The sequence below is a fragment of the Methylobacterium currus genome (genome assembly GCF_003058325.1).
Lineage (GTDB): Bacteria > Pseudomonadota > Alphaproteobacteria > Rhizobiales > Beijerinckiaceae > Methylobacterium > Methylobacterium currus.
This window is the reverse complement of sequence record NZ_CP028843.1, coordinates 4,145,942-4,187,500: the sequence shown is the minus strand read 5'-3', so window position 1 is coordinate 4,187,500 and position 41,559 is coordinate 4,145,942. Positions and strand designations below refer to the sequence as shown.

At 71.7% G+C, this 41,559-nt stretch carries 35 protein-coding genes, 2 tRNA genes, 2 rRNA genes, 4 pseudogenes and 1 other annotated feature (2 of these 44 only partly in view); of the genes and pseudogenes, 16 read left to right on the top strand and 27 right to left on the bottom strand.

Going from position 1 to position 41,559, the window contains the following annotated elements; translation table 11 throughout:
* The 4 genes from DA075_RS19515 to DA075_RS19500 form a co-directional block, all read right to left on the bottom strand.
* Nucleotides 1-684: ribosomal RNA gene (locus tag DA075_RS19515) — 23S ribosomal RNA — on the bottom strand; it reaches 2,115 nt to the left of the window's first position.
* 271 nt (nt 685-955) lie between these two features.
* A tRNA-Ala gene (locus tag DA075_RS19510) sits at nt 956-1,031 on the bottom strand.
* 39 nt (nt 1,032-1,070) lie between these two features.
* A tRNA-Ile gene (locus DA075_RS19505) sits at nt 1,071-1,147 on the bottom strand.
* 147 nt (nt 1,148-1,294) lie between these two features.
* Nucleotides 1,295-2,778, bottom strand: a 16S ribosomal RNA gene (locus DA075_RS19500).
* Together the 16S and 23S rRNA genes with 2 tRNA genes alongside form the textbook arrangement of a ribosomal RNA operon.
* A gap of 629 nt (nt 2,779-3,407) precedes the next feature.
* On the opposite strand from DA075_RS19500, the gene DA075_RS19495 reads away from it, so the two are divergent.
* From DA075_RS19495 to DA075_RS19480, 4 genes are all read left to right on the top strand, one after another.
* Complete coding sequence (locus DA075_RS19495) at nt 3,408-4,106, top strand: L,D-transpeptidase (protein WP_099954622.1); 699 nt, start codon at nt 3,408-3,410, stop codon at nt 4,104-4,106.
* 111 nt (nt 4,107-4,217) lie between these two features.
* A complete protein-coding gene (locus DA075_RS19490) occupies nt 4,218-4,967 on the top strand; it encodes an SDR family oxidoreductase (RefSeq protein WP_099954621.1) in 750 nt (249 codons plus the stop codon).
* Between the two features lie 18 nt (nt 4,968-4,985).
* A complete protein-coding gene (locus DA075_RS19485) occupies nt 4,986-5,444 on the top strand; it encodes a cupin domain-containing protein (protein WP_099954620.1) in 459 nt (152 codons plus the stop codon).
* A gap of 62 nt (nt 5,445-5,506) precedes the next feature.
* Nucleotides 5,507-6,406: a sigma-70 family RNA polymerase sigma factor gene (locus DA075_RS19480; protein ID WP_099954619.1), complete on the top strand. Its 900-nt coding sequence runs from the start codon at nt 5,507-5,509 to the stop codon at nt 6,404-6,406.
* A 65-nt stretch (nt 6,407-6,471) separates the two neighbouring features.
* Here DA075_RS19480 and DA075_RS19475 read toward each other — a convergent pair whose 3' ends face one another.
* From DA075_RS19475 to DA075_RS19460, 4 genes are all read right to left on the bottom strand, one after another.
* Nucleotides 6,472-7,257 carry a Crp/Fnr family transcriptional regulator gene (locus DA075_RS19475; protein WP_099954618.1) on the bottom strand — a complete coding sequence of 262 codons (786 nt, stop codon included), beginning with the start codon at nt 7,255-7,257 and terminating at the stop codon, nt 6,472-6,474.
* Nucleotides 7,258-7,602: 345 nt separating this feature from the next.
* The gene (gene fixJ, locus DA075_RS19470) at nt 7,603-8,214 is read right to left on the bottom strand and encodes a response regulator FixJ (protein ID WP_099954617.1); all 612 of its coding nucleotides are present in this window, start codon (nt 8,212-8,214) and stop codon (nt 7,603-7,605) included.
* Entirely contained in the window at nt 8,204-9,820 is a 1,617-nt protein-coding gene (locus DA075_RS19465) for a PAS domain-containing sensor histidine kinase (RefSeq protein WP_099954616.1), read from the bottom strand. The genes fixJ and DA075_RS19465 overlap by 11 nt, the downstream gene beginning before the upstream one ends.
* 152 nt (nt 9,821-9,972) lie before the next feature.
* Nucleotides 9,973-10,662: a helix-turn-helix domain-containing protein gene (locus DA075_RS19460; RefSeq protein WP_099954615.1), complete on the bottom strand. Its 690-nt coding sequence runs from the start codon at nt 10,660-10,662 to the stop codon at nt 9,973-9,975.
* A 446-nt stretch (nt 10,663-11,108) separates the two neighbouring features.
* Here DA075_RS19460 and DA075_RS19455 point away from each other — a divergent pair, with 446 nt between their 5' ends.
* Nucleotides 11,109-11,855 carry a Crp/Fnr family transcriptional regulator gene (locus tag DA075_RS19455; RefSeq protein WP_099954614.1) on the top strand — a complete coding sequence of 249 codons (747 nt, stop codon included), beginning with the start codon at nt 11,109-11,111 and terminating at the stop codon, nt 11,853-11,855.
* Between the two features lie 77 nt (nt 11,856-11,932).
* Here the strand turns inward: DA075_RS19455 and DA075_RS19450 are convergent, their stop codons facing one another.
* Nucleotides 11,933-12,745 carry a universal stress protein gene (locus tag DA075_RS19450; RefSeq protein WP_099954613.1) on the bottom strand — a complete coding sequence of 271 codons (813 nt, stop codon included), beginning with the start codon at nt 12,743-12,745 and terminating at the stop codon, nt 11,933-11,935.
* 1,065 nt (nt 12,746-13,810) lie between these two features.
* Here DA075_RS19450 and DA075_RS36050 point away from each other — a divergent pair.
* From DA075_RS36050 to DA075_RS37605, 3 genes and pseudogenes are all read left to right on the top strand, one after another.
* Nucleotides 13,811-14,011 (top strand): hypothetical protein, encoded by a 201-nt coding sequence (locus DA075_RS36050; RefSeq protein ID WP_210206993.1) that lies wholly within the window; start codon nt 13,811-13,813, stop codon nt 14,009-14,011.
* A gap of 26 nt (nt 14,012-14,037) precedes the next feature.
* Nucleotides 14,038-14,310, top strand: a pseudogene (locus DA075_RS37610) (YgaP family membrane protein); the annotation flags it as partial.
* A gap of 106 nt (nt 14,311-14,416) precedes the next feature.
* Nucleotides 14,417-14,554, top strand: a complete 138-nt coding sequence (locus tag DA075_RS37605; RefSeq protein ID WP_244936647.1) for a hypothetical protein — start codon at nt 14,417-14,419, stop codon at nt 14,552-14,554.
* Between the two features lie 108 nt (nt 14,555-14,662).
* Here the strand turns inward: DA075_RS37605 and DA075_RS19440 are convergent, their stop codons facing one another.
* On the bottom strand, nt 14,663-15,154 hold the full coding sequence (locus DA075_RS19440; RefSeq protein ID WP_099954611.1) for a CDP-archaeol synthase: 492 nt from the start codon (nt 15,152-15,154) through the stop codon (nt 14,663-14,665).
* A 1,010-nt stretch (nt 15,155-16,164) separates the two neighbouring features.
* Between DA075_RS19440 and DA075_RS19435 the strand changes: the two genes are divergently transcribed.
* Complete coding sequence (locus DA075_RS19435; protein WP_164712411.1) at nt 16,165-16,554, top strand: response regulator; 390 nt, start codon at nt 16,165-16,167, stop codon at nt 16,552-16,554.
* An 880-nt stretch (nt 16,555-17,434) separates the two neighbouring features.
* Here the strand turns inward: DA075_RS19435 and DA075_RS19430 are convergent.
* From DA075_RS19430 to DA075_RS19395, 8 genes and pseudogenes are all read right to left on the bottom strand, one after another.
* Nucleotides 17,435-18,565, bottom strand: coding sequence for an ABC transporter permease (locus tag DA075_RS19430; protein WP_099954609.1), 1,131 nt, complete (start codon nt 18,563-18,565; stop codon nt 17,435-17,437).
* A gap of 8 nt (nt 18,566-18,573) precedes the next feature.
* Nucleotides 18,574-21,303 carry a ribosome-associated ATPase/putative transporter RbbA gene (gene rbbA / locus DA075_RS19425; RefSeq protein WP_420813061.1) on the bottom strand — a complete coding sequence of 910 codons (2,730 nt, stop codon included), beginning with the start codon at nt 21,301-21,303 and terminating at the stop codon, nt 18,574-18,576.
* Nucleotides 21,303-22,622, bottom strand: a complete 1,320-nt coding sequence (locus DA075_RS19420; protein ID WP_244936221.1) for an HlyD family secretion protein — start codon at nt 22,620-22,622, stop codon at nt 21,303-21,305. Before DA075_RS19420 ends, rbbA begins: the two co-directional genes overlap by 1 nt.
* Nucleotides 22,619-23,290, bottom strand: coding sequence for a CBS domain-containing protein (locus DA075_RS19415; protein WP_099954607.1), 672 nt, complete (start codon nt 23,288-23,290; stop codon nt 22,619-22,621). Before DA075_RS19415 ends, DA075_RS19420 begins: the two co-directional genes overlap by 4 nt.
* 179 nt (nt 23,291-23,469) lie before the next feature.
* Nucleotides 23,470-23,604, bottom strand: a pseudogene (locus tag DA075_RS37595) (LysR family transcriptional regulator); the annotation flags it as partial.
* Between the two features lie 194 nt (nt 23,605-23,798).
* Nucleotides 23,799-24,842, bottom strand: coding sequence for an NAD-dependent epimerase/dehydratase family protein (locus tag DA075_RS19405; protein WP_164712409.1), 1,044 nt, complete (start codon nt 24,840-24,842; stop codon nt 23,799-23,801).
* On the bottom strand, nt 24,839-25,843 hold the full coding sequence (locus tag DA075_RS19400; RefSeq protein ID WP_099954605.1) for an NAD-dependent epimerase/dehydratase family protein: 1,005 nt from the start codon (nt 25,841-25,843) through the stop codon (nt 24,839-24,841). The genes DA075_RS19405 and DA075_RS19400 overlap by 4 nt, the downstream gene beginning before the upstream one ends.
* Nucleotides 25,844-25,845: 2 nt before the next feature.
* Nucleotides 25,846-26,571, bottom strand: a complete 726-nt coding sequence (locus DA075_RS19395; RefSeq protein WP_099954604.1) for a sugar phosphate nucleotidyltransferase — start codon at nt 26,569-26,571, stop codon at nt 25,846-25,848.
* A 282-nt stretch (nt 26,572-26,853) separates the two neighbouring features.
* On the opposite strand from DA075_RS19395, the gene DA075_RS19390 reads away from it, so the two are divergent.
* Entirely contained in the window at nt 26,854-28,095 is a 1,242-nt protein-coding gene (locus tag DA075_RS19390; protein WP_099954603.1) for a glycosyltransferase family 4 protein, read from the top strand.
* A 232-nt stretch (nt 28,096-28,327) separates the two neighbouring features.
* On the opposite strand, the gene DA075_RS19385 is transcribed toward DA075_RS19390, so the two are convergent.
* The 4 genes from DA075_RS19385 to DA075_RS37145 all read right to left on the bottom strand — a co-directional run bounded on the left by DA075_RS19385 (nt 28,328) and on the right by DA075_RS37145 (nt 32,266).
* Nucleotides 28,328-29,542: a family 4 glycosyl hydrolase gene (locus tag DA075_RS19385; RefSeq protein ID WP_164712407.1), complete on the bottom strand. Its 1,215-nt coding sequence runs from the start codon at nt 29,540-29,542 to the stop codon at nt 28,328-28,330.
* The gene (locus DA075_RS19380) at nt 29,539-30,537 is read right to left on the bottom strand and encodes an ROK family protein (RefSeq protein WP_164712405.1); all 999 of its coding nucleotides are present in this window, start codon (nt 30,535-30,537) and stop codon (nt 29,539-29,541) included. The genes DA075_RS19385 and DA075_RS19380 overlap by 4 nt, the downstream gene beginning before the upstream one ends.
* Before the next feature lie 18 nt (nt 30,538-30,555).
* Nucleotides 30,556-31,767, bottom strand: a complete 1,212-nt coding sequence (locus DA075_RS19375; RefSeq protein WP_099954600.1) for a 3-dehydroquinate synthase family protein — start codon at nt 31,765-31,767, stop codon at nt 30,556-30,558.
* A 160-nt stretch (nt 31,768-31,927) separates the two neighbouring features.
* The gene (locus tag DA075_RS37145) at nt 31,928-32,266 is read right to left on the bottom strand and encodes a cupin domain-containing protein (RefSeq protein WP_210206992.1); all 339 of its coding nucleotides are present in this window, start codon (nt 32,264-32,266) and stop codon (nt 31,928-31,930) included.
* 272 nt (nt 32,267-32,538) lie between these two features.
* On the opposite strand from DA075_RS37145, the gene DA075_RS19365 reads away from it, so the two are divergent.
* From DA075_RS19365 to DA075_RS19355, 3 genes and pseudogenes are all read left to right on the top strand, one after another.
* Entirely contained in the window at nt 32,539-32,751 is a 213-nt protein-coding gene (locus tag DA075_RS19365; RefSeq protein ID WP_244936220.1) for a hypothetical protein, read from the top strand.
* Nucleotides 32,752-32,841: 90 nt separating this feature from the next.
* Nucleotides 32,842-33,455 (top strand): annotated as a pseudogene (locus DA075_RS19360) (ISL3 family transposase); the annotation flags it as partial.
* Nucleotides 33,427-33,830: pseudogene (locus tag DA075_RS19355) on the top strand (transposase); the annotation flags it as partial. The pseudogenes DA075_RS19360 and DA075_RS19355, both read left to right, overlap by 29 nt.
* Nucleotides 33,708-33,824, top strand: a sequence feature (AL1L pseudoknot). Its footprint overlaps the pseudogene before it by 117 nt.
* Here the strand turns inward: DA075_RS19355 and DA075_RS38585 are convergent.
* The 3 genes from DA075_RS38585 to DA075_RS19345 form a co-directional block, all read right to left on the bottom strand.
* Nucleotides 33,782-34,039 (bottom strand): hypothetical protein, encoded by a 258-nt coding sequence (locus DA075_RS38585; protein ID WP_164712168.1) that lies wholly within the window; start codon nt 34,037-34,039, stop codon nt 33,782-33,784. The pseudogene DA075_RS19355 and the gene DA075_RS38585 sit on opposite strands and share 49 nt — an antisense overlap.
* Before the next feature lie 102 nt (nt 34,040-34,141).
* A complete protein-coding gene (locus DA075_RS19350) occupies nt 34,142-34,786 on the bottom strand; it encodes a hypothetical protein (RefSeq protein WP_099954598.1) in 645 nt (214 codons plus the stop codon).
* A 10-nt stretch (nt 34,787-34,796) separates the two neighbouring features.
* Nucleotides 34,797-35,432: a hypothetical protein gene (locus DA075_RS19345; RefSeq protein ID WP_099954597.1), complete on the bottom strand. Its 636-nt coding sequence runs from the start codon at nt 35,430-35,432 to the stop codon at nt 34,797-34,799.
* Nucleotides 35,433-35,526: 94 nt separating this feature from the next.
* On the opposite strand from DA075_RS19345, the gene DA075_RS19340 reads away from it, so the two are divergent.
* Nucleotides 35,527-36,525, top strand: coding sequence for a glycosyltransferase family protein (locus DA075_RS19340; protein ID WP_099954596.1), 999 nt, complete (start codon nt 35,527-35,529; stop codon nt 36,523-36,525).
* Here DA075_RS19340 and DA075_RS19335 read toward each other — a convergent pair.
* A complete protein-coding gene (locus DA075_RS19335; protein ID WP_099954595.1) occupies nt 36,513-37,709 on the bottom strand; it encodes a glycosyltransferase family 4 protein in 1,197 nt (398 codons plus the stop codon). The two genes, DA075_RS19340 and DA075_RS19335, sit on opposite strands and share 13 nt — an antisense overlap.
* Complete coding sequence (locus DA075_RS19330; RefSeq protein WP_099954594.1) at nt 37,709-38,749, bottom strand: glycosyltransferase family 4 protein; 1,041 nt, start codon at nt 38,747-38,749, stop codon at nt 37,709-37,711. The genes DA075_RS19335 and DA075_RS19330 overlap by 1 nt, the downstream gene beginning before the upstream one ends.
* A 60-nt stretch (nt 38,750-38,809) precedes the next feature.
* On the opposite strand from DA075_RS19330, the gene DA075_RS19325 reads away from it, so the two are divergent.
* On the top strand, nt 38,810-40,864 hold the full coding sequence (locus DA075_RS19325; protein ID WP_099956675.1) for an HAD-IIB family hydrolase: 2,055 nt from the start codon (nt 38,810-38,812) through the stop codon (nt 40,862-40,864).
* On the top strand, nt 40,854-41,559 hold the 5' portion of the coding sequence (locus DA075_RS19320) for a glycosyltransferase family 2 protein (protein ID WP_174800102.1). The gene runs 173 nt beyond the window's last position; only the first 706 of its 879 coding nucleotides appear in the window; the start codon lies at nt 40,854-40,856; the stop codon falls past the right edge of the window. The genes DA075_RS19325 and DA075_RS19320 overlap by 11 nt, the downstream gene beginning before the upstream one ends.

Genomic DNA, 41,559 nt, shown 5'->3' with positions numbered 1-41,559 from the left:
TTCAGACTCGCTTTCGCTGCGCCTTCGCCTACCGGCTTAAGCTTGCCCGCTACTTTAAGTCGCTGACCCATTATACAAAAGGTACGCGGTCACCCAGGACGAACCTTGGGCTCCCACTGTTTGTAAGCATCCGGTTTCAGGAACTGTTTCACTCCCCTCGTCGGGGTGCTTTTCACCTTTCCCTCACGGTACTGGTTCGCTATCGGTCGCTGAGGAGTACTTAGGCTTGGAGGGTGGTCCCCCCATCTTCAGACAGGATTTCACGTGTCCCGCCTTACTCGTGTCCTGGCATTGGCTTGTCCCGTACGGGGCTGTCACCCATCCTGCCGGCCATTCCAGGCCGTTCCGGTAAGCGTCATGCCAGGCGCTGGCCTGGTCCGCGTTCGCTCGCCACTACTGACGGAGTCTCGTTGATGTCCTTTCCTCCGGGTACTGAGATGTTTCAGTTCCCCGGGTTCGCTTCAAACCCCTATGGATTCAGGGCCTGATACCTTCGTAAACCATCGTAGCGTGAGACCAGGTCGCCCTGTCCCCACGATACGGTGGCTGAAGGTGGGTTTCCCCATTCGGAGATCCTCGGATCAAAGCTCGTTCGCAGCTCCCCAAGGCTTATCGCAGCGTACCACGTCCTTCATCGCCTCTCAGCGCCAAGGCATCCACCAGATGCTCTTAAGGCACTTGATCGCTCTCATGATCGGTGTCCGGCAGTGATCGAAAGCCTTTCAGCGTCGAGCACCAGCCATCCACGGTCACGATAAAGACCGGCAGCCGGTCCTTTCGGACCCGCTGCCTTATGCTTGCCGAACGCACCCAGGCCGGCCGCTTTCGCAACGGCCTGGGCACATTCCCTCTTCACGATGTCAGATATCCGCAGCCCACCCGCGTAAGCGTTGGTGAGTGCGAAGCTCTTTGATCCGGACGACCCTCGACCGCACTGCCAGATGGCAGGGGAGGGTGGTGGAGCTGGACGGGATCGAACCGACGACCTCATGCTTGCAAAGCACGCGCTCTCCCGACTGAGCTACAGCCCCGTGGGGCGCCGCTCGGCGGGAAGAACCGTCACCTGATCCTGGTGGGCCTGGGACGACTCGAACGTCCGACCTCACCCTTATCAGGGGTGCGCTCTAACCACCTGAGCTACAGGCCCGTCGCATGAGCCATAAGCCCAGCGTGTCCGGATGATGAGAAAGAGAAACGAAGACGGCGCGTCCCGCCAAATGGGCTCTGACTGAGCCCTGATCCCAACGACGCCGTGAGAGGTGGGCTTGCGCCGACCATCGGACAGCATCCTTAGAAAGGAGGTGATCCAGCCGCAGGTTCCCCTACGGCTACCTTGTTACGACTTCACCCCAGTCGCTGACCCTACCGTGGTCGCCTGCCTCCTTGCGGTTGGCGCAGCGCCGTCGGGTAAGACCAACTCCCATGGTGTGACGGGCGGTGTGTACAAGGCCCGGGAACGTATTCACCGTGGCGTGCTGATCCACGATTACTAGCGATTCCGCCTTCATGCACCCGAGTTGCAGAGTGCAATCCGAACTGAGACGGCTTTTGGGGATTCGCTCCAGGTCGCCCCTTCGCTGCCCATTGTCACCGCCATTGTAGCACGTGTGTAGCCCATCCCGTAAGGGCCATGAGGACTTGACGTCATCCACACCTTCCTCGCGGCTTATCACCGGCAGTCTCCCCAGAGTGCCCAACCAAATGATGGCAACTAGGGACGTGGGTTGCGCTCGTTGCGGGACTTAACCCAACATCTCACGACACGAGCTGACGACAGCCATGCAGCACCTGTGTGCGCGCCCCCGAAGGGGACCCCGGATCTCTCCGGATAACACGCCATGTCAAGGGATGGTAAGGTTCTGCGCGTTGCTTCGAATTAAACCACATGCTCCACCGCTTGTGCGGGCCCCCGTCAATTCCTTTGAGTTTTAATCTTGCGACCGTACTCCCCAGGCGGAATGCTTAATGCGTTAGCGGCGCCACTGAGGTGCATGCACCCCAACGGCTAGCATTCATCGTTTACAGCGTGGACTACCAGGGTATCTAATCCTGTTTGCTCCCCACGCTTTCGCGCCTCAGCGTCAGAACCGGACCAGACAGCCGCCTTCGCCACTGGTGTTCTTGCGAATATCTACGAATTTCACCTCTACACTCGCAGTTCCGCTGTCCTCTTCCGGTCTCAAGCCAACCAGTATCGAAGGCCATTCCGTGGTTGAGCCACGGGCTTTCACCCTCGACTAAATCAGCCGCCTACGCGCCCTTTACGCCCAGTGATTCCGAGCAACGCTAGCCCCCTTCGTATTACCGCGGCTGCTGGCACGAAGTTAGCCGGGGCTTATTCCTCCGGTACCGTCATTATCGTCCCGGAGAAAAGAGCTTTACAACCCTAAGGCCGTCATCACTCACGCGGCATGGCTGGATCAGGGTTGCCCCCATTGTCCAATATTCCCCACTGCTGCCTCCCGTAGGAGTCTGGGCCGTGTCTCAGTCCCAGTGTGGCTGATCATCCTCTCAGACCAGCTACTGATCGTCGCCTTGGTGAGCCGTAACCTCACCAACTAGCTAATCAGACGCGGGCCGATCCTTCGGCAGTCAAGCCTTTCCCCAAAAGGGCGTATCCGGTATTAGCTCAAGTTTCCCTGAGTTATTCCGAACCGAAGGGCACGTTCCCACGCGTTACTCACCCGTCTGCCGCTGACCCCGAAGGGCCCGCTCGACTTGCATGTGTTAAGCCTGCCGCCAGCGTTCGCTCTGAGCCAGGATCAAACTCTCAAGTTGAAGAGCTGATCATAGCTGATCACAATAGTAACGGAGGCTCACGACCGACCGGCGTTTCCGCACGATCGTGTGAGCACCGAAACGTCAGATCAGCATCATCCTACTCATGATCCCACCCAAGGGCAGGATCCGCAGGGACGACGCCGTCCACGCTTCTCTTTCTCGTATGAACTTGTCAAAGAGCCGATCGAGCCGAGGCCAGATCTCGTACCCTGGAGAACAGACAGCAGCGCCGGGTTGCCCTGGCCCTTGCTTCGTCGTCTCTCGGGAAGTCCTTCGAGGCGGGCCGTTCGTCTCGGCGCCCCGTCGGTGAGCGGTCGTTTAAGGGTAGCCGGCTCGCCTGTCAACCGCAGGGCCGAGTGAAGGAGACGCCGGCCGGTGCAGATTGATGCGAGGCCCGGGCCCCCTCCCCTTGCCCGTGCGGCGGAATCGAGCGGCGCCCGCCGGCATACGGGCCCCTGCGCCCCCGTGGCAGCCTCGGCCGATCCGGGGCGACGGGATTCTACCGGCGACGCTTCGTCCTTGCCAGCTGGGCCGTAGACCGGCAGGCTCGGCGAGATGACAACGATCGGCGATCGCGTGCCGCGGCACTGTCACGCCGAGCACCGGGGAATGGGAAGTCCGGAATCATGATCGTGAGGACTGGAAACGCCGCGGCCGGCGAGACACAGAGCGGCGTCGCGCCCGGGCATCTGCACCGCCGATCGTTCCTGCTCGGCTCGGCCGCCTGCCTGGGCGGGATCGGGCTCGCTGGCTGCGCGACCACCGACGGGATGAGCCTCGCCGAGGCGTCTGCTCTCTACGGGCCGGTGCCGACGGAAAAGTTCCCGATCCCGGCGGCCGACATCAGCAAGGTCAACCCGAAATACTATCGCCGCACGGTCCAGTACGCCTCCAAGGAGGCGCCCGGCACCATCGTCGTCGATCCAGCGAACTACTACGTCTACCGCATCGAGGAGGGCGGCCTCGCGACCCGCTACGGCGCCAATGTCGGCCGCGACGGGTTCCGGTGGAGCGGTGACGCCTATGTCGGGCGCAAGAGCGAATGGGCGACCTGGACCCCGCCCAAGGAGATGATCCGGCGCCAGCCGGAAGCGGCCAAATACGCCCGCGGCATGCCGGGGGGCCTCGACAACCCGCTCGGCGCCCGCACCCTGCATCTCTATCAGAACGGCGCCTACACGCTTTACACGATCTATGCCAGCAGCGACCCGGAATCGATCGGCTCGGGCATCACCAGCGGCTGCGTCGGGCTGCTGAGCCAGGACATGATCCATCTCTACGAGCGCACGCCGGTGAAGACGAAAGTGGTGGTCCTGCCGGCGTAGAGACGGCGCCAGCAAAGAAAATTTTTTGGGCGGCATGTCACATCCCGCCTCCCCTGCCTCGTCCTGTCGTCGAACGGGCCGTCGCCCGTTCGACGACAGGAGACGGGCGTCATGAAGATCGTGGTGATCGGGGGCAGCGGGCTGATCGGCAGGCAGCTGACGAAGGACCTCGCGGACAAGGGACACGAGGCCATCGCGGCGTCGCCGAGCACGGGCGTGAACGCCCTCACGGGCGAGGGTCTCGCCGGGGTGCTGGCCGGGGCCGCGGTCGTGGTCGACGTCGCGAACGCGCCCTCCTTCGAACCCGCTTCGGTGCTCGCGTTCTTCGAGCGGTCGAGCCGCAACCTCCTCGCCGCCGGGCGGCAGGCCGGCATCCGGCACCACGTCGCTCTCTCGATCGTCGGCACGGACCGCCTCGACGAGAACGGATATTTTCGGGCGAAGGTGGCGCAGGAGCGGCTGATCGCGGCAAGCGGCGTGCCCTACACGATCGTGCGCGCGACGCAGTTCTTCGAGTTCGTCGGCGCGATCGCCGAGGCCGCCGTCACGGGGGATCGGCTCGTCGTGCCCGATGCCGATTTCCAGCCGATCGCCGCGGCCGACGTTGCGGCGGCCCTCGCCGACGTGGCGGTCGGGGCGCCCGCCAACGGGACGATCGAGGTCGCCGGGCCGGACAGGGAACCGTTCCGCACCTTCGTCGCCCGCCGCATTGCGGCCTCCGGCGACGCCCGTCCTGTCTCGGCCGACCGGGCGGCGCGCTATTTCGGCGCCCGGCTGGAGCGGGGATCCCTCGTCCCCACGGACCAGGCCGCGGCGCGCCTCGGCTCGACGCGGTTCGCGACCTGGCTGGCGACGGCCTGAACCCGACGGAGATCCCCCATGCGCAAGACGCTCCTTCGCAAGACGCTCCTTCTCAAGACGCTCCTTCGGTTCGGCCTCCTCGCCGGGCTTCTCGGCGGATCCGGTCTTCCGGCCGCCGCCGCCGACCTGCAGGCGGGCGAGGCCCGGGTCACCCCGATCTTCGACCATCCCCTGCCGACCGTGTCCGGAAAAAGCCTGCGCGGGGTCCTCGTCGAGTACGGGCCCGGCGGATCCTCCCCCGCCCACCGTCATGCAGCCTCCGCCTTCATCACCGCGACGGTGATCGAGGGCGCGATCCGCAGCCGCGTCAATGACGGGCCCGAGCGGGTCTACCGGGCCGGCGAGAGCTTCGTGGAGCAGCCGGGCGACCACCATGCCGTCAGCGCCAATGCCAGCGCCACCGAGCGGTCGCGGCTGCTCGCGGTCTTCGTCGTCGACACGGAGGACCGGGCGCTGACGGTGCCGGACCGCCCGTGACGGCCCCGTCGCCCGCGTGCGAGGATCCCGCCATCACGGGATCGCTCCGCCCCCACAGACCCATGCCGCAGACGGACACGGCGACCGCCACCTTCGAGGCCCATCGTCCCCGGCTCCTGCGCCTCGCCTACCGCATGCTCGGCGCCCGCAGCGAGGCCGAGGACGTGGTGCAGGAGGCCTGGCTGCGCTGGATCGCGGCCGACCGGGGCGCGGTCGCCGCCCCCTCCCCGTTCCTCGCCCGTATCGTGACCCGGCTCTGCCTCGACCAGATGAAGTCGGCCCGCGCCCGCCGGGAGACCTATGTCGGCACCTGGCTGCCGGAGCCGCTGATCGAGGAGGAGCCGGGCGTGGACGAGGACGACCTCACCCTGACCTTGATGCTGGCGCTCGAACGCCTGTCGCCCCTGGAGCGCGCCGCCTTCCTGCTCCACGACGTGTTCGGCCTGCCGCTCGGCGCCGTGGCGGACACGCTCGGCCGGGAGGCCGCCGCCGTGCGCCAGCTCGCGGTGCGGGCGCGCCGCAACGTGCGCGCGGCGCGGCCGCGCTTCCCGGTGGCGCGGGAGGAAGGCGAGCGGATCGCCCGCGCCTTCTTCGACGCCTCCGCGAGCGGGGACGTCGCAGCCCTGCGCACCCTGCTGGCGCAGAACGCGGTCCTGTGCTCGGACGGAGGCGGCAAGGTCCTGGCCTTCCGCAACCCGATCGCCGGGATCGAGCGCCTGCTGCGCCTCTTCGCCGGCGTCCGGCGCAAATGGGGGCCCGGCCGGGCCGCGATGGTCGCGCCTCTCTGGATCGACGGGCTGCCGGGCTATGTCAGCCGCGAGCGCGGCGGCCTCGTCCAGACGACGGCGCTCGCGATCGAGCACGGCCGGATCACCGCCATCTACATCACCCGCAACCCCGACAAGCTGCGCCACGTCGCGCGCGTCCTCGCCGAGATGGACGACGGCGCGTCGCCGTCGTGACGCGGCGGCGCGGGAGGCGCCGCACCGCGGCGACGGTGGGCGAGGCCTCGAACGACGGTTCCCCCTCAGGGGCAGACGGCAGAACCGAGCACCGGATCCAGGATCGATCGGAGGCTCGCCGGATGATCGGCGTCACGCGCCGTCGGCGCAGGACGCAGATAGGCGCCGTCGAACCGCGCCACCTCCTGCAAGGCCGCGAAATCCGGGATGGCGAGCTGCTGCCGCTTCAGGGTGATGAGGCCGGAGGCGCGCAAATCCTGCAGGGTGCGGTTCACGTGGACCGTCGAGATCCCGACCGTCTCGCCGAGATCCTCCTGCGTGAGCGGCAGGAAGCAGCCCTCCGCGTCGGCCAGCCCGACCGCGCGCAGGCGGGTCATGATCTCGCACAACAGATGCGCGATGCGCTCGCGGGCGGTCAGGAATCCGAGGCTGGCGGTCCATTCCCGCTGAATGGCGGATGCCGCGAGCATGTCGAGCCAGAAGGCGCGCAGGATCCGCGGGGATCGGTCCATCGTCGTCAGCAGGGCGCGGCCGGACATCTGGGCCATGCGCACCGAGGTCAGCGTGCCGGTCGTGTAATTGATCACGTCCGGAAAGACGGCCGCCATGCTGCACACGTCGCCGGGCATGAGATAGGCGATGATCTGCCGGCGTCCGTCCTCCAGCTGCTTGTAGGCGCAGGCCCAGCCCTCCAGAATCACGCAGACGTCCCGCGGCGCGGCGCCTTCGCGAAGCAGGTCGCTCCTGGGGCCGACCCAGCCGCTCGCACGGGCGAGCTGCCGCAGCATCTCCTCGTCGACGGTGGAGAGACCCGCATAGCGGCCGAGCTTGCGGATCAGGTGGTACGGCATGCTCGGTCCCGGACGTTCCGCCGGGAGGCTAGCGTCCTCGACGGAGCCCCGAATTGATCTCGATCAATCGGCTACCCTGGCTTCGCTCGATGGCCGATCCCAGGGCCAGCCGTGCGGCGCCCGCTCGTCGGAAGCTGGTCGATGCCTCGAACCGACAGGCATTTCGGCGACGGACCGGGCTTCGCTCCCGCGGGCTACGCTCCAGGGGCCGGGTGAGGCACGGCCACCCCGCGCATCGCCGTCGCGACTTCGCATTCCGGAACCGGGACGGCGCGTCGAGCCCGCCCGAGGGACGGTCCGGGCCCAAACCCATGCAGAACCCGGGCGCGTCCCCGATGCCGATCGTCACGCGCCCCGATCGACGATGAGCGCCGTGCGGACCAGCTCGGCCAGGCTGCCGGCCTGCATCTTCGCCATCACGTTGGCCCGGTAGATCTCGACCGTGCGCGGGCTGATGCCGAGATCCTGGGCAATGACCTTGTTGGGCTTGCCGGCCACCAGCTCGTCGAGGACCTGAAGCTCCCGCTCCGACAGGGCGGCGACGCGCTGCCGGATCTCGGCGGCCACGGCGTCGCGCCCGGCGCTCTTGCGCCCGCGGTCGAGGGCGGCGCGCACCGCCGTCAGGAAGACCTCGTCGTCGAACGGCTTCTCGATGAAATCGACCGCGCCCTCCCGCATCGCCGCGACGGCGAGCGGCACGTCGGCGTGCCCGGTCATCACGATCACCGGCAGCGCGTCGCCCCGTGCCTTGAGGCGGCGCAGGAGCTCGATGCCGTCGATGCCCGGCATGCGCACGTCGGTGACGAGGCAGCCCGCCGGTTGCGCGACGGCCTCCAGGAAGGCGCCGGCCGAGTCGTGCAGGCGCACCGGGATCCCGTCGGAGGCGAGCAGGAAGGCGAGCGATTGCCGGACCGCGAGATCGTCATCGACCACATGCACCAGCATCTCACCCGACATCGTCCAGCTCCCTCCGGTCGACCGCCCGCAACGTGAAACGGAACCGCGTCCCCTCGCCCGGCCGCGACTCGGCCAGGATCTTGCCGCCATGCGCCTCCACGATGGTGCGGCAGATCGAGAGGCCGACCCCCATCCCGTGCGGCTTGGTGGTCACGAAGGGCTGGAACAGGCGCTCCCCCACCTCGGGCGCGAGGCCCGGGCCCGTATCGGCGACGCCGATCTCGACGAGGCCGTCCCGCGGCAGCGCCCGGGTGGTCACGCGCAGCTCGCGCCGGGGCCCGTCCTGCATCGCCTCGATGGCATTGCGGATCAGGTTGAGCAGGACCTGCTGGACCTGGATCCGGTCGGCGAGCACGAGCGGCGCCTGCGGGTCGAGGGAGAAGGTGACGTGCACCCCACGCTCCTTGGCGCCGACGAGGGCCAGCGCGCTCGCCTCCTCGATGAGCTTCGGCAATTCCTCGATGTGGCGCTCGCCCTCGCCGCGGGCGACGAACTCGCGCAGGTGCCGGATCACCTGCCCCGCCCGCAGGGCCTGGGCCGCGGCCTGGTCCACCGCGTCGGCGAGCATCGCCATCTCGGGGGGCTGCACCCCGTCGGCGCCCTGCATCCGGTCGATGAGGCGGCGGCAGCCCTTGAGGTAGCTGGCGATGGCGGTGAGCGGCTGGTTGATCTCGTGGGCGAGCGTCGAGGCCATCTCGCCGAGCGCAGTGAAGCGCGACATGTGGACCAGCTCGGATTGCAGCTCCTGCAGCCGCGTCTCGGTGCGCTGGCGCTCGGTGAGGTCGCGGATGAAGCCCGTGAAGTAGCGCGCGCCCGACGAGCGCATCTCGCCGACGGCGAGCTCCATCGGGAAGGTCGAGCCGTCCCGGCGCTGGCCGACCACGACACGTCCGATGCCGATGATGCGCCGCTCGCCGGTGGCGAGGTAGCGAGCCATGTAGGAATCGTGCCGGCTGCGATAGGGCTCGGGCATCAGCAGGCTGACGTTGCGGCCCACCACCTCCTCGGGCGCGTAGCCGAACTGGCGCACGGCCGTGGCGCTGAAGGACTGGATCCGGGCCGCCTCGTCGATGACCACCATCGCGTCGGGGACCGTCTCCAGGATCGAGCGCAGATGCGCCTCCCGGGAGCGCAGCTCGATCTCGGCCTGGCGCTGCGCGCGGATGCTGAACACCACGCCGCGGTGGCGGACCGGGCCGCCCTCCGGATCGATCTCGACGCTGCCGCGCGAGCGCAGCCAGTCGGTCTCGCCGTCGGGGCGCACGACCCGGTAATCGACCTCGTAGGCGCCGCCCCGTTCGAGGGCGCGCTGGATGGCCCGGGCCCGGGGCTCGCGGTCGTCCGGATGGACCAGGTCCTGCGACGCCTCGAAGGTGGTCAGGCGCTCCGGCGAGACGCCGAACAGCTGGGCGCCGCTCGGCGAGACGGTGACGCGGCCGGTGGGCACGTCGAGCGACCAGAAGCAGATGCCGACCTCCTCGAGGGTCCAGCGCAGCTCCTCGCCGTGAAGCGCCTCGCTCCGTAGCGCTGCACCATCGAGCTCCTGGGCGTCCGGTGGGCTGTGGCCGCTCGGGGCGGGGTGATGGGGATGGTCGGGCGTCGTCATGCGGGTCAGCGGCGGCGAGGCCTCACGCCGAGGTCGGATACCGTCCATCAGTAGCAGGAACCGCCTCCCGTGTCCGCCCAAGACCTGTGCACGAGACCTGCGTACAAGGCCGGCTTCCGGCACGCCCGGTGTCTCGTCTCCGATGCCGCCCGTCACGCATCGAGGCGCCGGAGGGCTGCCCTGTCCTGCACCTCGACGGCGCGCCGGTGGTTGGCCAGCGCGATGACGCCCTCCCGCTCCAGCTGCGTGAAGCTGCGCGACACGCTCTCGATCGTCAGGCCGAGATGGTCGGCGATGTCGGCCCGCGACATCGGCAGCGCGATCGTGCCCTCCGTCCCGGACCGCCGCGCCAGCCCGAGCAGGAAGCTCGCGACGCGCTCCTTGGCCGACTTGCGCCCGAGCAGCAGCATGTGGTCCTGCGCCCGCTCCAGCGCGCGCAGCATCGCCGCCGCCACCTCGTGGGCGAGAGCGCCCGCCTCGCCCGTCAGCGCGGCGCGGTCGCTGCGGCGATGGGCGACCAGGGTCGTGTCGACGAGGGCGTCGGCGCCGGTGCGGCGCTCGGCGCCGGCCTCGAGGCCGAAGATGTCGCCCGGCAGGTGGAAGCCGTCGATCTGCCGGCGGCCGTCGCTCAGGAGGCGGTAGGTCCGCACCGCCCCGGACACGACCTTGTAGAAGTGCACGACGCGGTCGCCCTCGGCGTAGATCTCCTCCTCGGCCTCGAAGCGGCGGCGCGCGCCCGCGGCCGCGCCGTCCTGCGCGCCGTCCTGCCTGAGCCGGGCGGCCGGAGCGGGGCCGGCATTGAGCGCGGGGCCGAGGCCGGCGGTGGCGAGAGCGAGCGGCATGGGAGAGGCCCCGTCGGATGGCGTGTGACGAGGCCATGGCTACGGCGCCGGAGGCGAGCGGGACATTCCGGACCAGCGCTTAAGGGATTCCCCGTAAGCGAGTCGCGCCCGCCGCCCCGGCCCGGCCCGAGGATGGCCCCGTCACCCGTCACTCGTCACTCGTCACCCGAGGGCGGGCAAGCGCCGGGACCTGGGCGCGCCGGGACCTGGGCGCGCCGGGACCTGGGCGCGCCGGGACCTGGGAGCGCCGGGACCTGGGAGCGCCGGGACCTGGGAACGCGATGTGGGACTTGGGGGGACGCAAGTCGCCCGCCGGGCGGCGGATCCCGCTTGCGCTGGATCAATGCGCGGGCCCCGGCGCTCCCCGACCTTCGTGCCCGGGAGGGGCATGCCGGACCATCCAGGCCGGGCTCGCCGCCAGGCGGCGCCTTCCCTCAGGAGGCGGCATGCTGGTCGAGACGAGCGCGAGGGACGACGAGACGCCGGCACCGACCTGCCGCCAGGCGCGGCCGGAGAACGGCTGTGCGGAGTGCAAGGTGCGCCCGATCAGCGTCTGCTCCGTGCTGACGCCCACCGAGCTCGACGAGCTGGAAACGCTCGGCCAGCGCCTCACCCTCGACAAGGGACAGACCCTGTTCGGCCAGGGCGAGCCGGCGGGCGCGGTCTACAACGTGATCGACGGGACCTTGCGCCTCTCCCGCCTCCTTCCGGATGGACGGCGCCAGGTCATGGGGTTCGCGCTGCCGGGCGACTTCCTGGGTCTCGCCCTGCAGGACGTGCGCTCCGTCTCGGCCGAGGCGCTCGGCCCGGTGCGGACCTGCCGCTTCGCCCGGAAGGATTTCGACGCGCTGGTCGAGGCCAAGCCGCACCTGCTCCGGAGCCTGCACGAACGGGCCGGCCACGAGCTGGCGCTGGCGCAGGAGCAGATGCTGCTTCTCGGGCGCCGCACCGCGGAGGAGAAGGTCGCCGCCTTCCTGCTCGGCCTGCGAGACCGCTACGCGCGGACCGGCCGCAGCTCCGTCACGGTCGAGCTGCCGATGGGCCGCCAGGACATGGCGGATCATCTCGGGCTGACCATCGAGACGGTCAGCCGCATGCTGACCCGCCTCGACCGCGCCCACACCATCCTGATCGTGCCCGGCGGCGTGCGCCTGGTCGACGTGGAGCGCCTGGAACAGCTCGCCGCGACCTGACAGGTCGCCGCGGCCTGAGCGCTCGCGCCGCCGCGCCGACCTTGCGCCGCGCCGGGGCGCAAGGTCGGGCTCGACCGTCAATGGCTCATCAGGCAGCAGAGGGGCGAGGTCTGGAGGATGCTCCGGGTCATCCCTCCCAGGAGCCATTCGCGCAGGCGGGAATGGCCGTAGGCGCCCATCACCACGAGGTCGGCGTCGTGGCGCCCGGCGAAGCGGATGATGGCGTCGGCGATATCGCCGGCGGCCGCGTCGAGCCGGTGCGTGGTGACGTGCGCGCCATGGCGGGCGAGGAAATCGGACACCTCCTCGGCGCCTTCCAGGCGCGCCTCCCGGCCCGCGCTCACCACGAAGACCTGATCGGCGAGCGCGATGAAAGGCAGGGCGGCGGTCACCGCGCGGCGCGCCTCGGGCCCGTCCTTCCAGGCGACGACGATGCGGGCGGCCTTGAGACGGTCGACCCCCGGCGGCACGACCAGCACCGGGCGGCCGACCTCCATCAGCACGGCGCCGGGTGCGGCGCCCATCGCGTCCGCACCGTCCTGTCGCGGGTCGCGCCCGAGCACGACGAGGTCGGCGCCGCGCGCCTGCTGGATCAGGTACGCCTCGGGGTCGGCCTCCGCCTGCCGCCACTCCCGGCGCAGGGCTGCGCCGCCGTTGCGCTCGAAGACGTCCTGCGCCCGCGCCAGCGCGTCGACCAGGGCCGCCCGGTCCTTCGCGTAGGTCTCCTGCGCCGTCACGATGTCGCCGACGGGAGCGGGCGCGTCGATCGTGCGGGCGGCAAGGCCCGTGAGGCCGGCCTCGAACCGGCCGGCAAGATCGGCCGCGAGGCGGACGCGGTCGGCGGCCGACCGTCCGAGGTCGAGAGACACCATGATGCTGGCGATGGACATGTGAGATCCCGGGATCGGAGGCATGATCGTCCGGGGCAGTGTGCGAGGGACCGCCGGCCCGGCCTTGATCCATCTCAAACCCGACCTCCCCCCAGCGGAAGGCGGCGGGCAGCCGCGCCTCGGTGCGGAGACCGGAACGACGCCGATGTGCTCCCTCGCCCGGCCGGCACGGAACGGTGCGATCCCGCCGCCGTATCGATGAACATGAGGCGGCCGAGCGAAGGCCCGAGACGTGGTGACGGGCTTTCTTCCCGGGGAGACCCGCACCCGCGGACGACCTCGCCGACACGATGTGGCGGGTGACGCCGGCCGATCCGGAGATGAGGCGGATGAGTGCGGACCCCCATGCTTCCGGGATCCTCCCGTCCCGGCCCTGGGACGGGCCGGCAAGGCCTGAAGCGGCCGGGACGAATCCGATCGGCCTCGGCGGGCGGCGGGACGGCGGCGTCCGTGGTCCGGCCGGCCCCTCGCCAGCATCCCAGATCCCGGCGCCGGCGCCGGCGCCGGGATCTGGGATGCTGGCGAGGCGATGCGTTCCGGTTCCCTGCCAATGGCCAACGATGCGGCCAACGATGCGGGCGCCGAGACGGCCGCCGATGAGCGGCCGTGTTCCGCCGCGCATGCGCGAGAACCGCGCTTTCGGGAGCAGGCGCATGCTGGTGCGACGCCGAGGAAGCCGCCGAGGCAGCCACGAGGGTAGCGGATCGGGACCGGCGCGTCCGCGTGCCGTGCCGCAGGACGGGACGCCCGCCCTCGACCGCCGGAGCTTCCTCCGGCGCTCCGGCCTGACCGCGGCCGGCCTCGCGGGCCTCGGCGCCTTGCGGCTCGGGGCCGTGCGCCGGGCCGAGGCTACCGGCTCCCCGGCGAACCCCGCCGAGACGGTGCTGCGGCGTGCGGCGCAGACTGGGCCGCGCTCGCGGCGGCGGAGCAACTCGGTCTGCGGCGCCGCATCGTCCTGCCCTTCGCCCCGGAGCGCTTCCGCGGGATTCCGGTGGTCGATCGGCCAGGCGATTGGGGGCCGGCCTTCGACCGCGCCATCGAGCCGCCCGCGCAGCGGGCGACCTCGTGGTGCCGGACGCCGGCGACGGCGACACGGCGTACGCTGCGGCCAATGAGGCCGTCATCGGCGAGGCGCAGGCCCTCGCCGCCGGCACCGAAAGACGGCGGGTGGCCGTGATCGCTTCCATCGCAGATCCGTGTTCGACGGCAAGACGAGCCGAATTTGATCCAGCTCAAGGCGTGCTCGATCTCGCCCTTCTATCGTAATCCGGATTATTCGCCTGGATCGGCGAATGACGATGACGCGAGATAAATTTTTCCAACCTCGCTTCAGGCGGGCGCGGCAGCGGCGCGCCTTGTCATCTTCGCGCTGGAGTGTCGCCATGATTGCGAACATCGGAACCATCGATCGTTCTCTTCGGATCGTCCTCGGACTGGCTCTGCTGATCTCCGCCTACGATGTCCTGACGGGGGTCTGGGTGTGGCTGGCCGCCGCGATCGGGGCGGTTCTGATGGTGACGGCCCTGATCGGGACCTGTCCGGCCTATTCGCTGCTCGGCATCAGCACCTGTCCCGATCGTCTGAGGGGGCATGATCCTGGCGCCCGGGGCTCATCCGCACCCGCTGCCGCGACCGCAGGCCTCCCTCCTCTCGCGTCCCGGGAAGGTCTCGATGAACCAGGACGTCGCGCAAACGCGATCCGCGCAATCCGCTGCGCTTCGCCATGCCCGCCCGATCCGGATGAAGGCCGCGGTCGTCGTCTTCGCGAACCAGCGGGACAACGTGATCAAGGTCGCGGTCGCGCCCTAGGCGAGCGCCTCGCGCAAGCCGGCCGAGGCGGGATCCAGGGAAAAGCCCGCCGCGGGCTCGGCGCACCGGTTCGATCGTGTCGACGGCCCTCCTTCCGACCCCTCGGCCTCAATAGGGCCTGTCCCGGAGGCCTAGGCGATGGAACAGCCGCGCCAGGACGACCTCCCCGACCGTGAAGAGCGCCACGGTGGCGGCGATGTCGGCCGGGCCGAGGGCCAGCCGGCGTCGCAGCACGAGGAGGGGCAGGAGCGCCTCGGGGACTTGGTCCAGGCCGAAGGCCTGTGCGTGAGCCGGCAGGCCGAGCCGGCGCTTGGCGAAGCTGGATGCGAGATCCCCGGTCAGGGAGGCCGCCGCGAGCGCGAGCCCGGTCGCGGGCGGCAGCCTCAACGCGGGAGCGACGAGCGTGGTGGCCGCGCAGGACGCCGCGAGCCCGCGAAACGTCTTCCCGCGCCCGAAGACGGGTCTGCCGTCGCCGAGCGTCCGGTCGAGATCGATGGGCGTGGCGAAGCGGTCGCCGAGCAGCGTCCGCGCCAGGATCGGCGCGTAGTTCGCGACCGCCAGCAGGACGAGCGGCCTGGCGAGTCCGGCAGGGTCACGCATGGCGGCGGATCGCCGGCCCGGGCGGCGGGCTTCGAACGGAAACGGGGTCGCGAAAGTGCCCGCCTCTCGCCGGCGACGGAGTCGGGTGGCGTCGGGTCCGGCCCCAGGGCTGCGGCATCGTGGGTGAGACCGGGACCTCGGCAGGCGTGCATGGCGGCACGCCGAGCGGCTCATCCCCGGGCGGCAGATCCGGCGCGACCGGGACGCCCGCCGGCGCCGGCACGGGCACCTCCCGCGGTTCGGTCGGCCGGGCCGGAGCCGGATAGGGGTCGGCCGGCGTCGGCCACGGTGAGGGCTCGCCTGACATCATCGACGCTGCCTCCGAAATCTCCCTCAGAGTAGCGTGCGCCCTGCCGCGCCGCCTTGTTCCAGATCAAAGAGCGAGTTGCGACGGACCGTGCCAATCCGAGGCGATCCTCGTGATCGTCGGACGCCGCGTGACGCGGCTTGAGGCGCCTCCGGCGATCCTAGGCTGTTCGGTTTCGAGGAATGGACCGGACTTGGCGCTCCTCCTCTGCGGGACACGCTCACCGCATCGAGGCAAGGCGGACAGTCGAGGCCGCGGCCTCGAAGCTGAATGAGTGCCCGAGGCGGGAGATCTTCTGCCCGTTGAAGGAGGCGCAGACCGTGATCGGGCATTGCCAGAACATCCACGACCGCGTCGGTCACCATCCCGGATCTGACCTTCCGGCGACCCGTGGCCGCCACCATGCAGTCGTCTCTCGATCAGCTCGGTCCGATAGGCCGGTCAGGGCACCCGCGGAACCGGTTGGCCCACCAGGGCTGCAGCCACGGGCCGCGATGAGCATGGTCCGACGAATCCGGGCCCGCAGGCGTGCATCTTCGTCGCCCGACATCGGACCTCACGAGTCCTTTGAGACGGGAAGGCGGCGGCAGGGACGGTCCAGAGCTTGCGCTGGATCAAACGCGGGCCTGGTCGCCCATGCTTGAATATGCTGCTGACACCGGGTCCAATCGTCGGCGGCAGCCGAGCGATCGGAGGTCTTACGATGAAGCGCGCATCCCCACCTCTCATCATGCTGGTCGAGGAGGAGGCCGACGAGCGTGAGGCGATCTCGCGCCTGCTCAGGGAGAGCGGCTTTGCAGTGGTGTCTGCGCCCACCACCGACAGCGCTCTCGCCTACCTCACCGCGCATCCAGCGGTGCAGGGGCTGGTCGTCGACGCCCACGAACCGGGCGCGTTCGACGGCCATGAACTCGCCCGCCGCGTCAGGACGGCGCTGCCGCAGATCGCCGTGGTGGTCACGTCGGGGCATTCGGACGACCCCTCGTGGTCGCCGCCGGACGGCGCGGAGTTCCTGCTCAAGCCCGACCTCGTGACCGAACTCCCTGCGACGCTCCATCGCCTCATCGGCGCGGACGCGCGCGGTGCGGCGTAGGCCGCGCGTGACCGACCAGGAGCCCTGACCCCCAGTCTTGGCACCGCGCGCATTCATGGCCGCGCCTTTCAAGGAGGTTATATTTATGTTTTTCTCTGTTTTTGCTTGAGCTTGAGGGGCCGTCTTCTTCGATGCGGATTCCCGGCGTCCGACGTGCTTTCGGCTACGGGCGCGCCATCACGCTCGGCAACACGGCTGCCGATTCTTGCTTGCCTTCCGAGTACGTGCCTTCCAAGTATTCAGCACCTGAGACGGCATGACCTGAGACGGCACGGCTCTCGGTGGTTTCGTCGGCACCGCCTGATCGATGGGGGCTCCGTCCAGGTCAGGTCCGCCCAGTCCCGCCTGTGCAGGCTGCTGTCATCCTGCACGGGGGCTCATGCGACCATGCCGCTCGTGAGTGGCAAGCCCGGACCTGATTCCGGACACCCGCCGTTGCGCATCAGCGCACGTGCCGGACAGGCGCTCGTTGCGTCCGAAGGGCCGCGGCTGGATGTCGAGCGGCCATCAGCGGCCCTGAGCGAAAGTCCGTCGGTGCCGCGACGGCATGAACAGGTGCCGAATTCGGTAACAGCGGCAAGAGCTGTCCTGTTCGTGACAGCCACGTCGTCGCGGCTCGCCCGAGCAGCCGATCATCGCCGCGATCGATCGGACCGCTGACCACTGCGAGCCATGCTCGCTGCCGTGGTCGCGCACCGCGCGTTGGCGCATTTCGGATGGAAACGGGGCTGGTCGCTTCGTCATGGCGCCAGTCTCCGGGAAGGAGGAGGCTCCGGGAAAGCTGGGGCGTTTGCTCTCGCCGTGCCCGGTCCATGCAGGACGCTGAAGAGCGGCCCCTTCGTGCTGCCGCGCCCGGCCCTGCAGATCGCATTGGCCTTCGTCAGCCCCCTGTCTCCGCTTTGGCCGCGAGGCGGAACCGACGAAGCGACAGGATGAGGAAGAGGCCACCGATGCCGGCGATGACGACGAGCCGCGGCCATACGACGTCCAGGCCGGCGCCGCGGTACAGGACGGCCTGGGCGAAGGCCACGAAATGCACTGTCGGCGAGGCCTGGAGCGCGGCGGACAGCCAAGGCGGCATGCTCTCGAGGGGCGTGTTGCTGCCCGACAGCATGGCGAGCGGCAGGTAGACCAGCAGGAAGAGCAGGCCGAGCTGCGGCATCGAGCGCGAAACCGTACCGAGATAAAGCCCGACCGCCGTGGCGAAGAACAGGTAGATGGCGGTTCCGGCCATGAACGCCGGCAGCGACCCGGCGAGGGGCACCCGCAGCACGCCGCGCACGACCACCACCAGCGACAGGCCCACCGCCGTCAGGATGACCGCGCCGTTGGCCCAGATCTTGGCCAGCGCGATCTCCATGGGAGCGACGGGCATCACCAGCAGATGGTCGAGGGTGCCGCGCTCGCGCTCGCGCACGATGGCGGCGCCGGCCAGGATGATCGCCAGCATGGTGACGCTGTTGAGGATTCCCATGACGCTGGTGAACCAGGCGGTCTCGGCGTTGGGGTTGTAGGCGATCCGCGACACGAGGGTCACGGGCGCGGGCCCCGTCCCCCGGCCTCGGGCCAGATAGCCGGCGATCTCGCCGGCGACGATCTGCTGGGCGTAGCCCGCCCCGAGGCCGGCCTGGACCATCGCGGTGGCGTCGACGTCGAGCTTCAGCACCGGGTGGCGGCGGGCGAGGAGATCGCGCGCGAGATGCGGCGGGACGTCGAGGACGAGAGTGTAGCGCCCGGCATTCATGGCCGGCAGGACCTCGCGCGCGGCGAGGAAAGCGGGCGGCCGGAACAGGGGCGGCAGGAAGGCCCCGGCGATGCGGCGCGAGAGCGGCGAGCGATCCTCGTCGACGATCGCCACGGAGGCGTTGCGCACCTCCTGCGAGCCGCTGCGCGCCTGCGCCAGGATCGCGAGGGAGAAGCTGTAGAGGACGAGCCCGATCAGCACGGTGTCGGTCAGGACGCTGCGCAGCTCCTTGATGCCGAGCCAGAGGATCGTCGCGAGGCTGCGCATCGTGCCCCTCACGCCTCGTGCCCGCGCAGCAGCGCGACGGCCAGCAGGATCAGGGCCGGCACGAACAGGGCGAGCACGCCGAGGGTGGCGGCGAGATCGGAGAAGCCGAGGCCCTTGGTGAAGGTCCCGACGCTGACCGGCAGGTAATGGCTCATCGGAAACAGCGCGCCGATGACCCGCGCGGGGCCGGCGAGGGACGAGACCGGCACCAGCATCCCGGAGAACATCGTGGCCGGCAGGACGGTCATGATCGCGGTGCCGAACAGGGCCGCGATCTGGGTGCGCGCGAAGGTCGAGACCAGCATCCCGTAGGCCGTCGTCGCGAAGACGTAGATCAGCGTCCCCAGGACGAGCGTCGGGGCACTGCCCCGTAGGGGCACGCCGAACACCGTGAGCGCGAGGACGACCATCAGGACGAAGTTGACCATCGCGACGGCGGCGTAGGGCACCTGCTTGCCGACCAGGAATTCGAGCCGGGTGAGCGGGGTCGCGTAGAGGTTGACGATCGAGCCGAGCTCCCGCTCGCGGACGACCGCGAGCGCCGTCAGGATCGCCGGGATCAGGGCGAGCTGGAGCGCGATCTGCGCCGGCACCATGGCGTAGATGCTGTCGAAGGTCGGGTTGTAGGTGAACCGCACGGCGAGGCCCGCCGGCGGGACGGAGGCCGACCGCAGCCGCAGGACGAGCGGGTCGGCGAGGGCGCGCTCGTGCAGGGCGGCGAGGTAGCCGCGGATCGTCTGCGCCACGAAGGGCCGCGCCCCGTCGATCCTCACCGAGACCTCCGTCGGGCGCCCGCGCGCGATGTCGCGCCCGAAATGCGGCGGGATCTCCATTGCCGCCGCGATCTCGCCGCCGGCGAGCCGCCGATCGAGGTCCGCGGCGTCGGCGAGCGGAGCCCGCTCGACGAAGTACGGCGAGCCGCGCAAGGCCTCGAGATAGGCGCGGCTGGCGTGGCTCCGGTCGCGGTCGAGCACCGCGACGGTGAGGCTGTTGACGTCGGTGGAGATGCCGAAGCCGAAGACGAGCATCAGGAAGCTCGTTCCCAGCACCGCGAAGGCGAGCCGGACCCGATCGCGCAGGAGTTCGAGCGTCTCGCGGAGGCTGCAGGCGAGGAGCCGGCGCAAGCTGAAGAGCGGCGGCGACGCCGAGGGCCCGCGGGGTGGCAGGGCGATGTCCTCGGCACGGGGCACGCCGCCCCGGGCCTCGGCGGCCCTTTCCAGGACCGCCACGAAGGCGTCCTCGAGGTCGGCGGCCCCGTTCGCGGCGACGAGGCCCGCCGGGGTGTCCGTGGCGAGAACGCGGCCGGCATCCATGAGGGCGATGCGGTCGCAGCGTTCCGCCTCGTTCATGAAGTGGGTCGAGACGAAGATCGTCACGCGCTGCCCACGCGCGAGATCGGAGAGCAGCGCCCAGAACCGGTCGCGGGCGAGCGGGTCGACGCCGGAAGTCGGCTCGTCGAGGATGAGCAGGTCGGGGCCGTGCACGATCGCGACGGCGAGCGACAGGCGCTGGCGCAGGCCGAGGGGCAGGTCCTGCGCGCGCGTGTCCGCGTGCGCGCCCAGCCCGAAGGACGCGATCAGCCCGGTGACTCGGGCCCGCGCCGCGTCGGGAGGCAGATGGAACAGCCGCGCGTGCAGGACGAGGTTCTGCCGGACGCTCAGCTCGCCGTAGAGCGAGAAGGCTTGCGACATGTACCCGACCCGGGCGCGCGTCTCTCGGTCGGCCGGGTCGAGCGGCCGGCCGAACAGCAGGATGTCTCCGGCGCTCGGCGGCGTGAGGCCGGTCAGCATCCGCATCGTCGTCGTCTTGCCGCAGCCGTTCGAGCCGACGAAGCCGAAGATCTCGCCGCGCCGGATCGTGAAGCTCACGTCGTCCACCGCCGTCACGTCGCCGAACCGGCACGTCAGCCCCCGCGCCGTGATGATCGGCTCGGCGGGCCCCGCGCTCCGGGCGGGGGCCGGGCGCCGCGGCCGGGCGGCCCCGGCGACGAGGGAGACGAAGGCCGCCTCCAGGTCGGAGGTTCCCGCGGCGCGCCGCAGCTCGTCCGGCGTGCCGGCGGCGGCGACCCGGCCGTCGTTCATGGCGACGAGCCAGTCGAATCCCGCGGCCTCCCGCAGGTCTGCGGTGGCGACCAGGATCGAGAGGCCGGGTCGGGCCTCGCGGATCCGGTCGATCAGGGCCCAGAACTGCCGCCGCGAGAGCGGATCGATCCCGGTCGTCGGCTCGTCGAGGATCATGAGGTCGGGATCGTGGATCAGGGCGCAGCAGAGACCGAGCTTCTGCTTCATTCCGCCCGAGAGCTTGCCGGCCTCCCGGTCGGCGAAGGGGCTCAGGCCGGTGCCGGCGAGGAGAAGCCGGATGCGCATCTCCCGCTCCGGCCCGCCCTGGCCGAACAGGCTGGCGAAGGCGAGGATGTTCTCCCGCACGCTCAGGGAGGCGTAGAGGTTCCGGCCGAGCCCCTGGGGCATGTAGGCGATGCGGGCGCGGATCGCCGCGCGGTGGCGGGCCTGCGCGACCTCGCCGCCGAGCACCCAGGCCCGTCCCGTCTGGATCCGCCGGGTGCCGGCGAGGATCGCCAGGAGCGAGGACTTGCCGACGCCGTCCGGGCCGATGAGCCCGACGATCCGCCCGGCCGGCAGCGCGAGGGTGACGCGGTCGAGCGCCACCCGCTTGCCATAGCGCAGCGAGACGGCGGCGACCTCGGCGACCGCCGGGCCGGGATCGACCGAAACCGCCATCATCGGGCTCCCGCCACGGCGGCCGGGGGCGGGCTCGGGGACAGCCGCGCGGGCCAGGCGGCGGCCTCGTCGGTGCGCACGACGCCGATCCCGGGCAGCCCGGTCCGCACCAGGGCCTCGCGTCCCTTCAGCCGCTCGGGATCGACCCGCAGGCGGATGCGGAACATCAGCTTGTCGCGCTCGTCCTTCGTCTCGACCGTCTTGGGCGTGAACTGCGCCTCGTTCGCCACGAACACGGCCCGGGCCGGGATGACGTGGTCCGGGTAGGCGTCGAGCACGATGCGCCCCTCGGCCCCGATCCGGACGCGCCCGGCCTGCGCCGTGGGCAGGTAAACGTCCATGTAGACGTAGCCTGCGTCGAGCATCGTGAACACCCGGCCGCCGGCCGCCAGCACCTCGCCGGCATTCGCGACGCGGTACTGGATCGGCCCGTCGCGGGGAGCGGTCAGGGAATTGTCCGCGATGTTGACGCGGATGTAGTCGAGGCCGTGGAGTGCGGCGTCGCGGGCGTGCCGGGCGGCGCCGATCCGGGCGGAGGCCGCCTCGCGGGCGGCAGCGGCACCCTCGGCGGCGTGGCGGGCGGCGAGCAGCGCCTGGTCGGCCGCACCGACCCTGGCCGCCGCGGCGCCCTGCGCCGCGGTCGCGCCGTCCAGGGCCTGCTGACGCATGTCGAGCATCTCGCCGGTCGCATATCCCTTCGCGACGAGGGCGGAGGTGCGGGCGAAGGCCTGCCGGGCGAGGCGCATCACGCTCTGTGCCTGGTCGAGATTGGCCTTCGCCTCCTCCACCGTCCGCCGGGCCTGCGCCACCAAGGCCTCGGCGGCGAGCACCGCCCGCTCCTGCTGGGCGAGGCTCTGTCCGGCCTCCTCCAGGTTGCGCTCGGCCTGGCCGGCCCGGGCTTCGGCCTGGCCCGCCTGCTCCTCGAGGTCGCGTGTGTCCATCACGGCGACGACCTGACCCTTGCGCACCATGTCGCCTTCGTCGGCGAGGAGCCGGGCGACGCGGCCGGCGAACTTGGTGTCGATGTCGATCTCGTCGGCCTCGAGGCGCCCGTTTCCCTGCGCGAAGCCCGGCGGCAGCACGGGTGGGCGTGAGCGCCACCAGGCGAAGCCGGCGGCCGCCCCGACCAGGAGGGCTGCGAGCATCGCGAGCCAGACGCTGCGCCGCCAGCCCGTCCGTCCGGCCGGCAGGGCGGGCGGCGGTGTGGGCGGCGGTGTGGGAACGAGCGCCTGCCCCGGAGCGATGCCGGCGAGCTCCGGGCTCTCCGCGAGAGGCGTCGTCGCGGTGGGAGGAGGCGCGGAGAGAGAGGCCGAGATCACGGCTTGCGCTCCCGCGCCGGAGGACGGATCAGGGGGTGGACGCATCGGCCGGCCGCGCCGCTTCGCCGTACCGGACCTCTTGCCGCGCCGCTTCGTCCGGAACGACGACGACCTCGCCCGAGAGCGGCTCGATCCGGATCATGGGGTCGTGCAGGCCGCTCACGCCCGACACGGATTCCATGGCGGCGTCGCCGCGCGGCGGAGGCGCGTGCCCGCGCCGCCTCCGCCGGCGTCCGCACGAGGTCGGTGCAGGCGGCGATGCCGACCATCCGAGCCGCGCACCGAACCGGCAGGCGCTTGACGCGGTGGCGCTCCATCGGGGCGACGCCCTCGACGAGGGAGGCCTCCTCGCCGACCGTCACCAGCCCCCGGGTCATGACCGCGTCGACCCGCCTGCCGCAGGCGCGGGCATACTCGGCGGGCCGCCGTCCGGGGCTGAGCAGGTCTTGCAGCGAGCGCGGCCGCTCCCGCTCGGTGCCGCGCTCGCCCCGGCGCAGCAGGTCGGCCTCGCTGACGATGCCGACGAGCCGCCCCTCCCGGTCCGCGACCGGCAGCGCGCCGATGCGCCGGTCCAGCGTCAGGCCGATGGCCTGGGTGATGGTCGCGTCGGCGCGGAGGCCGGCGATCCGCCGCACCATGATCTCACGAGCGAGAATCTGGGCGTGCATGCGGAGTCCTCCGGACGCGGGCAGCCGCAGGCGGAAACTGCACGATGCGGCGGTGCCGTCCCGCTTTGCCGTGAGGATGGGCGCGCGGGCAGGCGCCGCCTTGATCCAGCGCAAGCGACCGCCCCGTCCTGCGCCTCGGCCGACCCGCGGGCCGACCCGCGGGCCGACGGCCCGTCCGAGCGGTTCCGGATGCGGCCGGTCCGTAGCGACCGCATGACGATTCCGTCGAACACCTGGAGCCCTGCCGGGTCGGAGGGCGGCACCCGTCCCTGCATCGAAGCCGGCGACGCCGCCGCGACGATGTGGGCGGGGGCCGGGGCGGCCGAGGTGCGGCTCGCGCACCGGCCGCCGAGGAACGGATCCTGAACGGCGAAGGGGAACGCTACGGAAGACGGCTGGGCTGATCAGCCTCCGTCAAGGGTGTTCGGTGAAGAAGGCGCGATGGAGCGGGCGATCGGGATCGGTCCGACGGCATTCCGCCGGAGGAGCGCTGCGCATCTGGGCAACGTCATCCTCCCGGTGCGCCGACGACCCGCGCGGCGACGCACGCGCGATAATAGGCCAGTACCGCCGTCAGGCTGTCACGCAGGGAATGACGGGGCCGGTATCCCAGCGCGGTAAGGCGACTCACATCGGCGAAGCTGCGGGCGACGTCTCCCCGTCGGGCCGGCCGCCGGACAACGTCGACCGGAGCGGCCAGGCCGCCGAGCCCGACGAGCATCGCGAGGACGTCCTCGCCGCTGGTCTCGCGGCCGGACGCCACGTTGTAGGCCCGTCCCGGCTGGCCGTGGGCGGCCAGAACGCGCAATGCACGGGCGACGTCCCTGACGTCGATGTAGTCCCGCGTGGTATCGAGCGCTCCGACCGTCACGGAGGGGGGGCGCAGCCCGGCCCCGGCCTCGGCGATCTGCCGGCCGAGCCAGCCGCAGAGATGGCGCTCGTCCTGACCGGCGCCGACCGGGTTAAAGATCCTGCCCCACACCACCGGCAGGGAAGCCGCCTCCGCCAGGATGCGTCCCAAGTCCTCCGCCGCCCGCTTGGTGGCGGCGTAGGGGTCCATGGGAGCGCAGCAGGCTTCCTCGCTGAACGGGGGCTCGCGGCCGGGATCCGCACCGTAGACGGAGCCGGACGAGCCGAGGATCACCTTCCGCGGAACCACGCTGGATTCCCGGAGCGCCCCCAGGAGGGACACCACCCCGCCGATATTCGTGCTCACGAGGCGGTCCGGCGGATCGTCCCGCAGGGCGGCGGCCAGATGCACCACGATGTCGGGGCGGACCTCCCGGATCGCCCGGGCCAGGGCCGGGCCATCGGCGATGTTGATCACCCGGTATCCGTAGCGGGGCGTGGCCAGGGCCCGACCGAGTCTCGGGGGCAAGGGCGCCGGCAGCGCGGCGTCCCCCCAATGGACGACGTGCGTGAAGGTGTCCGGCAAGGCAGGAGAACGGCCGAGGCCGAGAATGACGGCATCAGGCTCGGCCGCCAGCCAGTCCGCGGCCAGGTAGCGGCCGAGAAAGCCCTGTGCGCCGGTGATCAGGATGCGGTCCGTCACGGGCCGCCCCGCAGCATCGCGGCGAGGCCGCCCTCGAGGGTCATGGTCGCGCCCCAGCCCAACTCGCTGGCGGCCCGCGCGGGGTCCCCGACGAGCGCGAGGATGTCGGCACCGCGCGGACGGTCCGCCGTCGGGGCGAGGCGCGGTGCGTCGGTCCGCCCGGCCAGGGCGAGCACGCGACGGGCCAGTTCCGCGACCGGAAGGCCGACGCCGCTGGCGAGGTTATAGATCCGCGTCGGCTCCGGGAGCGCGGCGGTGCAGCTCGCGACCAAAGCCGTCACGACGTCGTCGACGTGGCAATAATCGCGGACCGGGCGGGGATCGAAGACCTCGACCGGAGCACCGGATCGCACCCGGCGCACGAGGGCGCCGAGCAGCGTGTCGGGCGCCATGCCGGGCCCGTAGACGCTGAATGGGCGGGCGATCACCGCCTCGAACCCCCCCGCGGCGGCGCCGGCCCGGACGAAGGCCTCGCCCCCGGCCTTGGCGGCGGCGTAGGGGGAACGCGGCGCGAGCGGCGCCTCCTCACCGACGGGGTTCCGGTCGGGCTGGCCGTAGACCTCCGCCGACGACACGTAGACCAGCCGGGCCACCCCGGCCGCCGCGCAGGCATCCGCCACCGCGGCGGTGCCGGCGGCGTGGATGCGGGCGTAGGCCGCCGCGGCTCCGAAGGATGCCGCGACGGACCGGGGCCCGGCGAGGTGGAGGACGACCGTCGCATCGCGGACCAGGGGCGCCAGAACGGACGGATCGTCGATCTCGCCGTGCCACGCCGCGATGCCCGGTGGCGGCACCACCCCCGCGGCGCCCGGGGGCCCGACGAGCGCGCGGACGCTGGCCCCCGCCCGGTGCAGGGCACGGAGCAGCCGGGCGCCGATGAAGCCGCCGCCGCCCGTCACCGCCACGACGCGGCCATCCAGCCCCGGGCGGCGCCGCTCTGGGACGGCGGATGCGGGGGGCGGGACGTCGCCCACCGCGGACAGGGTGCGCGGCTCGGGCATCCTCAGGCCGCGAACCGGTCGGCAAAGCGGCTCACCACCGCCTCGGCCCTCTCCCGGGCGGCGAGATCATTCACGTCGATCCAGGGCGCCGCGTGGTGGAAGGCGTGCACCGCCGCACCGGCCTGCAGGAGGCGGTTCGCGAGGGCGGGCAGCCCGATCGCCTCGCCGGGCTCGATGGCGTGCACGGCCTGTGCGCCCAGCACGGACACGGCGCTGCAGACGCGCACGGCGAGGCTCGGCTTTTCCCGGTAGGCGACGACGCGGCCCTGCTCCGTGGTGACCTGGCCGTAGGGGATCGGGAACGGCTCGTCGTGGACCGCCAGGGTGAGCGCGGCGCCGTCCAGCCGATGGGAGGCCAGGATGGCGCGCAGGTCGAGGCTGGTCAGGTTGTCGGCATTGACCGCGACCACGTCGCCGCGTCCCGCCAGGCAGGCCGCCGCACCGATGGATCCGAGGGGCTGCGGCTCCTCGATCACCGCGAGGTCCGCGCCCTGACGCCGCGCGAGGTCCGTGCAGCGCGAGCGCGCGAAGTCCCGCACCGGCCCGTCCGCCGCCGCGACCGAGACGTGGATGTCGCGCAGGCCCGCCCGCAGGAGCGCGAGCAGGTTCCACTCGAGCAGCGGCTTGCCGGCCACGGGCACCAGAGGCTTCGGCACGCCGCTGCCCGAGCGCCGCATGCGCTCGCCCGCCCCGCCTGCCATGATGAGGCCCGCCGCTTCCCTCGACATGGGCTCCTCCGCGATCGCTTCCCGCCGGGCCCTGCCGCGGACCCGTGGTCGTGCGCCATCATAGGCCGGCGCTGGCGACGATGTCCGGCCTCCCTTCGGCGCCGCCCCGGCGGCAGTGTCGTCCCGAGGGCGGAGGGCGATCCCGCGCGGATAGGCGATCGGGGATGCCCGAATGGGGGAGGCAGGCTCAGCCGTTCAGCCGGTGCGGCGCAATTCGGAGTGGTTGCGGGCGGGGGGCACGAGGAGAAAGCTGCCCGCATCCGCCCGAACGGAGCAGCGCCCATGCCGCGCCGGTTGAAAGTCGCGACCATCGTCCCGTTCCTGCACATCGGGGGCGACGAGAACCGTCTGCTGGCCTATCTGGCGGCCCGAAACGCCGAACGGTTCGACCACATCGTGATCAGCGGCTGCGGCGCCTCCCGGGAGATGGACGATCTGTGGGGACCGATCCGGCATCGGTTCGCGGCGCTCGACGTGCCCCTGATCGACCTCGGCCTGCCCTACGGCTACGAGAGCCTGCGGGACGCCTCGGCGGCCGACCGTCAGCTCGGCAAGATGCAGGCCTTCGCCCGGTTCGTGCGGCGGACCGCGCGCCTCCTGCGCGAGCGGGACATCGACGTGGTGGACGGCCGGGGCGATACGGGCACCGTGGTGGCGGCGCTGGCCGCCCGGCTCGCCGGCACGAGGGCCGTCGTGTCGACGAACTACTTCCCGCAGATCAAGCATGCCGGCCCGCGCTCGCCGGCCTGGCACCTGTTCCGGGGGGTCTACGGGCTGGTCGACGCGGTCGTCTGCGATTCCCAGACCTGCCTGGATGCGATGCGCCGGTGGATGCTGTTCGCACCTCCGGGCCACTGCATTCCCAACGGGATCGAACCTCCGCTCGCGACCCGTCCCGCCCAGGACGTCGCGGCCGAGCTCGGCGTCCCGGCCGGCGCCACGGTGATCGGGCAGATCGCCCGCATCCAGCCCTACAAGGGACAGGAACTCCTGCTGGAAGCCGCGAGCCGGGTCATGGCCGAGGTGCCGAACGCGCTCCTCCTGCTGTGCGGCTACCCGTCCTACAACCAGGAAGGCCTGGATTACCGCGACCGGCTCATAAGGCTGATCGCGGCAGCCGGGATGGGCGACCGTGTCCGCCTGGCTCCCTACCCGGGCCCTATCGGCGATGTCTGGCCGCTCATCGACATCCACGCTCACCCCACTCTCCTGGATTCCTCCCCGATCGCGCTCCTCGAGGGCATGTCGGTGGGCAAGCCGGCCGTGACGACCCGAATCGGCGGCATCCACGAGTTGGTCCTCGACGGCGAGACCGGGATCGTGCTCCCGCAGAGCGATGCGGGCCTGCTCGCCGATGCGCTGCTGCGGCTTCTCCGGCGGCCCGACGAGGCCGCGCGCCTCGGGCGGAACGCACGCTCGCGCTACGCGGCCGGATACACGTCGCGCGTCATGGCGGGCCGCATCGAGGACCTCTTCGAGCAGGTCCATGCCTCCCCGCGCGGACGGATTTCCCAGGCCGCCTGAGCGTCGTTCGCCGCCTGTCATACGATCGCGCCTTCGCATCGACGTGTCGCTGCGAAAGCGTCCGGCGCATCAGCGCCGGCGCCCGTTCGGGCTTAGCCGGCGCCTTCGAACGAGTCCGTTCGAAGGCACCGCGGCATCATTCCATCGCGCCTTGGCATCGACAGGTCGATGCGAAGGCGTCCGGCGCATCAGCGCCGGTGCCGGCTCGGGGTCGAGGCGGCATCCTGCCAGCTTACGCGGCCCCGACCGACGCCTCGTCCTGCCTGCATGCCCAGACGAGGCGTGCGCACGCCTCGGCCTTGGCGGCCGGGACCAGCGGGTCGGCCTCCAGCGCCCGGCGAACCGACGACAGGCTTGGCCGCTCCAGCGCCTCCAGCAGGCAGCGTTCATGGTCGCGGAAGGCGGCAAGCCAGACCTCGACCGGGGCTGGAGCCCGGGCCGGGAGCAGGGGGCCCGCCCCTGCCGTGTCGATGCGGGCCCTCCCCTCCTCGACGACGCCCGAGGGCGCGAGGACGTTGATTTCGCGATCGACCGGCCGGCGGGAGCGGAGCGCCTCGATCGCCGGGACGACGGCTCGGGGATACCAGGCCGTGTCGCGGGCCCGCAGGCTCGGCGGCGACCGGCCGGAGTCGGCGCGCAGCTCCTCCAGGATTCGTGCGCGCAGCGTCGTCAGGAACGAGGCGCGTCCCTGTCCGTGAGCCGGCGCCTCGGCACGCATGAGTCGGAAGTATTTGGTGGGGATGGCCTGAAGGGCGGCGATCTCGTCGGCCCGGATGCCGTTCAGGGTCTCGGCGCCGAGCCTTCGCGCGAGGTCCGGGACGCGATCGACGCCGTCCCATTCCAGCCGCACGATGAACCCGCGGTGGTTCAGGCCCGCATAGGCCCAACAGGCCCGTTCCGGATCCTCCCCCAGCACGGCGGCCGCCGCCTCCAGGGTCACCCGCGGCAGCTCGCACAGGCCCATGCAGCGCGAGACGCCGGCCTGGATCATGCGGGCGGTCGTCAGGCTCAGCGGATTGGTCAGATTCAGCACCGCCGCCGTCGGGCATTCCTGCACCAGGGCGACGCAGGTCTCGTCCAGGGGGTCGCGCAGGCGCAGGGCGGCCTGGAGCGCACCGGGTCCGAGGGTCTCGTCCGCCACGAGACCGCAGGCGAGCGCCAGATCCTCGTCCCGCTGCCGGCCCGCGATCCCGCCGTAGCGGATCTGGTGGATGACGATCCCGGCGCCGCGCAGGGCCGCCCGGGCCTGCGTCGTCCAGGTCGTGGTCCAGCCCAGGGGCGCGAGCCGGCGGCGCACGTAGCGCCCGACGGCGTCGAGGGCGTCCGGATCCCGACCGGCGAGCACCAGGGACCCTGGCGGCACGGCCGGCTCCCGGTCGGCGATGGCGTCGGCGAGGGCCGCCGTGTAGGGCGACCCGCCGCCGAGCACGGCGAGGTGACCGGTCACGCGGCCCCGCCCCATTCGCGCGCGGCGAGGCGGCCGGCGCCGATCAGCCCGGCCTCGTCGCCCATCTCCCCGAATTCCAGCATCCGTCCCCACTCCTGGCCGAGGTCCCAGGCGCCCGCCGCGGCGGCCTGCCCGACCAGCGCGAGGTAGGCGGCCCCCAGGGCTTGCGCGAAGCCGCCCATGATCACGAAGCGCTCGACGCCCACGGCGGCGTGGATGCCGGCGAGCGCCTGCCCGAGCGGCGCGGCGAGCACCCCGACCAGCGCCACCGTCCAGGGATCGCCCATTTTGAAGGTGCGCGCGACGAGATGGGAGTCGACCCGCGTGGCCCGGCCGGCGACCGAGGCCGCGAGGGACGAGCGCGCGAAGGCGCCCGGATCGCGGCGTGCGAGGCGCACGGCCTGCTCGGGCACGGCCCGCCCGCAGGCCAGGGCGCCGAGATGACCTCGCGCGCCGCATTCGCAGAGCGGAGCCTCGTCGGAGAAATCGACCCGCAGGTGACCGATCTCCCCGCCGCGGCCGGACGGGCCGACGGCGGGTTTCCCGTCGAGAAACACCTTGTGGCCGATCCCGGAACTGACCGTCACGATGCAGGCATCGTCGTGCTCGTGGCGGAGGAAGCCGTGACCGGCCGCGCTCAGGTCGTTGACGACGCGGATCCGCGCCCCCGGCCATATCGCCCTCACGCGCTCCGCCACCGGCTCGGGATCCCGCTCCGCGCCCCAGAGGGTCGGCGCGCGCAGGGCGGTGCCGCCCTCGCGGACCGGACCGGGGAAGCCGACGACGATGTAGCCGGGGGCATCGGCCCCGAGGCGCGCGGCGAGACACGCCAGGAGATCGTAGAGGCGGTCGCGCAGTCCCCGGCCGGACTCGGAGGAGCAGGCGGAGACGGACGGCGTCGGCGCCCGCTCCGTGCGCAGGAGCCGGGCTGCGCCGAGATCGTAGAGCCCTGCACGGGTCGTGGTGCCACCGATGTCGAACACCAGGGCCTGCATGCCGGTCGCTCCCATGGCTCAGGACCCGGCCATGGTGAGGCTGCCGGCGGCCCGAAGACCCAGGCGGGCCAGGGTCGCGCCCGAACCCACGGTTCCGGCAGGATGCGCCAGGGCCCGCAGGCCCCGGGCGATCAGGTCGGGGCCGACGGCGTCGGCCGCCTGCAGGAAGCGGGACGGACCGAAATCGGTCGGCAGGACCAGGTTGGGCCGGCCCCCGCGATGGAGGGCGGCCTGCTCCAGCGCGTGCCGGCAGAGCTCGGGGGTGAGCAGCGGCGAATCGGTCGGGAGGCCGAGCCGTCTGAGAAGGGAGAGGATCCTGTCCCGGGAGGCCGGAGCGACCAGGCCGAGCTCCGCCGAGAGCGCCATGGTCAGCGCCATGTCGATCGCCACGGCCTCGCCGTGCGACAGGCGGTGGGCGGAGGCGGCCTCGAGAAGCGGGCTGAAGGTGTGCCCGAAATCCACGAGACGTTCGTAACCTTGGTCCTCGTAGGGGTTCTGCTCGAGCTCCCGCAGCATGAGCAGGGCCGACTGCCACACGATCGCGCGGCCGGCCGCCCGGGGAGCGGCAAAGCTCGTCCGGACCAGTTCCTCGGCGTGCCGGTCGACGAGGTTCAGGAGGTCGGGATCGCACACGATGGCGATCTTGACGATCTCGGCGAAACCCTCCCGCTGGTGCCGGGCCGGCAGCGTGCGCAGGAAGTCAGGGGCGATCAGCACATGGGCGGGGGCATGGAAGCAGCCGAGATAGCTCTTGTGCCCGTCGAAGTTGACCGCTCCCTTGTAGCCGAGCCCTGCATCGACCTGGCCGACGAGCGTGGTCGGCACCCGGACGTGCCGGATGCCGCGCCGCAGCCAGGAGGCGGCGAGCGTCGTGATGTCGCTGCACACGCCGCCCCCGACCGCCAGCAGGACGCCCCCGCGGCTCAGGCCGAGTTCGTGCGCCCGACGGCAGACGCGTTCCACCTGCTGCAATGTCTTGCTTGCCTCCGTGCAGTCGAGCACGAGGATCCGCCGGCCCGTCGGGTCCAGGCCGGCCACGGCGCCGCCGTGGAGGGCCTGGACGGTGGGCGTCGTGACGACCAGATGGTCCTGCCCCGCGATCCAGGGCCGGAGCGCCAGGAGGGCGCTCGCGCCTTCCTGGAACACGACCTCGTAAGCCGTCCGGCGGTTCGCCGCGGCGACATGCGAGCGCGGTGGCGTCAGTCCGACATCGTGGGGGAGAGCGGCCATCGTTTGAGCTTTCTTCCGAGAAGGGATCGGCTGCGCGTGGGCGCTTCGGGTCGAGCCCGGACCAGCGGCCTGGGCGGGATCCCGTCGCGGATGGAGGCGCGCAGGCGGACGGCTGGGGAGCCCTCAGACGTGTTCCGGCCGGGCCGGTTCGACGCGGATGCTACGGCCCGGCCCGGCCGGACGCCCCCAGCGGGACCTCGACCACGACGAGGCGCACCTCCTCGGCGCCCGTGTTCCAGAGGCCGTGCGTCCCTCCGGGGCGGTTCACGATGACATCCCCGGCCGTCACAGCAATGCGCCGGCCGTCGACCAGCATCGTCGCGGTGCCGGAGACGACGACGTAGATCTCCTCGTTGTCATCGGCATGTGTATGCACGCCGATATCGCCGCCTGACGGAACGACGGTCAGGTCGATAAAGTTGACGCTGCCGGTTGCTCCGACAGCGCGACAAGTGAGAATGGAATTTTTTCCCCCATGTGCCCTGACTTTCTCGAACATAACTCGAGAAAAAGAGTGGTGACGAACTTCAGAAGATCCGCATTTTGCCATTGAAATCGTTCCAAATCATTGTTTTTCGCATGTCTATATGCAGGCAGAAAAGCATGCATCGATCAATAAGATAGAAATGGTAATTCGATCGCGCTTGCGATTGATCCCTTTTGATAGGGATCCGCCATAGGCAGGAGGGGGAAAGCGTCGGTATTTTGACGTGTTTGCAGCCGACAAGATCCCGGTTCTCGCCTCCAAGCCCGAGTGTCATTTGCCTGGACGTGTCGCGAACGGGCGGCACCCGGGGCCGGACGGGGCCGCGGATCGTCGACGAGGCCTCCGGCTGGCCTTATGCCGAAATGGCCTATGGCCGCGAGCGGCGGATCATGGCGCGTGCCGCCGGCATCCCGAGCCATATCTGGAACATGGATGCCCGCGCCGGGACGATCACCGAGGCCGAGGATGCCGGGGCCGATCCGCAGATCAGGGCATGACCCTGCTCCGCCATTTTCCCGGATGCCGCCTGCTGCGTGTGGTACGTGACGGCCGCGACGCTCTCGTCGTCGCCGCAGAAGGCGAACGCAGCTCAGGCCCAGGCGCGAACCGGGACCGCGCTCGGTGGCCAGCCTGCCGCTCGTCTGCCCGCGCAGCTGGCGATGCCGACCAGCGCAACGACCCTGCTGCGCGCGATCCGCGCTCTCCCGCTGGCGCCCGCAGGGCGACCGCTGATCGTGGGTGTCGACGACTGGGCCCTGCGCAAGGGACGGACCGCCGGACGAAGGCGTATTCGCGTGCTCCCGCCGAGGTGTTGACCCGGGCTGCGGCCGCCGACCGCTGGCAGGTTCTCTACGATGACGTTCGCCGCGTCGCGGCCGGACAGTCCCTCCGCCGCATCAACCGCGAGTCCGGTCTGGCCCGCGCCACCGTGCGCAACTATGCCTCCGCCCAACACTTCCCGCGCCACGGCTTGCGCGGACCAGGGCCGAGCCTCCTGGATCCCTACCTCGATCACCTGTCGGCCCGCCGTGATGAGGGCTGCGAGAACGCGATGCAGCTTTGGCGCGAGCGTCGCGACCTCGGCTATCCCGGCACCCCCAAGCAGGCCGGACGCTGGCGGAGTGAACCGCCCCGGGTTTCCCGTAGGCTCCAACTTCCGAGAGGATGGAGCCATGACGAAGCGAACAGCCCCGTTTTCCCCCGAGGTGCGCGAGCGCGCCGTGCGGATGGTGCGCGGCCACGAGGGCGAGCACGGCTCGCAATGGGCAGCGATCCGGTCGATCGCGGCCAAGATCGGCTGCTCGGGCGAGATGCTGAAGAACTGGGTGCGCCAGTCCGAGCGGGATCAGGGCGTGCGCCCTGGCCAGACCACGGACGAGCGCGAACGGATCAAGGCGCTCGAGCGGGAGAACCGCGAGTTGCGCCAGGCCAACGAGATCCTGCGCAAGGCGAGCGCATATTTTGCCATGGCGGCGCTCGACCGCCGGTCGCGGCCATGATCAGCGTCATCGACGATCATCGAGCCGTCTACGGGGTCAATCCGATCTGCAGGGTGCTGCCGATCGCCCCGACGACCTGCACGCTGCCCGACGCATCGACCCCGACAAGCAACCGGTTCGTGCACGCAGCGCTCACGCGAGCTTCGTGCTGGATGCCCTGGAACAGGCCCTGCACAAGCGTCGCCCTGTGCAAGGCAGCGGGCTGGTGCGACCGGGCCTTGGCCGCCTGACCCAAGCCAATCAGCCTCCGAAAAACCCGGAGCGGTTCACCCTTGCGGACGTCCATGCCGGTTGCAGGAGAGGTCCGTCATCGAGAGCAATCCGGACCGAGGCTTCCCCGTCCTGCCGCTGCCGAGGGCGGGTGCGGAGGTTTCGAGCTCATCGTCCTTCAGGCTCGGAGCCAAGTCTCGAGAACGGAACCGCGGGCAGTGTCCGGCTTCGCATCGCCGATGAAGATCACGACCGGGCCATGGGTATCGCGTCGCGGATCATAGAAGTCGAGCAAGGCTGGATAAAGGTGCTGGAAGAAAAGCGGCCTCCGGTCCTGGCGACCGAGCAGGTGGTCGATGACGACCTGGTCGCCATGGACGGCGTTCGGGACCGGACCGCAGGATCCCGGCGTCATCCAGCGCTCGGGCTCGGCCGCGAAGGCGGCGTACAGGGAGCTAAGGTCGTCGCCGTGCCAGCGCAGCAGCGCGCTGGAGACGCGCCCTTTGTGAAAGTAATCCTCCATCGCGGCGAGGCCGGGTTCGGCGAGGATGTCGGCCGGTCCGGTGAGGACGGTATCGAGGTCGCAGAGCAGCGCCGTCCCGTCGACGAGGCCCGGGCGGAACGCCTCCATCTTCGCCCACCAGGCCGGCCAGTCGTGCCGGAGCGGCACCCGCTCGACCCCGTCGATCGCGAGCGGGAGGTCGGTGAGGCACAGGACCCGTTCGAAGGCCGGGGCATGGCGGCGGACGCCGGCGGCCAGGCGCGCGACCCAAGATCCGTCGTAGCGGCCGCCGCTCTTCAGGACGGTGATCAGGGTTGCCATGGCGAGAGGGTCATCCGTCGGTCGGGGGAAGATGCAGCCGCAGCCGCCCGGCTGCGCACGCCTCGGCGAACCAGGCGCGCTCGGCCGCCCAGGGGTGGCCGGGCCAGCCGGCGAAGCCGAATCCGTAGGCCTCGATCGCCCGGGCCCCGGCCGGGCGCCCGGTCAGGAGGGCGAACGCCACCAGGAAGCCGGTGCTCGGGTTCGGCCGGCCCTCGGTGCGCGCGCCGAGCGCGCGACGGGCCTTGCTGTGAAGCGCCTCGGGCAGGACGTGGACCGGCTTGCCGAGCGGGCGCAGCATCGCCAGCGCCTCGCGGGTGAAGCAGATCGGCTCGGGCCGGTTATGCGCCTCCGGCAGCATCGGGAATGGCAGCACGAAGGCCTGCGCCTGCCGGACGACCGGGCGGTCGAGGAAGCCCGGATCGGCCAGCCACTCGCGCATCTGCCCGCCGCGATTGACCAGTGCGAGGTGCGTGACCCGCGAACCGGTCCGGCCGCCGAAGCCCGGGGCGTTGTTGAAGCGCACGACGTGTCCCGCCGCATCCGCCGCGGCGGCCTCGGTTCCGGGCGCGTTGCCGACGAGGGCGACCGAGGCGAGGTCGGGCAGGCCGGGCCAGGCCGCGCGGAAGGGGTCGACGTCGTCGGGCAAGCGAGGCAGAGGTCTCGGCGGGGGCGGCGGGCGAGCCGTGGAGGTATGGCGCTCAGGCCTCGCGACCAGCCCCCGCCGCAACGGGACCATCGCGATGACCTTCGAGAGCGAACGCACCCGCCGCTGCTTCCTCTGCGGCGCCGCCATGCTGGCGCCGAGCGCCCGCCGCCTGATCGACCGCCACGGGCGCGAACGCGCGTTTCCGGTGGCGTGCGAATCCTGCGGCGTCCTGACCGAGCGGGACGCGGATCCTGAGGAGAGCTGGCGGGACCTCGCCGGGCGCCTTGCCGGGCCGACCTTCGTCGCCGACCCGGACGCCGCTTACGGCCTCGACATCTACACCCTGCGCATCGCCGCGACCCGCCTCGGCCGCGGCATCCGCCCGCTCGGCCCCGAGGACTGCGCGGCGCTCCTGACGCCGCACAGCCCCCTCGCGGCGCGAGCCGCGCTCTACGATCTCGCGGACGGGCCGCCCGTCTCCCTCGGCATCCTGTGCCGTCCGGCCGAACGCGACGCGGTGCTCGCCGGCCTCGCGTCACAGGCGGGCTGGACCGGCGACGTCGTCATCCTCCTCGACGGCGAGGTCGAGCGACCGCGCGCGGTCGCGGTCCCGGGCTTCGCGGCGGGCGCGGTGCGGGTGGCGTCCCGCCCCCTCGCAGGCGACTTCGCCGCGCAGCGCAACGCCCTTCAGGACCTGGCCCGCCACACTTGGATGATGCAGCTCGACGCCGACGAGACGCTCGCCGCCGGGACCGGGCGCCTCCTGCCGGCCCTCGCGGCGCTCGCCGAGGACGGCGACGTCCTCTCGGCCGGCCTTCCCCGGCGCAACCGGGTCGACGGGATCCTGTCGGACGTCTACCCGGACGTGCAGTACCGGCTGAACCGGACCTCGGTGCGCTATGCCGGCCGCGTCCACGAGCGCCCGGCCCTCGACGGCGGCTGGCGGCGCAGCTTCATCGCCCTGCACGGCGCGATCGAGCACCGCTTGAGCCGCGCCCACGTCCTCTCCCGCTCCAGGACTTACGAGACCCTCGATCCGGGGCGCGGGCGCCCGGAGGAGGAGGAGGCGCTGCTGCGGCCCTACCGAGCCTGAGGATCCTCCCGCGACGCCGCGATCGCGCGTCGGTACAAATCCAGCGTCGCGAGCCCGAGGCTCGCCCGGGTGAAGCGCCCGGCCGCTGCCAGGGCCCGGGCGCGGTAGGCCCGCCGCAGGGCCGGATCGAGGAGGAGCGGGCGCAGGGCGTCGGCGAGCGCCGGGCCGGTCGCCGACGCCGCGAGCGGGCCGGCTTCGGGGGTGCCGACGAAGGCACGGGCGCTCGCGTCCTCGGCGCAAGCCACCACCGGCCGCCCATAGGCCAGGGCCTCCTGGTAGACGAGGCCGAAGCTCTCGTAGCGCGACGGGGCGAGAACCGCGTGGGCATCGGCATAAGCCTCGCTCAGCGCTTCGGCGCCGATCCGGCCGCGGGCTTGGAGGCGGGCCCGTGCCGCGTCGGGCAGGTCCGCCGGCAGGTCATCCGGCGGCACCCCGACGAGGTCGAGCCGGAACGGCGGCAGGGCGCCGCGCTCCGCCTCGGCCGCGAGGATCGCGAGCGCATCCATCAGCGCGTCGAAGCCCTTGCGCACCTCCGCCCGCCCGACGAAGAGCAGACGCACAGGCGCCTCCGCCTCCGGATAGGCCGCATCCCGGGCGCCCGCCGCGATCTCCGGCGGCAGGCTCAGCCCGATCACCGCCGCGGGCTGGCGGCCCGACAGGCCGTAGGCCCGTGCGATCACCGCCTCGTGCGCCGCGGTGTTGGCGATGAGGCCGGAGCTTCCCCGCGCCTGTCGCCGCTCGAGAGCGTCGGCGCTCCCGCCGTCGAGACGGTCGCGCAGGTTCGGGGCCGGCCCGCGGGTGAAGGCTGCCGGCGTCGAGGAGCGCGTCACGAGGGGCAGGTCCCGGCGGCCCGCGAGCAGCACCGCCGGCGCGTACCAGTTCGTCGCCTCGATCACGTCAAGGGGAGCACGGGCATGGGCGGCGAGAACGGCGCGCCGGAACGCGAGCGGTGCGGCGAGATGGCCGACCGAGCCCCAGAGACGCAGGGCGGCGAGGCCGCCCGCCGGTGGCAGGGCGATGCCAGCGACGGTCACCCCGCCGATCCGCTCGGTGACCGCGCGGTCGAGCGTGAACACCGTCACGTCGGCGCCGGATTCGGACAGGCTCTCGGCGATCTCCCGGGCGGCGGTCGAAAGGCCGCTCGGCGCCGGCGGGTAGTCCCAGGCGAGAAGGGCGGTGCGCATCAGGCGGACAGGAGGCGACGGTAGAGGGCGAGGTAGTCCCGCGCCATGCGCTCGGCGGTGAACCGCTCCTCGAAGCGGCGGCGTACCCCCGCCCGGTCGATGGCCCCGATCCGGGCGAGCGCCGCCACGGCCTCGTCCTCGGAGGCGACGATGAAGCCCGTCACCCCGTCCTCGACGATCTCCGGCACCGAGCCGCGGTTCCAGGCGATCACCGGCGTGCCGCAGGCCATCGCCTCGATCATCACGAGGCCGAACGGCTCCGGCCAGTCGATCGGGAACAGGAGCGCGGCGGCGCCCTGCAGGAGCGCGCCCTTCTCCGCGTCGTCGACGGGGCCGAGATAGACCGCGTCCCCGGCGAGAAGCGGGCGGACCTCGCGGTGGAAATAGCCCGGGTTGCCGACGTCGATCGTGCCGCCGAGGCGGATCGGCAGGCCGGCGGCCCGCGCCACCCGGATCGCGGTGTCGGGCCGCTTCTGGTCGGTCATCCGGCCGACGAAGGCGAGGTGCTCTCCCGGCGCGAGCGACGCGTCGTAGCGGTCGCGGGCGATGCCGTGATGCACCACCCCGGCCCGGTTCGCGGCCGGGATGCCGGCGCCCTGCGCCGCCGAGATCGCCGCCACCGGAAGATCGGGGAATCCCTCGAAGAACAGCGCCCGGTCGAGTTCGTCGACCCGCCAGTGGATCGTCGTCAGGCTGTGCCGCCGGCGGTCTCCGAGGAGGGCGGCATGGGCGAACTCGCCGTGGCAGTGGACGATGTCGAAATCCCCGAGGCGCTGGCGCAGGGCCTCGAGCTGCAGGGCGTCGAGGGCGGCCGGCACCCCGGGTGCGACTCTGCCGTAGCGATGCTCCAGGGCCGCGAGGCTCGGGTAACTACCTATACGGGGTAAGTGTGTCGCACTGTCCGAGGGGGCGAACAGCGTTACCTCCACGCCCAAGCTTCGCAGCGCCGTGCCGAGGTCATGGATGACCCGCTCCGTGCCGCCGTGATGCTCAGGGGGGGTAGGAAAGATGTTCGGGGCGACTTGGGCGACGCGGATCACGGGCTGTACCTCACTCGAATCGTCCTGTGCGGCGGGCGCTTGCCCCGCGGCAGCGACCTGATGTTCATCCTTCACGTCGCCCTGCAGGGCTGCCTGCGCGGCCGGGACGTCGTGTACGGACTCACCGCCGATACCGGCGGCCATATCCGCTACCTGCTCGACCTGGTCGCCGCCTCGGCGCAGGATTCCGGGATCGCTCGGATCGTCGTGGCGACGCGCCTGTTCTCCGGCGCGCCCGGCCCCGACTACGCCGTGCCCGAAGAGTGCCTGGGCGACAAGGCCACGCTCGTGCGGCTGTCGAGCGCGTCGCCGGGCTACCGCACCAAGGAGGAGATGCACGCCGAGGTCGCGAGCTTCGCCGAGAGCCTGATCGCCTGGATCGCCGCGCAGGGCCGGGCCCCCGACCTGATCCACGCCCATTACGCCGACGCCGCCGCCGTGGCGGAAATCGTCGAGGACAGGCTCGGGATCCCGTTCGTGTTCACCGCCCACTCCCTCGGCCGGGTCAAGGCGTCGATGCTGGGCGAGGTCGCGGCAGGGCATCCCGACCTCGCCGGCAGGATCGCCACCGAGGAGCGGGCGCTCGCCCGTGCCACCCTCGTCATCGCTTCCTCGCGCGACGAGGCGGAGGTCCAGTATGCCGGCTACGGCGCCTACGATCCGGGCCGGGTGCGCGTGCTGCCGCCGGGCAGCGACCTCGCCCGCTTCGCCGACAGCCGCCCCGACCCACGGGTCGACGCGACGATCGCGCGCTTCCTGCACGATCCCGGGAAGCCGGTGCTGCTGGCCCTCGCCCGCCCGGTGGCGCGCAAGAACCTCGCCGCCCTGGTGCGGGCTTACGGCGAGAGCGCGAGGTTGCAGGCGCGGGCGAACCTCGTCCTGATCGCCGGTACGCGCCAGGACATCGACGCGCTCGACGGCGAGATGGCCGACACCCTGCGCGACCTCCTGGTGCTCATCGACCGCTACGACCTCTACGGCCGGGTCGCCTACCCCAAGACCCACCGGCCCGAGGACGTCCCGGCGCTCTACGCCCATGCCCGCGCGCGGGGCGGCCTGTTCGTCAACCCGGCGCTCAACGAGCCCTTCGGCCTGACCCTGCTCGAGGCCTCGGCCGCCGGCCTGCCCCTCGTCGCGACCGACAGCGGCGGTCCCAACGATATCGTCGAGACCTGCGGCAACGGGATCCTGGTCGATCCCCGCAGGCCCGAGGCGATCGCGGCGGCGGCCTTGCGCATCCTCGACGATCCCGCCTTCCACGCCCGGTGCGTCGCCGGCGGGGCGCGGGCGGCGGCGGCCTACGACTGGGATCGGCACGCCGCGCGCTACCACGCCCTGCTGCGGGCGCTCCGTGCGCCGGCGCCGTCCTTGCGGGCGCCGCGCCAGCTCCTGATCTGCGACATCGACAACACGCTCGTCGGCTGCGAGGCCGCCCTCGGCATATTCCGGCGCTGGCGCAGCCGGCAAGCCTCTCTCGCTTTCGGGGTCGCGACCGGGCGCTCGTTCCATAGCGCGATGGCGGTGCTGGAGCAGCAGGACAGCCCGCGGCCGCAGGTGATGATCACCTCGGTCGGCTCCGAGATCTACCACCTCGACCAGAACGGCGTGACCTACACGGCGGATGCCGCCTGGCGCGAGGCGGTCTGCGCCGGCTGGGAGCGGGAGGCGGTGCTGGCCGCGCTCGCCGGACTCGCCGACCTGGTGCCCCAGGGACCGCTGGAGCAGCGCACATTCAAGCTCAGCTATTTCGGCGACGCGGCGGCAGCGGCGCAGGTCCGCGCCCGCCTTGCCCAAGCGGGTTTGCGGGCATCGGTGATCCACAGCCACGGCCGCTACCTCGACGTGCTGCCCGAGCGGGCCTCGAAGGGGACCGCTGTCGACCATGTGCGCGCCCTCTACGGGCTGCCCGAGCGGGCGGTGTTCGTGGCCGGCGATTCCGGCAACGACATCGAGATGCTGCGCGCGCGCGCGCAGGCGATCATCGTGGCGAACTACTCCGACGGCCTCGCCGGCCACGCTGCCCTGCAGCACTCCTACGTCGCCCGCGCCTCGCATGCCCGCGGCATCATCGAGGGCGTCGGCCATTTCCGCCGGATGCTCGCGCATGCCCATTGAGGGCTCCGCCGCGAGCGTGCTCACCCTGGTGCGCGGGCGCGACGAGCGCCTGCGCAACCTGATGCGGGGTCTCGCCCGCCAGAGCGCGCGCCCGCGCGAACTGGTGATCGCCTGGATGCAGCCGGAGCCCGCACGCGACCTGCCCGATCCCGGTTGCCCGGTGCAGCATCTCTTCGTGCCGGGCGAGCCGATGCCGCTCGCCGCCGCGCGCAACCGGGCGGCGCAGGCCGCCGGGGGCGACCTCCTGGTCTTCCTCGACGTCGATTGCATTCCGGGCGCCGGCCTCGCCGCCGCCTATGCGCGAGCCGCTGCCGGGGTGGACGGCCTCTTTCTCGGCGAGGTCCTGTACCTGCCGCCGGGCTGCCCGCCCCCCGGCGCCCTCGACGAGGCGGACCTCGACCGGCTCGGCCGCGCGCATCCGGCGCGGCCCCCGGTGCCGGAGGCCGGGATCCGCCCCGAGCCCGATCCCGGCCAGCTCTGGGGCCTGTCCTTCGCCCTGCCCGCGCGGGCCTGGCGCGCGGTCGGCGGGATGGACGAGGCCTTCGCCGGCTATGGCGGCGAGGAGACCGACCTCGCCGCTCGCCTGAGCGCGAGCGGTCTTCCGACCTTCTGGGTCGCGGGCGCGCGGGCCTACCATCAGCACCATCCGGTCCACGTGCCGCCGCTGCAGCATTTCGAACCGATCCTCGCCAACG

What these genes read in the sequence shown, in the direction of transcription:
- DA075_RS37145 (WP_210206992.1), bottom strand. Translation starts at nt 32,266, where the DNA reads ATGTTCGAGAAAGTCAGGGCACATGGGGGAAAAAATTCCATTCTCACT.
- DA075_RS19395 (WP_099954604.1), bottom strand. Translation starts at nt 26,571, where the DNA reads ATGTCGAGGGAAGCGGCGGGCCTCATCATGGCAGGCGGGGCGGGCGAG.
- DA075_RS19335 (WP_099954595.1), bottom strand. Translation starts at nt 37,709, where the DNA reads ATGCGCACCGCCCTTCTCGCCTGGGACTACCCGCCGGCGCCGAGCGGC.
- DA075_RS19460 (WP_099954615.1), bottom strand. Translation starts at nt 10,662, where the DNA reads ATGCCGCTCGCTCTCGCCACCGCCGGCCTCGGCCCCGCGCTCAATGCC.
- DA075_RS19465 (WP_099954616.1), bottom strand. Translation starts at nt 9,820, where the DNA reads ATGACGACGCCCGACCATCCCCATCACCCCGCCCCGAGCGGCCACAGC.
- DA075_RS19350 (WP_099954598.1), bottom strand. Translation starts at nt 34,786, where the DNA reads ATGGCAACCCTGATCACCGTCCTGAAGAGCGGCGGCCGCTACGACGGA.
- DA075_RS19415 (WP_099954607.1), bottom strand. Translation starts at nt 23,290, where the DNA reads ATGCACGCCCAGATTCTCGCTCGTGAGATCATGGTGCGGCGGATCGCC.
- DA075_RS19495 (WP_099954622.1), top strand. Translation starts at nt 3,408, where the DNA reads ATGATCGTGAGGACTGGAAACGCCGCGGCCGGCGAGACACAGAGCGGC.
- DA075_RS19375 (WP_099954600.1), bottom strand. Translation starts at nt 31,767, where the DNA reads ATGGCCGCTCTCCCCCACGATGTCGGACTGACGCCACCGCGCTCGCAT.
- DA075_RS19480 (WP_099954619.1), top strand. Translation starts at nt 5,507, where the DNA reads ATGCCGCAGACGGACACGGCGACCGCCACCTTCGAGGCCCATCGTCCC.
- DA075_RS19490 (WP_099954621.1), top strand. Translation starts at nt 4,218, where the DNA reads ATGAAGATCGTGGTGATCGGGGGCAGCGGGCTGATCGGCAGGCAGCTG.
- DA075_RS19325 (WP_099956675.1), top strand. Translation starts at nt 38,810, where the DNA reads ATGTTCATCCTTCACGTCGCCCTGCAGGGCTGCCTGCGCGGCCGGGAC.
- DA075_RS19390 (WP_099954603.1), top strand. Translation starts at nt 26,854, where the DNA reads ATGCCGCGCCGGTTGAAAGTCGCGACCATCGTCCCGTTCCTGCACATC.
- DA075_RS37605 (WP_244936647.1), top strand. Translation starts at nt 14,417, where the DNA reads ATGAACCAGGACGTCGCGCAAACGCGATCCGCGCAATCCGCTGCGCTT.
- DA075_RS19455 (WP_099954614.1), top strand. Translation starts at nt 11,109, where the DNA reads ATGCTGGTCGAGACGAGCGCGAGGGACGACGAGACGCCGGCACCGACC.
- DA075_RS19435 (WP_164712411.1), top strand. Translation starts at nt 16,165, where the DNA reads ATGAAGCGCGCATCCCCACCTCTCATCATGCTGGTCGAGGAGGAGGCC.
- DA075_RS19400 (WP_099954605.1), bottom strand. Translation starts at nt 25,843, where the DNA reads ATGCCCGAGCCGCGCACCCTGTCCGCGGTGGGCGACGTCCCGCCCCCC.
- DA075_RS19450 (WP_099954613.1), bottom strand. Translation starts at nt 12,745, where the DNA reads ATGTCCATCGCCAGCATCATGGTGTCTCTCGACCTCGGACGGTCGGCC.
- fixJ (WP_099954617.1), bottom strand. Translation starts at nt 8,214, where the DNA reads ATGTCGGGTGAGATGCTGGTGCATGTGGTCGATGACGATCTCGCGGTC.
- DA075_RS19475 (WP_099954618.1), bottom strand. Translation starts at nt 7,257, where the DNA reads ATGCCGTACCACCTGATCCGCAAGCTCGGCCGCTATGCGGGTCTCTCC.
- DA075_RS19340 (WP_099954596.1), top strand. Translation starts at nt 35,527, where the DNA reads ATGACCTTCGAGAGCGAACGCACCCGCCGCTGCTTCCTCTGCGGCGCC.
- DA075_RS19430 (WP_099954609.1), bottom strand. Translation starts at nt 18,565, where the DNA reads ATGCGCAGCCTCGCGACGATCCTCTGGCTCGGCATCAAGGAGCTGCGC.
- DA075_RS19485 (WP_099954620.1), top strand. Translation starts at nt 4,986, where the DNA reads ATGCGCAAGACGCTCCTTCGCAAGACGCTCCTTCTCAAGACGCTCCTT.
- rbbA (WP_420813061.1), bottom strand. Translation starts at nt 21,303, where the DNA reads ATGGCGGTTTCGGTCGATCCCGGCCCGGCGGTCGCCGAGGTCGCCGCC.
- DA075_RS19440 (WP_099954611.1), bottom strand. Translation starts at nt 15,154, where the DNA reads ATGCGTGACCCTGCCGGACTCGCCAGGCCGCTCGTCCTGCTGGCGGTC.
- DA075_RS19380 (WP_164712405.1), bottom strand. Translation starts at nt 30,537, where the DNA reads ATGCAGGCCCTGGTGTTCGACATCGGTGGCACCACGACCCGTGCAGGG.
- DA075_RS38585 (WP_164712168.1), bottom strand. Translation starts at nt 34,039, where the DNA reads ATGGACGTCCGCAAGGGTGAACCGCTCCGGGTTTTTCGGAGGCTGATT.